This window comes from Oxalobacteraceae bacterium OTU3CINTB1 (genome assembly GCA_024123955.1).
Taxonomy (GTDB): domain Bacteria; phylum Pseudomonadota; class Gammaproteobacteria; order Burkholderiales; family Burkholderiaceae_D; genus Rugamonas.
The window spans coordinates 5067473-5124551 of sequence record CP099652.1; the positions used below are offsets into that span (position 1 = coordinate 5067473).

53 protein-coding genes, 1 tRNA gene, 1 other RNA gene and 1 pseudogene (2 of these 56 cut by a window edge) are annotated in these 57079 nt (G+C 63.9%); 18 read left to right on the forward strand and 38 right to left on the reverse strand.

The genetic code is table 11. The annotated features are described in order from the left end of the window. From NHH73_21940 to NHH73_21950, 3 genes are all read left to right on the forward strand, one after another. On the forward strand, window positions 1–197 hold the 3' end of the coding sequence (locus NHH73_21940) for a hypothetical protein (protein USX25247.1). It extends 469 nt beyond the left edge of the window; the window shows 197 of its 666 coding nt (coding positions 470–666); its start codon lies beyond the left edge, outside the window; the stop codon is at window positions 195–197. A 55-nt stretch (window positions 198–252) separates the two neighbouring features. Beyond that, window positions 253–1371: a nucleoside hydrolase gene (locus tag NHH73_21945; protein ID USX29676.1), complete on the forward strand. Its 1119-nt coding sequence runs from the start codon at window positions 253–255 to the stop codon at window positions 1369–1371. Window positions 1372–1460: 89 nt separating this feature from the next. After that, complete coding sequence (locus NHH73_21950; protein USX25248.1) at window positions 1461–1769, forward strand: DUF1272 domain-containing protein; 309 nt, start codon at window positions 1461–1463, stop codon at window positions 1767–1769. Window positions 1770–1787: 18 nt separating this feature from the next. Here the strand turns inward: NHH73_21950 and NHH73_21955 are convergent. The 3 genes and pseudogenes from NHH73_21955 to NHH73_21965 form a co-directional block, all read right to left on the reverse strand. Next, a pseudogene (locus tag NHH73_21955) lies at window positions 1788–3240 on the reverse strand (LuxR C-terminal-related transcriptional regulator). Window positions 3241–3285: 45 nt separating this feature from the next. Then, entirely contained in the window at window positions 3286–4065 is a 780-nt protein-coding gene (locus NHH73_21960; protein USX25249.1) for an SDR family oxidoreductase, read from the reverse strand. Next, entirely contained in the window at window positions 4062–4388 is a 327-nt protein-coding gene (locus NHH73_21965) for a nuclear transport factor 2 family protein (GenBank protein USX25250.1), read from the reverse strand. Before NHH73_21965 ends, NHH73_21960 begins: the two co-directional genes overlap by 4 nt. Window positions 4389–4491: 103 nt before the next feature. On the opposite strand from NHH73_21965, the gene NHH73_21970 reads away from it, so the two are divergent. Continuing rightward, window positions 4492–5412 carry a LysR family transcriptional regulator gene (locus NHH73_21970; protein ID USX25251.1) on the forward strand — a complete coding sequence of 307 codons (921 nt, stop codon included), beginning with the start codon at window positions 4492–4494 and terminating at the stop codon, window positions 5410–5412. A gap of 15 nt (window positions 5413–5427) precedes the next feature. Here NHH73_21970 and NHH73_21975 read toward each other — a convergent pair whose 3' ends face one another. The 4 genes from NHH73_21975 to NHH73_21990 all read right to left on the reverse strand — a co-directional run bounded on the left by NHH73_21975 (window position 5428) and on the right by NHH73_21990 (window position 8659). Then, window positions 5428–6207: an alpha/beta hydrolase gene (locus tag NHH73_21975; GenBank protein USX25252.1), complete on the reverse strand. Its 780-nt coding sequence runs from the start codon at window positions 6205–6207 to the stop codon at window positions 5428–5430. A 143-nt stretch (window positions 6208–6350) separates the two neighbouring features. Further along, the gene (locus tag NHH73_21980; GenBank protein ID USX25253.1) at window positions 6351–6641 is read right to left on the reverse strand and encodes a hypothetical protein; all 291 of its coding nucleotides are present in this window, start codon (window positions 6639–6641) and stop codon (window positions 6351–6353) included. A gap of 25 nt (window positions 6642–6666) precedes the next feature. Next, window positions 6667–7407 carry a hypothetical protein gene (locus NHH73_21985; GenBank protein ID USX25254.1) on the reverse strand — a complete coding sequence of 247 codons (741 nt, stop codon included), beginning with the start codon at window positions 7405–7407 and terminating at the stop codon, window positions 6667–6669. 88 nt (window positions 7408–7495) lie between these two features. Continuing rightward, window positions 7496–8659 (reverse strand): epoxide hydrolase 1, encoded by a 1164-nt coding sequence (locus tag NHH73_21990; GenBank protein ID USX25255.1) that lies wholly within the window; start codon window positions 8657–8659, stop codon window positions 7496–7498. A 128-nt stretch (window positions 8660–8787) separates the two neighbouring features. On the opposite strand from NHH73_21990, the gene NHH73_21995 reads away from it, so the two are divergent. After that, window positions 8788–9435 carry a TetR/AcrR family transcriptional regulator gene (locus tag NHH73_21995; protein USX25256.1) on the forward strand — a complete coding sequence of 216 codons (648 nt, stop codon included), beginning with the start codon at window positions 8788–8790 and terminating at the stop codon, window positions 9433–9435. A 51-nt stretch (window positions 9436–9486) separates the two neighbouring features. Here the strand turns inward: NHH73_21995 and NHH73_22000 are convergent, their stop codons facing one another. The 10 genes from NHH73_22000 to NHH73_22045 all read right to left on the reverse strand — a co-directional run bounded on the left by NHH73_22000 (window position 9487) and on the right by NHH73_22045 (window position 20548). Then, window positions 9487–10473, reverse strand: a complete 987-nt coding sequence (locus NHH73_22000) for a hydroxymethylglutaryl-CoA lyase (protein USX25257.1) — start codon at window positions 10471–10473, stop codon at window positions 9487–9489. Then, window positions 10470–11681 carry a CoA transferase gene (locus NHH73_22005; GenBank protein USX25258.1) on the reverse strand — a complete coding sequence of 404 codons (1212 nt, stop codon included), beginning with the start codon at window positions 11679–11681 and terminating at the stop codon, window positions 10470–10472. The genes NHH73_22000 and NHH73_22005 overlap by 4 nt, the downstream gene beginning before the upstream one ends. Window positions 11682–11732: 51 nt before the next feature. Continuing rightward, window positions 11733–13085, reverse strand: coding sequence for an MFS transporter (locus tag NHH73_22010; GenBank protein USX25259.1), 1353 nt, complete (start codon window positions 13083–13085; stop codon window positions 11733–11735). Between the two features lie 192 nt (window positions 13086–13277). Next, window positions 13278–14183 carry a LysR substrate-binding domain-containing protein gene (locus NHH73_22015; protein ID USX25260.1) on the reverse strand — a complete coding sequence of 302 codons (906 nt, stop codon included), beginning with the start codon at window positions 14181–14183 and terminating at the stop codon, window positions 13278–13280. A gap of 107 nt (window positions 14184–14290) precedes the next feature. Continuing rightward, window positions 14291–14752 (reverse strand): hypothetical protein, encoded by a 462-nt coding sequence (locus NHH73_22020; protein ID USX25261.1) that lies wholly within the window; start codon window positions 14750–14752, stop codon window positions 14291–14293. A 57-nt stretch (window positions 14753–14809) separates the two neighbouring features. Further along, a tRNA-Ser gene (locus NHH73_22025) sits at window positions 14810–14899 on the reverse strand. 71 nt (window positions 14900–14970) lie between these two features. After that, entirely contained in the window at window positions 14971–17055 is a 2085-nt protein-coding gene (locus tag NHH73_22030; GenBank protein USX25262.1) for an EAL domain-containing protein, read from the reverse strand. 3 nt (window positions 17056–17058) lie between these two features. Further along, window positions 17059–18225, reverse strand: a complete 1167-nt coding sequence (locus NHH73_22035; GenBank protein USX25263.1) for an HDOD domain-containing protein — start codon at window positions 18223–18225, stop codon at window positions 17059–17061. Window positions 18226–18501: 276 nt separating this feature from the next. Beyond that, a complete protein-coding gene (locus NHH73_22040) occupies window positions 18502–19119 on the reverse strand; it encodes a response regulator transcription factor (GenBank protein USX25264.1) in 618 nt (205 codons plus the stop codon). Window positions 19120–19186: 67 nt separating this feature from the next. Then, the gene (locus tag NHH73_22045; GenBank protein ID USX25265.1) at window positions 19187–20548 is read right to left on the reverse strand and encodes a cache domain-containing protein; all 1362 of its coding nucleotides are present in this window, start codon (window positions 20546–20548) and stop codon (window positions 19187–19189) included. A 207-nt stretch (window positions 20549–20755) separates the two neighbouring features. Between NHH73_22045 and NHH73_22050 the strand changes: the two genes are divergently transcribed. The 7 genes from NHH73_22050 (at window position 20756) to NHH73_22080 (ending at window position 28169) form a co-directional block, all read left to right on the forward strand. Continuing rightward, window positions 20756–22840, forward strand: coding sequence for a carbon starvation protein A (locus NHH73_22050; protein USX25266.1), 2085 nt, complete (start codon window positions 20756–20758; stop codon window positions 22838–22840). After that, on the forward strand, window positions 22840–23040 hold the full coding sequence (locus NHH73_22055) for a YbdD/YjiX family protein (protein ID USX29677.1): 201 nt from the start codon (window positions 22840–22842) through the stop codon (window positions 23038–23040). Before NHH73_22050 ends, NHH73_22055 begins: the two co-directional genes overlap by 1 nt. Window positions 23041–23187: 147 nt before the next feature. Continuing rightward, complete coding sequence (locus NHH73_22060; GenBank protein ID USX25267.1) at window positions 23188–24057, forward strand: ThiF family adenylyltransferase; 870 nt, start codon at window positions 23188–23190, stop codon at window positions 24055–24057. After that, window positions 24054–25157 (forward strand): nitroreductase family protein, encoded by a 1104-nt coding sequence (locus NHH73_22065; GenBank protein ID USX25268.1) that lies wholly within the window; start codon window positions 24054–24056, stop codon window positions 25155–25157. The genes NHH73_22060 and NHH73_22065 overlap by 4 nt, the downstream gene beginning before the upstream one ends. Further along, window positions 25157–25846 (forward strand): acyltransferase, encoded by a 690-nt coding sequence (locus NHH73_22070; protein ID USX25269.1) that lies wholly within the window; start codon window positions 25157–25159, stop codon window positions 25844–25846. The genes NHH73_22065 and NHH73_22070 overlap by 1 nt, the downstream gene beginning before the upstream one ends. Window positions 25847–26019: 173 nt before the next feature. After that, the gene (locus NHH73_22075) at window positions 26020–26967 is read left to right on the forward strand and encodes a PEP-CTERM sorting domain-containing protein (GenBank protein USX25270.1); all 948 of its coding nucleotides are present in this window, start codon (window positions 26020–26022) and stop codon (window positions 26965–26967) included. Between the two features lie 242 nt (window positions 26968–27209). Then, window positions 27210–28169, forward strand: a complete 960-nt coding sequence (locus NHH73_22080; GenBank protein USX25271.1) for a PEP-CTERM sorting domain-containing protein — start codon at window positions 27210–27212, stop codon at window positions 28167–28169. A gap of 71 nt (window positions 28170–28240) precedes the next feature. Here NHH73_22080 and NHH73_22085 read toward each other — a convergent pair whose 3' ends face one another. Then, window positions 28241–29446, reverse strand: a complete 1206-nt coding sequence (locus tag NHH73_22085; GenBank protein USX25272.1) for a glycosyltransferase — start codon at window positions 29444–29446, stop codon at window positions 28241–28243. Window positions 29447–29644: 198 nt separating this feature from the next. On the opposite strand from NHH73_22085, the gene NHH73_22090 reads away from it, so the two are divergent. Further along, window positions 29645–32626, forward strand: a complete 2982-nt coding sequence (locus tag NHH73_22090) for a response regulator (protein ID USX25273.1) — start codon at window positions 29645–29647, stop codon at window positions 32624–32626. A gap of 1 nt (window position 32627) precedes the next feature. After that, window positions 32628–34778, forward strand: coding sequence for an EAL domain-containing protein (locus NHH73_22095; protein ID USX25274.1), 2151 nt, complete (start codon window positions 32628–32630; stop codon window positions 34776–34778). A 24-nt stretch (window positions 34779–34802) separates the two neighbouring features. Here the strand turns inward: NHH73_22095 and NHH73_22100 are convergent, their stop codons facing one another. The 4 genes from NHH73_22100 to dnaX form a co-directional block, all read right to left on the reverse strand. Beyond that, window positions 34803–36020: a CoA transferase gene (locus NHH73_22100; GenBank protein USX25275.1), complete on the reverse strand. Its 1218-nt coding sequence runs from the start codon at window positions 36018–36020 to the stop codon at window positions 34803–34805. A gap of 83 nt (window positions 36021–36103) precedes the next feature. After that, complete coding sequence (recR, locus tag NHH73_22105; GenBank protein USX25276.1) at window positions 36104–36694, reverse strand: recombination mediator RecR; 591 nt, start codon at window positions 36692–36694, stop codon at window positions 36104–36106. Window positions 36695–36715: 21 nt separating this feature from the next. Further along, entirely contained in the window at window positions 36716–37042 is a 327-nt protein-coding gene (locus NHH73_22110; GenBank protein USX25277.1) for a YbaB/EbfC family nucleoid-associated protein, read from the reverse strand. Window positions 37043–37103: 61 nt separating this feature from the next. Beyond that, complete coding sequence (gene dnaX, locus NHH73_22115; GenBank protein USX25278.1) at window positions 37104–39725, reverse strand: DNA polymerase III subunit gamma/tau; 2622 nt, start codon at window positions 39723–39725, stop codon at window positions 37104–37106. A gap of 137 nt (window positions 39726–39862) precedes the next feature. Here dnaX and NHH73_22120 point away from each other — a divergent pair, with 137 nt between their 5' ends. Further along, entirely contained in the window at window positions 39863–40519 is a 657-nt protein-coding gene (locus NHH73_22120) for a hypothetical protein (protein USX25279.1), read from the forward strand. Window positions 40520–40594: 75 nt separating this feature from the next. On the opposite strand, the gene ffs is transcribed toward NHH73_22120, so the two are convergent. After that, window positions 40595–40693, reverse strand: an RNA gene (gene ffs, locus NHH73_22125) — signal recognition particle sRNA small type. Window positions 40694–40708: 15 nt separating this feature from the next. After that, on the reverse strand, window positions 40709–42193 hold the full coding sequence (ubiD, locus tag NHH73_22130) for a 4-hydroxy-3-polyprenylbenzoate decarboxylase (protein ID USX25280.1): 1485 nt from the start codon (window positions 42191–42193) through the stop codon (window positions 40709–40711). Between the two features lie 483 nt (window positions 42194–42676). On the opposite strand from ubiD, the gene NHH73_22135 reads away from it, so the two are divergent. Continuing rightward, a complete protein-coding gene (locus NHH73_22135; protein ID USX25281.1) occupies window positions 42677–43603 on the forward strand; it encodes a transglycosylase SLT domain-containing protein in 927 nt (308 codons plus the stop codon). Window positions 43604–43680: 77 nt separating this feature from the next. Here NHH73_22135 and NHH73_22140 read toward each other — a convergent pair whose 3' ends face one another. The 4 genes from NHH73_22140 to ribBA form a co-directional block, all read right to left on the reverse strand. Further along, the gene (locus NHH73_22140) at window positions 43681–44076 is read right to left on the reverse strand and encodes a hypothetical protein (GenBank protein USX25282.1); all 396 of its coding nucleotides are present in this window, start codon (window positions 44074–44076) and stop codon (window positions 43681–43683) included. Between the two features lie 401 nt (window positions 44077–44477). Next, window positions 44478–44948, reverse strand: coding sequence for a transcription antitermination factor NusB (nusB, locus tag NHH73_22145; GenBank protein USX25283.1), 471 nt, complete (start codon window positions 44946–44948; stop codon window positions 44478–44480). A 145-nt stretch (window positions 44949–45093) separates the two neighbouring features. Continuing rightward, on the reverse strand, window positions 45094–45582 hold the full coding sequence (ribH, locus tag NHH73_22150) for a 6,7-dimethyl-8-ribityllumazine synthase (GenBank protein USX25284.1): 489 nt from the start codon (window positions 45580–45582) through the stop codon (window positions 45094–45096). A 26-nt stretch (window positions 45583–45608) separates the two neighbouring features. Beyond that, entirely contained in the window at window positions 45609–46718 is a 1110-nt protein-coding gene (ribBA, locus tag NHH73_22155; protein ID USX25285.1) for a bifunctional 3,4-dihydroxy-2-butanone-4-phosphate synthase/GTP cyclohydrolase II, read from the reverse strand. 222 nt (window positions 46719–46940) lie between these two features. On the opposite strand from ribBA, the gene NHH73_22160 reads away from it, so the two are divergent. After that, the gene (locus NHH73_22160; protein ID USX25286.1) at window positions 46941–47723 is read left to right on the forward strand and encodes a transporter; all 783 of its coding nucleotides are present in this window, start codon (window positions 46941–46943) and stop codon (window positions 47721–47723) included. A gap of 9 nt (window positions 47724–47732) precedes the next feature. Here the strand turns inward: NHH73_22160 and NHH73_22165 are convergent, their stop codons facing one another. Both NHH73_22165 and ribD read right to left on the reverse strand, forming a co-directional pair. Next, window positions 47733–48371 (reverse strand): riboflavin synthase, encoded by a 639-nt coding sequence (locus tag NHH73_22165; protein USX25287.1) that lies wholly within the window; start codon window positions 48369–48371, stop codon window positions 47733–47735. A 12-nt stretch (window positions 48372–48383) separates the two neighbouring features. Then, the gene (gene ribD, locus NHH73_22170; GenBank protein USX29678.1) at window positions 48384–49454 is read right to left on the reverse strand and encodes a bifunctional diaminohydroxyphosphoribosylaminopyrimidine deaminase/5-amino-6-(5-phosphoribosylamino)uracil reductase RibD; all 1071 of its coding nucleotides are present in this window, start codon (window positions 49452–49454) and stop codon (window positions 48384–48386) included. A gap of 641 nt (window positions 49455–50095) precedes the next feature. On the opposite strand from ribD, the gene NHH73_22175 reads away from it, so the two are divergent. Further along, entirely contained in the window at window positions 50096–50569 is a 474-nt protein-coding gene (locus tag NHH73_22175; GenBank protein ID USX25288.1) for a helix-turn-helix domain-containing protein, read from the forward strand. Between the two features lie 43 nt (window positions 50570–50612). Here NHH73_22175 and NHH73_22180 read toward each other — a convergent pair whose 3' ends face one another. From NHH73_22180 to NHH73_22215, 8 genes are all read right to left on the reverse strand, one after another. Next, window positions 50613–51164, reverse strand: a complete 552-nt coding sequence (locus NHH73_22180; protein ID USX25289.1) for a GspH/FimT family protein — start codon at window positions 51162–51164, stop codon at window positions 50613–50615. Window positions 51165–51175: 11 nt separating this feature from the next. Further along, complete coding sequence (locus NHH73_22185) at window positions 51176–51631, reverse strand: prepilin-type N-terminal cleavage/methylation domain-containing protein (GenBank protein USX25290.1); 456 nt, start codon at window positions 51629–51631, stop codon at window positions 51176–51178. Continuing rightward, complete coding sequence (locus tag NHH73_22190) at window positions 51628–53748, reverse strand: PilC/PilY family type IV pilus protein (protein ID USX25291.1); 2121 nt, start codon at window positions 53746–53748, stop codon at window positions 51628–51630. The genes NHH73_22185 and NHH73_22190 overlap by 4 nt, the downstream gene beginning before the upstream one ends. A gap of 42 nt (window positions 53749–53790) precedes the next feature. Continuing rightward, window positions 53791–54324 (reverse strand): pilus assembly protein, encoded by a 534-nt coding sequence (locus tag NHH73_22195; GenBank protein USX25292.1) that lies wholly within the window; start codon window positions 54322–54324, stop codon window positions 53791–53793. A gap of 1 nt (window position 54325) precedes the next feature. Next, window positions 54326–55276: a PilW family protein gene (locus NHH73_22200; GenBank protein USX25293.1), complete on the reverse strand. Its 951-nt coding sequence runs from the start codon at window positions 55274–55276 to the stop codon at window positions 54326–54328. Next, window positions 55273–55836 carry a type IV pilus modification protein PilV gene (gene pilV, locus NHH73_22205; GenBank protein ID USX25294.1) on the reverse strand — a complete coding sequence of 188 codons (564 nt, stop codon included), beginning with the start codon at window positions 55834–55836 and terminating at the stop codon, window positions 55273–55275. The genes NHH73_22200 and pilV overlap by 4 nt, the downstream gene beginning before the upstream one ends. A 113-nt stretch (window positions 55837–55949) precedes the next feature. Next, window positions 55950–56420, reverse strand: coding sequence for a transcriptional regulator NrdR (gene nrdR, locus NHH73_22210; protein USX29679.1), 471 nt, complete (start codon window positions 56418–56420; stop codon window positions 55950–55952). An 80-nt stretch (window positions 56421–56500) separates the two neighbouring features. Further along, window positions 56501–57079: the final stretch of a serine hydroxymethyltransferase gene (locus NHH73_22215; protein USX25295.1), read on the reverse strand. The gene runs 669 nt beyond the window's last position; only the last 579 of its 1248 coding nucleotides appear in the window; its start codon lies beyond the right edge, outside the window; the stop codon is at window positions 56501–56503.

Here is a 57079-nt window from a genome sequence, read left to right on the forward strand (position 1 = left end):
AGGCGGGCCTGCCGTTCTGCGGCTACTCGGGAGGACTGGGTCCGGACACGGTGCGGGACACTCTGCTAAAGTTCCAGATCGCCGCCAGCGCCGGCTACTGGATAGACATGGAATCCGGCGTGCGCACGGAGAACCGCTTCGACCTGGCAAAATGCGAAGCGGTGTGCCGGCTCGTGTTCGATGAACCTGGCATGTAATCCCTCGATCCACAACCGTCAACTGGAGAGCATAGTGCGGCGAACAATCATGATCATGGCCTGCGCGCTGACGCTAATCTTCACGCAGCACGCCCTGGCGGCAGCGACCGCCGTCCCCAAGGTCATTATCGACAGCGATTTCGGCACCCTCAACGACGACGGCCAGCTGCTTGCCATCGCCGCCCAACTCCAGGCGCGCGGCCGCATCGAGGTACTCGGCCTGACGGTGGTCTCGGGGAACAAGTGGCTACGCCAGGAAGTGGGCGACGCACTGAAAGCCGTCGAACGCCTGGGCATCGAAAAGCAGGTCGGCGTCTACGCCGGCGCCAACCTCGCGCTGTCGCACGACCTGGCCACTATCCGCGAGGAGCAGCGACTGCACCCGGGCGGCGACGGCTACCTCGGCGCTTGGAACTGGCCGGAGCCAAAATCCGACACCGACGTCAAGGCGCCGCCCGACGGCCCCGCGCGACACGCCAAGGTACGCGACCAACACGCCGCCGACTTCATCGCTGACAGCGTGCGGCGTTACCCGGGACAGGTCACGATACTGGCCATTGGACCGCTGACCAACATCGCGCTGGCCGTGCGGCGCCACCCGGACATCGTGCCGCTGATCGGCCAGATCATCTACATGGGCGGCGCCTTCGACGTCGCCGGCAACACCACCGCGAAGGCGGAGTTCAACTGGTGGTTCGACCCGGAAGCCGCGCACGAAGTCTTGCGGCTACCGCTGCGCCACGTGATATTCCCGCTCGACGTCACCGACACCGTCCAAATCGACAAGCAGGTCTACGACCGCGTCGTCAACGGCGCGGCCAGGGACGGCATCATCGCCAAACTATTCAAGCAGCTCAACGGCTACGGCTACGACGGCAAAAACGGCTTCGAGACAAATCCCGCCTACCGCACCGACGTCTGGGACACGCTCACCCTCGCCTACCTGGTCGACCCGGCGTACGCCACGCGCTCCGTACGGCGCTGGGTCGACGTGGACACGACGGTTGGCGCCAACAACGGACGCTCGATCGGGTATGCGACGGCGCAGCCGGGGCTGCAACCTGCGACGGTGGTGCAGCGCTTAGACAACCGGCGCTTCTTCGATTTTTATGTGGATGGGCTGACAGCACCGGTTCCGGTATCCGCCGACGCGGCGCGGGGCAAAGCCGATTAAGGAGCGCGAAATTTAGCCTGACCTTTGGCGACTATCGGCACTATGATTGCTATACTTGCAAGTAGCACAGCCAACCAAAGGGAAGCCCCATGCTCCAACTTAGACCGACCTGTGAACATTGCGATAAATCCCTGCCGCCGCAAGCTGTGGACGCCCGGATCTGCAGCTACGAGTGCACCTTCTGCGCCGACTGCGTCGAGAACGTCGTCTCCAACGTCTGCCCCAACTGCGGCGGCGGTTTCACGCCAAGGCCGATCAGGCCATCGAAGAACTGGAAGAACAATAATTACCTGGGTAACGATCCGGCCAGGACCGAGATCAAGCACAAGCCGGTGGATGCGGCCACGCACGCCGCCTTCGCCGCTGAAATAAAAGCCATCCCGCCCGAGCAGCGATAAGCCCTGCGCTCCGGATGCTCACTCGGCGTGGATCAAGCCGAGGGTCAGCCCTTTGAGCGTGGCGGCGGTCCGGGTTGAACATTCGAGTTTGCGTAAAAATGCTCTCGACATGGGTGCCCACCGTGGAGGGGCTGATCTGCAGCTCGCGCGCCGCCTCCTTGTTGCTTTCCCCGAGACTGAGCCGGCGCAGCACCGCGATCTCCCGCTCCGATAACAGTTTCTTGCGGGGCCCGGCCGGTTCTCCCGCCTCGACGCTGGTTCCGTCGGCGGCCGCGATCACGAAGTTCACGGCCTGCATATCGAATCTCCCGGCGACCGCGTCCGCCGACAGGATACGCGCCGCCTCCTGAGGCGCGCATGCGGCGCGCCATGGACGCGGCATGCACAACGCCGCATATGCCGCTGCGGCGGCCAGTATCCGTTGCGGCATGTTGAGCGAATCGGCATCGAGGTCGCGGTAATAGCCGCTGCCGTCAAGCCGCTCGTAGACGTGGGAAGCGAGCGCCGCCTCCGCCCGCAGCGACTGAATCTGCACGCCCGCACGCGCCGTCCAGTACGGCACCAGACGCACCTTTTCCCAGTCCGCCATGCCGAGCTTGCCGGCGCGCTCCCACACGATGTTCGGCACCGCCGCGCGGCCGACGCCGTGGATGAGCGCCGCGCGGCCCAGACAGCGCTGCTGGGACGGCGACAGGCCGGCCAGTGCGCCCGCGCGTTCGGCAAGGTCGGCCACGCGGCGCGAGTAGCCCAGCAACCACGGCAATTTCAGCTCGATCGTATCGGCCACGATGGTCAGGGAAACCGGTTCGGCCAGCGCCGGAATCTCGGTCGGACACGCAGGCGCGTCGACCTCCTCCAGCCACGCCTCGGCATGCGCCGCCAGCAGGCGCACCAGGTCCGCCGGATACTTTTTGTCGGCGCGCGTGGCGATCAGCCGCAGCGCCTCGTCCACACCACGGGCGCGCGTCAGAAGCTCCAGATCCCCCGCCAGATTGGCGTGGTACACCAAGCGCGGAATCTGCGGCGCACACAGTCGATCAGGTATGCCGCCGCCGTCATAGTGCTCCCAGAAGCGGCGCAGTCCGATCTCCACCTCCTGCGGCAAGCCCATCACCTGTGCGATCGCGCCCGACACCTCGCAATGGATGCGCGCGAGCGGCTCCACGCTGGTAAAGGTCATTCGATTCTCGGGCGGGAGGGTCCCCAGCAGCATCGCGTCGCGCCCCGCGACATCGTCGCCGAGCAGCGCGGAGAAGCCGCTGGCGTTGGCCGTGCATCCCGACCAGCGCAGCAAGGTCACTAGCCGCACGTGGCCGCACGCCCCCGACTCGGCGCCGTCGGCCAGCGCCAGCCGCTCGGCCAGATGGGCCGAGCGGATCGATTGGTTGGTCGGCTGGCCCATGCTCAAGTCGCCGACCATGGCCAGCAGTTGGACGGCTTCCTCGACGGTGACGGTGTGGTCTTGTTGCATTTTTGTACTGTAGAGGAAAACCCTGTCCGGGGCAATCAGCTGCGTTTAAACGGTCGGCGTGGTCCCGCCATCGATGACGAATTCGGCGCCATGGACCGACGCCGCCAGCGGCGACAGCAGAAACGCCACCAGCTCCGCGACCTCGTTCGGCCTGCCGGGACGGCCGATCGGAATGCCGCCAAGGGACGCCATGAGTTCCTCCCGCGCCGCGTCCTCGCTGCCTTGCCTGTGCGTCGCCATCCGGCTGATCAAAGCTTGCGCAGCGCTCGTTTCAATAAAGCCGGGCGAGACGCTATTGACGCGAATCCCGCGCGGCCCGAATTCGTTGGCTAGCGATTTGCTGTAGTTGGCAAGGGCGGCCTTGGCGGCGGCGTACGCCACGGTCGATTCGAACAGCGGCAGCCGCCGCTGGATCGAGGTGATGTGGACGATGCCGCCAGCGCCCCGCTCCAGCATGGCCGGCAGGAAGGCGCGGTCGAGCCGCACCGCCGCCATCAGGTTGACCTGGAGCGCCGCGTCCCACATGGCGTCGGTCAGCGCCAGCGCGCCGCCGCTCGGCGCGGACGAGCCACCCACATTGTTCACGAGGAAATCGAGGTGGCCGAACTCGCGCTGGACGGCGTCGGCGACGTACGCGGCCCCTTCGGCACTCGATACGTCCGCTTCAAGGTAACGAACCCCGGCCAGCGGCTCCTGTGGCAAGTGGCGTGCGGGGGCGATGACTGTCGCGCCCTCCTCCACCAGTTTGCGAACGATGGCCTCGCCCATCCCCCTTGTGCCGCCGGTGACAAGTGCGTGCTTGCCTTCGAAGAGATAGCGGCTCATGGCTTGACCTCCAGCGACTGGATGCTGCCGGCGCGCAACTGGAAATCGAAGTTCAACGCGACCGGGCTGCCCGGGAAGCTGCCGCAGACGGTCGTTCGCAGAATGTGGCGGCCATCGGCTTCCTCCAGGTCGATCGGTTCTATCGTCGCGCTGTATTTTTCGCCGGATTCGGCCACCCACGCGACGATTTCTTCGCGGCCCCGATGCGTGTGGCCTTCGTCATGGACGGTGGCGTCCTCGTGGAAACACGCGGCGGCCCGTTGCGTATCCTGCGCATTGGCGGCCTCGACGTACTCGGTGATGGGTTGGGGTAGTTTGTTCATGTCATTCTCCTAAAGGTGTGAAGCCAGTGTATATTCGGGCATCATGAAGAAAAAGGAGGCCAATGGACATGCGCTATGAACCAACGGTTCGAAATAGGCCGCTATGAGTTCGCTTGATTTGATTCGACTGTTCCTAGCGGTGGCGGAGGATCGCAGCTTCACGCAGGCGGCCAGACGGCTGAACATCACGCCGACGGCGGTGAGCAAAGGTGTACGCGCGCTCGAGAAAAAGCACGGCGTGCCGCTGTTCGTCAGAACGACCCGCAGCGTGTCGCTGACGGATGCCGGAGGAGGCCTGCTGGCCGCGCTCAAGCCGGCGGTCGGGCAGATCGACGAGGCGTTCGACGAGTTGTCGCGGTTCCAGAGCCGCCCGTCCGGCCATTTGCGCCTGACCGCGCCGCGCGCCTTCGGATTTCTCGTCGCCCGCTTCCTGGTGCCGCGCATGCGCGCCGCCTACCCCGACATCACGTTCGATTTGTCGCTCGACGACGGCTTGGTGGACCTGGTGACGGCGGGCTATGACGCCGGCATCCGGCTGGGACAGGCGATCGCGCAGGACATGGTGGCCATTAAGCTGAGCCGGCCGCTAACGTGGTCGATTGTGTCGGCGCCGGGCTACTTCGAGCGCTCCGGCATCCCGCAGCGGCCACGCGACCTGCTGGCGCATCAAACGCTGCGGTATCGCTTCTCCACCTCCAGCCGCCTGCCGCCGTGGCGCCTGGCCGGCGACGACGGCGAACTGCTGCTCGACACCGACGCCGCGCTGACCGCCAACGATACGCAAATGCTTGCCGAGTGGGCACGCCAGGGCATGGGGATCGCCTACCTGCCCGACCTTGAAATCGACGAGGACGTGCGGCGCGGCCGCCTGGTGCGGGTACTGACGGAGTTCGTGCCGGATACATCCGGACTGTTCCTCTATTTCCCCATGCGCACCCAGAACCAGCCGAAGATGCGCGCGCTGATCGAGCAGGTGGCCCGGCTTGCCGACGAAGGCGCGCTGGATGTCAGCTGCGCCCGCTAGCCGCCGGCGGCCTGCTTACTTGGTCGCCGCGACGGCATCGAGAATCACCTTTGCTACCTCGGCCGGACGCGACTGCTGTGGCACGTGGCTGGCCGCCAGTTCGGTGGTCTTGGCGCCGATCTTCTTGGCCATCGCGTGCTGCAAGCCCGGATCGATCATGCGGTCGCGTGCGCTGACGATGAACCACGACGGCTTGCTCGTCCAGGCGGCGGCGGTGACCTTGTCGGCGAACGCCTTGGCCTGGATCGGGCCTTGGGTCGAGGTCATGATGGCGGCCTGGGCCGGCGTCACATCTTGGGCGAAGTCTTCGCGCATCGCCGCTTCCGGCAGGCTCAGGAAGCCTTCGCCGTCGGCGACGAAGCGCTTGGTGCCAGGGGCTGCGGGGTAGCCCTCGCCGGTCTCGGCGGTCGACTTGCCGGCGTCGGGCGCAAAGGCGGCGACGTACACCAGGCTGCGCACCTTGTCGTGCTGGCCAGCGTCGGTAATCACGGTTCCACCCCACGAATGGCCCACCAGCACCACCTTGCCCGGCTGGGCAGCGATCACGCGGCGCGTTGCGGCGACGTCGTCGGCCAGCGATGTCAGCGGATTCTGCACGGCGGTGACTTTGATGCCTTTGGCCTGCAGCAGCGGGATCACCTTGGCCCAGTCGGAACCGTCGGCGAAGGCGCCGTGCACAATGACGACGGAGGGCTTGGCGTTGGCATCGGTGGCGGCCGCGCTGACTTGCGGGGCGATCGTTGCGAAGGCGGTGGCGATGGCGAGCAGGCGCAGCGAGGTTTTGATGGTGGTCATGGCGTTCTCCGTTTGGTTTGTTGGGTAAGTGAAACCAGTGTAGGGAGAATGTTGGCCAGGCGGTATCGGGTGAATGGCCTATGCCGGCGTTTCACCGTCGCTTGCATCGGCGGATGCCATATTAAGGCGTGACGCCACCCATCTCAGAGCAGATCCTTCAATCGCTCGATGAGTTCCTCGATCTTCTTCAGAATGTGCTCGACTTCTTCCCGTCCATCAGGGGAAATGTGCTCGTCATCCAACCGGCTTTCGACTGTAGCTTGAAATGCAGCAAGTCGATCGATATCCTCTTTTATTTCTTGCTCGTGATGTTCGCGGATGTAATCCTTGATGTCGATCTGATGATCTTTGGTCACGCCCGAGATGCCCAGGGCTGCCTTCGCCGCCTCTTCCCACTCATCCAGTTTTTCAGTAATGTCATCCAAGAGATTCATGGTATTCCTTTAGCTGCAAAAGATATTAGACCACCGAATATTTCAAGTCGACGCGCTGACGCATCTCGATCAATTTGGACGCATACCATTTCATGGGCCGCAGCGGATCGACGAAACGTACGTTCGGCAACAAATTTTCGAAATGCCCTATTTCGTCGTGCGGGCACAGGCCCACGAACAAATCGCCGTCGTCAAATGACACCCCCCCTTTGTCGTGGGGCTGCCGCCACTCGCGCTCCCAGCGGAAATCGACTCGCCCTTGGGGCGCATTGGCGGCATACGGCGACTGGATTTTTTGACCGAACACCGACAACAGCGGCAGCAACTTCGCCGCCGCCGCCCCGTGCGTGGAAGTCAGGCTGAACAGCGCTTGTGCGACGTCATTCTTGTCGCCGGTTTCGTTGTTCAGATACATAACGGGCGACACGCTCTTTTTGAGCAAATTATTCTTCAGGAAGACCAGCCCATAAGGCTCCAGATTGATTTGCCGGTAGTTTATGTCGAGCAGGCAGTGGATTTCATCGAGCGGTGTTTCGGTGAAGCAGGTTGCGCCAAAATACTTCCGGCGATCTCCCTCGGGCATGTTGACGGTATGGCCGCCGTAGCGAATATCACTCACCTCCGCGCGGCCCGGTTTAACCATCTTCTCGCTAATAATTTTTTCCAATATCAGCCTCGCGGACGAGTCGCCGCTTTTCTTCGTCATGTGCACGAGAAATGGCGAGATGTCCCCACGGAAAAGCAAAATATCGTCGATCTTACGCATGGCATCCCGCTCTGTTGGCCGATGTGGAAACTATACAGATATCAGCACGACAGAAACTCTCCAATTTCCACAGCGCTCCCAAAAGTCATCAGGCCCGAGGCGGGAGCAATCTGAACGTGGCGCGCACCTCGGCAACAAAATCGGCCGGCCGTTCCATCGCCGCGAAATGTCCGCCCTGCTCCAGTTCGCTGAAATGGACCAGGTCGGCGAACCGGCGTTCGGCCCAGCGCCGCGATAATCGCAATTGCTCGCCCGGGAACATGCTGATCCCGGCCGGCGTTTGCATCGGAACGTTCGGCATTCCGCCGCGCTGCATGGACTGCATGCCTTCCCAGTACAGGCGAGCCGCGCTGGCGCCGGTGTTCGGCAGCCAGTACAGCATGATGTCATCGATCATCTTGTCCAACTGGAAGACGCTCTCGGCGTTGCCATCGCTGTCGGAGACGTCCTGGAACAGCGCGTAGATCCACGCCGCGAGTCCCACCGGCGAATCGGCCAAGGCGAAGCCGACCGACTGCGGCCTTGTGCTCTGCAGCTTGTAATAGCCCGAGAATTGCTGCTCGTAACGCGAGGCGTCGGCGAGCATCTTCTGCTCGTCCGGCGTCGCCTGCGCCCGTTCCGTTTCGGTGGGCTGGAACATCACCATGTTCAAATGAATGCCGACCAAACCCGGTGGCGCCTTGTAGCCCAACGTGGTCGTGACGGCTGCGCCCCAGTCGCCACCCTGCGCGGCCCAGCGGTCGTAGCCGAGGCGGCGCATCAATTCGATCCAAGCGTCGGCGGTGCGGTTGATGTCCCAGCCTGTGCTCGTCGGCTTGTCGGAAAAACCGAAACCCGGCAGCGACGGGATGATGACGTGGAAAGCGTCGGCCGCTTGTCCGCCGTGCGCCACCGGATCGGTCAACGGGCCGATCACATCGCGGAACTCCAGCACCGAACCGGGCCAGCCGTGCGTCAGCAACAGCGGCATGGCGTTCGGTTCCGGCGAACGCACATGGAGAAAGTGGATGTTCAAGCCGTCGATCTCGGTACGGAACTGGCCGAAGTCGTTCAATAAGGCCTCGCAGCGGCGCCAGTCGTAACCGTCCTGCCAGCGCGCGACCAATGCCTGGAGCTTGGCAAGGCGCGGCCCCTGGCTGTTGTCGGCGACGGTTTCGGCGTCCGGCCAGCGGGTGGCGGCGAGACGGCGGCGAAGGTCGTCGAGCTCGGCCTCAGGGATCGCCAGGTGAAAAGGATGGATGGCTGCGGACATGATGATTCCTCGTTGTGCTACGCTGCCGATCAGCGCAAGCGGGGTGGATGGATTAAACTGAACTGACAAGTCTAGTTTAACAGCTTGTTTCAATATTTGTATAGTTGGTTGTACTGAAAAGGATGGGCGTGGAAGAGGAAGTACAAGAAAAACGCGGGCGCGGCGGGCGGCCGCCGGCCGGTCGTGAGGGCGATGTTGAGCAACGGTTACTGGCTGCTGCGACGAAATTGTTCCTGGAACGGGGCTACGAAGGCACCAGTTGCGACCAGGTCGCCCTGGATGCGCGCGCCGGCAAGGCGAGCATCTACTCCCGCTTCGCCAACAAACAGGCGCTGTTCTCGGCGGTCGTCGACAACATGCTGGCGCGCTCGTTCGCGCAGGATGATGTCGAGATGGAGATGCCATTGCGCGAACGCTTGGCGGCAGTGGGCCTGCGCGTGTTGGCCGATGCGCTGCACCCGGATGCGGTGGCGTTATTGCGGCTGGTAGTGGCGGAGCTGCCGCGATTCGCCAATGGCGGGTTGCACGCCGACCAGCTTGTCTGGCGGGCGGGCGTGCGGCGGGTGGCGACAGCGATCGCTTTGGGGCAGCCTGACCGGGTCGACGACGCCATCGGCGCGGCCGAATATTTCATCGACATCGCGGTGATGCCTGCGGTGATGCGAGCCATGTTGGGCGAGTCGACGGAGCAACTACAGGCGTCTGGGCCGAAGCGAATTTCCGACGCTGTCGTGTCGCTGGCGGCTAACGGCTGGTTGGAAGGCTGGGGCAGGTAGGGCGGATCTGCGGAGCCGCTTGATGTACAAGTCCGCAGCCTGGTATTTGAGCTAAATGCTCCCGCGTCCCCTTTCATGCGCGCGTACTTTTATCATCTCGAAATCCTTTGGCGGTTGGTGCAAATCGAGCCGGCGTCCTGCCTTGACGACCTGGCTTGGGATATCGTGACCGATCAGCCCGGGCAGGCGTTTCGAGGCGGCGATCAGCGCCTGAAGATCGATACCGGTGTCATATTTCATCAGCTGCAAAGCGTGGACGATATCTTCCGTACACACATTACCCGAGGCGCCAGGCGCGTAGGGACAGCCACCAATACCGCCCAGTGAGGCGTCGAAACGGTCCGCCCCAGCGTCAATCCCGGCGAGCACATTTGCCAACCCCATGCCGCGGGTATTGTGAAAATGAAGGCTGAGTGCAATGCGAGGCCATGTCGCGCGAAAGCGCCGCGTGAGCGATGCCACCTGGCTTGGGTAAGCCATGCCGGTCGTGTCGCACAACGTGATACCCGTAGCGCCGGCCTCGCCCACAAAGCGCGCGCACCAGTCCATCACGACGTCCTCGGCCACCTCACCCTCGATAGGGCAACCAAAAGCACAGGACAGCGAGATATTGACGGCCAATGAGGCTGTCCTGGCGAGGCCTGCAACTTCGCTCAAGGCCGCAAACGACTGTTCCCGCGTCATCCTAAGATTCGACAGGTTGTGGCTTTCACTGGCCGACATGACGAGATTGAGTTCATCGACACTACTTTCGATGGCGCGCTCCGCGCCGCGCACGTTCGGCACCAGCGCGCTGTAAATCACGCCATGGACCCGCTCGATTCCCAGCATCACCTGCTGCGCGTCGCCCAGTGCGGGAATGGCTTTCGGTGACACGAACGCGGTGACTTCGATCTTGGCCATCCCGGTGCGGGAAAGGCTGTTGACCAGCGCGATTTTCTCGTCCGTGGGTACGAACACCGCTTCCGCTTGCAAACCGTCGCGTGTACCCACTTCCTGCAGGTAGATGCGGCGCCCTGCGCCGTTCCAGGCGCTCATGCCACCACTCCTTTGCCGCGCAAGACGGCGACATCCTGCTCGGTCAATCCAAGTTCCTGGAGTACGGCGTCGGTGTCCTCGCCGAGCCGCGGCGCCGCCGAGCGCACGCTTCCCGGCGTGCCGAGCAACTTGGGGACGATGCCCGGCACCTCAAGCTCATAACCGTCGCGCGTCGTCTGGGAAAGGATCATGTCGCGGGCGCGGTAGTGCGGATCCTCGGCAATATCCCTGGCGTCGTAGACTTTACCCGCCGGCACGCCAGCCTGCCCGAGCACGGCGAGCACGTCGGCGACCAAGCGCGTTGCCGTCCACGCACCAATGGCCGCATCGAGTTCGGCGACCCGGGCGACACGGCCGGCGTTGTTGGCCAGCGCCGGGTCGTCGGCCAGGTCGGCGCGGCCTATTTCGTGCATCAGACGCTTGAAGATGCTGTCGCCGTTGCCGGCGATGAGCACAAAGCCATCGCCGCAGCGATAGGCATTCGACGGTGCAATGCCAGGCAGGGCACTACCTGCCGCTTCACGCGTCACGCCGAAGGCACTGTATTCCGGAATCAGGCTCTCCATCACGTTGAACACCGCCTCATGCAAGGCCACGTCGATCACCTGCCCCATGCCGCCATTGACCTTGCGATGGTACAGCGCGGTCAGTATGCCGATGGTGCCGTGGAGCGCCGCAAGCGTGTCACCGATGGAGATGCCGCAGCGTACCGGAACCCGATCCGGTTCCCCGGTCAGGTGGCGCAGCCCGCCGAGGGCTTCCCCGATGGCGCCGAAGCCGGGCAAATCACGGTAAGGACCGGTCTGGCCGTAGCCGGAAATGCGCAGCATGACAAGGCCCGGATTGAGCGCGGACAACGCTTCCCAGCCCATGCCCCAGGCCTCCAGCGTACCGGGCCGGAAATTTTCAATCAGCACATCGGCTTCGGCAATTAACTTGCGAGCGATGTCCTGGCCTTCGGCGCTGCGCAAGTCGAGCGCAACCGAACGTTTATTACGCGATTGAACCTGCCACCATACCGACGTGCCCTCCTTGATCATGCGCCAGTTACGCAGTGGATCGCCAGCGCCGGGCGCCTCGATCTTGATCACGTCGGCGCCAAATTCGCCCAGCGTCTTGCCGGCGAACGGGCCGGCGATCAACTGCCCCATTTCAATCACGCGAACCCCTCGCAACGCACCCGCAGGGATAGCTAGTTCTTTATTCATGACAGACCTCTCATCCTATTTGTGAAAAGGCGCCGCGGCGCCCGCAGTGGTTCAGGCAGTGCGCCGGTCCAGCGGCGCTTCCTTTTCGCGCAGTTTTTCGGGCAATGCAAACATCAACACGGCCACGCAGGCAAGACACAGGCAGCCGATCACGTACAAGGCGGGCGTGGTACTGCCGGTGACGTCCTTGATCCGGCCCACAAGCACCGGACTGACAATGCCGCCCAGTTGGCCCAGGGTATTGATCAACGCGATACCGCCTGCCGCGCCGACGCCGGTCACGATTTTCGGCGGCAGCGCCCAGAAAGCCGGGATTGATGCAATCACACCCGCTCCCATGACCGCCAGCGAGACAATCAACCAGCCGGTGTGCTTGTCGAAGATGCCGGCGCTGAAAAAACCGCCTGCCGCGAGCAGCATCAGGCCAATGACAAATTTGCGCCGTTCGCCGGAACCGTCCGACATGCGACCGACCACCACCATGGTGATCGCACCGCAGAGATACGGGATCGCCGTCAGCAAGCCGATGGTCGTCGGGTTGGTAATGCCAGAGGTGCGAATCAAATGCGGCGCCCAAAAATTGAGTCCGTAGGAACTCATCTGAATCAGGAAGTACACCAGGCCGAGAGTCAAAAACCCCGGGGTTTTCAACGCGCCGAGCAATGAATGGCCATGGCCGCCGATCGAGCGGTTCTGTTCGGCGATGCGCGCCGACAGCACTGTCTGCTCCTCACGGGTAAGCCAGCCAGCATCCTCGATCCGGTCCTTCAACACCCTGAAAACCAGATAGCCGAGAAACACGCACGGAATGCCGCCGACCAGGAACAACCAGTGCCAGCCGCGCATCGCCAGCAAACCATCCATATGCGACAGCACCAGCCCTGCGGCGGGCGCACCAAGCAAGCCGGCGAAAGCCGATGCAAGGAACAGCGTCGAGGTGATGCGGCCGCGGTAGGCGGATGGAAACCAGAGCGTCAGGTAGTACAGCACGCCTGGCGCAAAGCCAGCCTCCATCGCGCCGATCAGGAAGCGCAATACATAAAATTGCCACTCGGCGTCGACAAACGCCATCAGTGCGGTGGCGATCCCCCACGACACCATGATCCGGGCAATCCAGCGCCTGGCCCCGACCTTGTAGAGCATCAGATTGCTGGGCACCTCAAACAGGACATAGCCGACCACGAACAGGCCGGCGCCGAAACCGTAAGCGGTATCGCTCAGGCCGAGATCGGTTTGCAGTGCGAACTTGGCAAAGCTGACGTTGATGCGATCGAAAAAGGCGAACAGGTAGCAAACCATGATGAGCGGCATGATGTGCCAGGCCACCTTGCGCACGATGCGCGCCTCCTCGATTGCCGAGGAGGAAACCGCTGATCCAATGGGAATAGTTGATGACTTCGACATGCGTGTCTCCTGCTGATGAGTGTCTTAGCGACCGCACCTGTATGTCCAGGTGTCGGCGCCACGTTGTGACATGCGCTCTTCATGGCGCATAGGGGCATTCTGTTCCCCTTTTTTTGTTCGCAGAAGCCAAAAGGAAAGAAGCCAGCTTTCGCGAACCGCGAAAGCTGGCCGGGATAGCGCATGCCGATGGGTTTATGCGGGCATGGTCGCCAGCGCGAGGTGGTCGAGCAGCAGCCGCACGTGACGTGACACCGCCTTGGGATTGCGCAGGCCAATCAACAAACTGCGCTCGGCCCAAGGATCGCTCAACGAAATTTGCCGCAGATTGAGCGACCCGATCAGTTCTTTGACCGCTTCGGCCGGCAACACCGCGATGCCCATCCCGGCTGCCACCATTTTGCACATCGCATCAAAGCTGCGCACCCGGATGCGCAGCTTGAGTTTGCGTCCAAGTACCTCGGTTTCCTCTTGCAATCGCCGCGCGAGGGAAGTGCCTTCGGAAAGGCTAACGAAGTCGTACTCCAGTACCTCGTTGAAGCTAAGCGAGGGCTGGTGGGCCAAGACGTGCCACTCGGGCACGACCAGCACCAGGCGATCCTTTTTGTAATTGACCAGGTGCAGACCAAACGCTGGCGTCCGGTCCGCAAAAATACCAAGGTCTGCCCGGCCATCGATGACCGCCATGACGATTTCGCTGCTGTCTTTCTCTTCGAATTCGATCCTGATTCCAGGATTGGCGGATGTAAAGGCTGCAAGGTCGTTGGGTAAAAACTGCGTCACGGCGGAGGTATTCGCCCACAAGCGCACGACGCCGACCAGGCCGGAGGCGTAATCCGACAGATCGGCCGCCAGCGAGTCGACATCTCGCAATATGAGTTGCGCATGGCGATAGAGCGCCTGCCCGGCAGCGGTCAGAATAACGCCGCGTGAATGTCGTTCAAGGAGGGCCGTACCGGTCATCGCCTCCAGGTCGGACATGCGTTTGCTTGCCGCGCCGACGGCAAGGTTAGCCAGCGCGCCACCTTTGCTAATGCTGCCAGTGCGCGCAACGTGGGAGAACAAGGACAAGGAGACCAGGTCGAGGCGGTGGAGGTTCATCGGGTGTCGACTTCTTTCGTCCAGATCGTCCTCTGATTGGAATTTGTGCCGGTCATTTCTACCAAAAGGTTAAGAGACCTCCCGATAATAGGCGAAATCAATTACTTTTAGTGAACTGCGGGGCCGACGATCGGCGCTGTTTGCGACAATGCGGCTGCGTGCACCTTCGGGACTGCGTTGTTGAGGACGAAGGTCATAATTGTGATCGTCACTGCGGCAACCCCGACTACCGTGCCAACAATCCACTTGGTCATATCCGCGAAGCCTTTTTGTACTTCTCCACGTAGTTCGGCAAACTTGACATCAACCCCAGAGAACTGGACATTCACCTCAGCAAACTGGGCGTCAACACCTGAGAACTTTCCATCAATCCTGACTTCCAAGGTCGCGATACGACCATCCATCTTGGTGTCGACGGTTCCAAGTCTTGCGTCCAGTATTTCTTTGCTGACGGCGTCCATACAACCATGATCGAACGGTTCATCACCCGTGTCAAGCGCCGCAGGCCCCGCTTTGATGTAGCGCACGAGCGCCAGTCGCGAATCGATAAATGGGGGAAATGACCGCATCACTTTTCGAGAAACAGCAACAAAAAAAACCGGCCTCGGCCGGTTTGATTTATTTTTTGGCGGAAGCGGTGAGATTCGAACTCACGAACGGCTCACACCGTCGGCAGTTTTCAAGACTGCTGCCTTCAACCACTCGGCCACGCTTCCTATGGGGCAGCATTATACAGAATTCAACCCATCCATGGGCAAATCGCGCTTTGCCGCACCCTGGACAAGCATCAAGCAGCCCTGCTGGCCTGCCCCGGCGTCCAGTTCTCGCGCAGCGCCAGCTCGAACGCCGCAGCCTCCAGCGGCTGCGAGAACAGATACCCCTGCACCTCGTCACAGCCGGAATTCTTCAAAAACGCCAACTGCTCCACCGTTTCCACACCCTCGGCGATCACCTTGTGTTTCAGCTGCTGCGCGATACTGATAATCGTATTCGCAATCGCGCAATCGTTCGCGTCGCTCGGTATGCCGATCGTAAACGACCGGTCGATCTTCAGGGTGTCGATCGGGAACCGCTTCAGATACGACAGACTCGAATACCCGGTCCCGAAATCGTCCAGCGACAACGTCACGCCCAGCGCGGTGATCCGGTCCATGATGCCGATCACGCGGTCGATGTTGTGCATCAGCGTGCTCTCGGTGATCTCCAGTTCCAGCCACGACGGCTCCAGCCCGTACCGGTTGAGCGTATCCATCACCCGCCCCGGCAGCGAAGCCGTAAACTCGCGCGCCGAGACGTTGACCGCCAGCCGGATCGGCGGCAAGCCGGCATCCTTCCACAATTTCGCCTGCGAACAGGCCGCCTCCAGCACCCACTCGCCGACCTGCACCACCAGCCCGGTCGCCTCGGCCAGCGGGATGAACTCGGCCGGCGGAACCAGGCCGCGCTGCGGATGGCGCCAGCGCACCAGCGCCTCGGCGCCGATGATCTTGCCGGTATCGATGGAGAACTTGGGCTGGTAGTGCAGCAGCAGCTCGCCGTTGCCGAGCGCGTAGCGCAGCCCGGTTTCGATGCGCATGCGCTCCTGCATGCCCTGGTTCATGTCCTGGCTGTAGAAGGCGACGTGGTCGCCGTTGACGCCGCCCTCCTGCTTGGCGCGGTACATGGCGATGTCGGCCAGCCGCAGCAGGGTTTCGGCGTCATCGCCATCTTGCGGATAAACGCTGATGCCGATGCTGCCGCCGACCCGCAAATCGTGGCCGTCGATCATGATCGGGCTGTTGAGCGTGGCCAGCAGCTTTTGCGCGACCATGCTTGCTTCAAAGTGCTGGCCGAGGTCGAACAGGCCGATGGCGAATTCGTCGCCGCCCAGCCGCGCCACCAGGTCCTGGTCGCGCAGCACCGTGCGGAAGCGGCGCGCCACTTCGCACAGCAACGCGTCGCCGACCTTGCGCCCGAGCGTGTCGTTGATCATCTTGAAGCGGTTGAGGTCGATGAACAGGACGCAGCCTTGCAGCTTGCCGCGCTGCGCCACCATCAGCGCCTGGTCGACCAGCTTGGTCAGCAGGGTGCGGTTCGGCAGGTTGGTCAGCGCGTCGTAGTACGCGAGGTGGTGGATGCGCTCTTCGGCCAGCTTGCGCTCGGTGATGTCGGTGAGGTAGGCGATCAGGCCCATCGATCGCTTGTTGAAGTCGCACAGCGGCGACAGCGAGAGGCTGGCCCAGAACACCTCGCCCGATTTTTTCTTGCGCCGCACTTCCATCAGCCGCCCGCCCTGCTCCAGGAACGGATCGTGGGCGTCGATGTCTTCCTCGTCGTACAGGAACAGGATGTTGCGCCCCACCGCTTCCACCGAGGTGTAGCCGAACAGCCGCTCCGCGCCCTTGTTCCAGCTGAGGATGAAGCCGTTCATGTCCATCGTCACCACCGATTCGTGGATGTGGTCGAGGATCTGCGCCTGGTGCTGCAGTTGCGATTCGACCTGCACGTAGGCGTGGGTGCTGCGCTGCGCCAGCGAGTGCACTTGCAGCACGCTGCCGGCCAGGGTGGCGAGGCTGGCCAGGTGCTGGCGGTCGGCGTCGCTGTAGCCGAGCCGTCCGGAGACGATGAAGCGGCCGAAATACCGGTCCTCGAACCAGATGTCCTGCGTCAGGCTGGGGACGGCGGCGTCGTTGGCGGCGACGATTTCTTCCACCGGCGGCGCGACCAGCAGCGAGACGGCGTCGGCCGGCAGGTATTCGCCCAGCGGGCTGTTGGTGACGCTGCGCACGATCCGCCCCAGTTCCTCGGCCATGGCGCTGCCGCGCAGGCGCAGCACGGCGTCGCAGACGGCGGCGCTGTGGTTGAGGAAGTCGGAGACGGGATGGTCGGCCATGGCTTACAGATTCCTGCTGACCTGGATGGCCCAGTGGTACGCCTGCAGTTGCGCTTGCCAGTAGGTGTCGGCGCCGATGCCGGCCTTGTCGAGCGCGGCGCGGTCGTGGCGTTCGACCAGGCTGAGCAGTTCGCCCAGCGGGCCGCCGCGGTCCAGCAGCGCCATGACGACATCCAAGTCCAGGCTGAGCGCGGCGACGATTTCCGTCATCGACATGCCCAGCAGCACATCGAGCAGCGAGAACACGCCGGCGACAAAGGCCATGTCCTGCTGGTCGCGGTCCCAGCCGAGCGATTTGCTGAGCGCTTCCATGTGGGCCGCGCGCACCGCCGCCAGCGGCAGCAGCGGATTGGCCAGGCCGTCGTCCTGCTGCCGCGCGTAGAGCAGCAATTGCAGCCAGCGTTGCAGCTGGCGCCGCCCCAGCACGTTGATCGCCTGGCCGAAACTGTGGATCGGCGAACTGAGCGCGAAGGCGGCCGAGTTGACCAGTTTTAACAGGTGGTAGGACAGCGCCGGGTCTTGCTTGAGCAGCACTTCGAGCTCGCGCGAATCGGCGTCGCGCGCCAGCATGCCGAGCAGCGCCAGCAGACGCTTGCGCGAGGTGCCGTCGCCGGCGCTCTCTTGCGACGGGTGCAGCGCGTAGTCGCCGCTGAACCAGTGGAAGCCGGCGTGCGCGCATTCGGCGATGCGCAGCTCGCTGTGCATATTGGCGGCGAGGTGCGGACCGGGCTGGCCGATCAACGCGATCACCGGCGGCAACGCGATCGAGGCGTCCACCATCAACGCCGTGGCGCCGCACAAGGTGGCGGTGGAGCCGGCGGTGACGCCTTCGATCATGATGCGGTAGCCGGCGTCGGCGATGGCGGCGAGTTTCTTTTGCACCGGCACGTCGGCGCAGGGCGCCGCCGGCACGCGCAGGATCACGCGGCTGGACGGCAAGGTCGAGAGTTGTGACAGTTCCAGCGAGGCCGGATCGGGCACCGGCACGATGCAGTCGAGCGGCGCCAGCGCGGCGAAGGCGTCGGGGGTTCTGAACAAGGTCAGCGTGGACTGGAAGGCGTCGCCCGCGTCGGCGGACAATTCGAAACTCAGCGCCACCCACTCGTTGCGAGCGTTGGACACCGCTTGGAATTCCACCAGGGGGAACGGACTAGTATCTGGCGCGGACATCAATTTCTCATCGAAGGTGGTGCGCGCAGCGATCGTTCAACAATGACGGGGCAAGCAAATACCATGGGGCAGTAGAGTAATTTGCAATATGACCAGTATCGGAACAACTGACTGCACACAAAAACATTTTTCTTTTTACACAATTGCAATTTTCTAAGCACTTAGAATATATCAGATATTGCCGGACAAACACGGAATATTAGAAATTGCTCAACAGTATTAGAGCATCGACTCGATTTTGTTGCATCCAAACAAAGAATCATGGTGAAAGTGATGTCATTGCGCGTGCTGGACGGCGAAACGGATCAATTCGGCCTGCCCTTCGATGCCCAGCTTGCGCTTGATGTTCAGCCGGTGGGTTTCGACGGTGCGCACGCTGAGGTCGAGCGCGCGGGCGATCTGCTTGTTCGATTCGCCGTTGGCGATGTGGCGCAACACCTCGTGTTCGCGCGAGGTCAGCTGGTTGTCCTGGTTCTGCGGCTGCGCCAGCTGGCGCGCCAGCGCGGCGCTGTAATAAATGCCGCCGGACATGACGGTCTCGATGGCGACGACAATGTCCTTGCCGGGCGCGTCCTTGAGCACGTAGCCGCGCGCGCCCGCCTGGATCGCCTGCGACACATATTCCAGCTTGTCGTGCATCGACAGGATCAGCACGGCAATGCGCGGGAACGCCTGCTTGAACTGGGCGGTCGCCTCGATGCCGTTGGTGCCGCGCATATTGATATCCATCAGCACCAGGTCGACCGTGCACTGGGCCGCCTGCTCCAGCGCCTCGGCCGCGCCGCCGGCCTCGGCCACCACCTCGAACTGCGGCATCGCCTCAAGCCGCGCGCGCAGGCCGTCGCGCACCAGGGGGTGGTCGTCGACCAGCAGGATTTTGATTGTAGAGGTCATGGCGTGCTTCTTCCCGGTACTATTTTAATGCTGCGATGATTCATATTAGCCGTTGTCGTGGCTTTGTTCAGCTATTGTTGGCGGCGTAGGCGCTCAGCACCGTGCCGTCCGACGAGGAGACGATCTCGAAACGCCCGCCGATGGCGTCCATGCGCTCCATCATGTTGCGCAGACCGATGCCGTGCTTGGGATGCAGCGCGATGCCCTCGGCGTCGAAGCCGACGCCGTCGTCGCTGATGCGCAAGTTCACGCCCTTGCCGTCGCCGGTCAGGCCGATCTCGATGGCGCTGGCGCCGGCGTGGCGCTCGATGTTGGTCAGCGCCTCCTGGGCGATGCGGAACAGCACGGTGTTGGCGACGTCGGCCAAGCCGTCGGTGATGCCGCTGGCCTCGAAGCGTACCGGCGTGCCGCTGCTGAGCGTGTATTCCTGCCCCAGATGGTGCAGCGCCGCCGCCAGCCCCAAATCGTCGAGGATGGCCGGGCGCAGATTGTGCGAGATGCGCCGCACCTCGCCCATCACATTGCTCAGCTGCCCCGCCGCGTGCTCGAACACCGCGTGCGCGGCCTGCCGCTGCTCCGGCTTGTCCGACGACAACCGGATCATCCCCGCCTCGATCTGCAATTTGATCGACACCAGCCACTGGCTGATACCGTCGTGTAAGTCGCGCGAGAGCCGCGCCCGCTCCTCCTCCTGCGATTCGACCACCCGCTGCGCCAGCACCTTGAGCTTGGCGTCGGCGACGCGGAACTCGCTGATGTTAAGCGCCAGCCCGCTGCTGGCCACCGTCACCGAGGCGGCGATGGCGATGGCGGCGATCCACAGCATGGTGTTGTGGATGTTGCCCGATTGTTGGATGTCGATCTTGGCCAGCGCGCGGTCGACGTCGTCGAGATAGATGCCGGTGCCCATCATCCAGCCCCAGTTCGGCATCGCGATCACGTAGCCGAGCTTGGCGACCGGCTTGCGGGTCGACGGCTTGATCCACATGTAGCGCTCCAGCCCGCCTCCGGCCTTGGCCCGTTGCAGCAGGTTCTGGATCGTCGGCCGCCCCAGCGCGTCGCGCAGCTCGAACAAATTCTTGCCCACCAGCTCGGGCTGGCGCGGATGCATCAGGGTGTTGCCGTTCATATCGTACAGAAAGAAATAACCGTCGTCGCCGTAGCTCAGCGACGACAGGATGCGCTTGGCCTCCTCCAGGGTCGCCGGATCGTTGCGGCCGGAATGATACAGGTGCGAGATCGAATGCGAAGCCAGCGCGACATAATGCTTGAGCTCGGCCTCCTTGCTGCTGAGATACGCTTGCTGGATGGTGTCGCGCTGCTGCTGCGCCAGCAACACCGACTGGTGCCGTACCGCCAGCGCGATCGCGCACAGCGCCAGGATCAGCGGCGTGATGGCCAGGAATATGACTTTTTGCCGCAACTTCATGAGAGACCGCCCATCCAATTATCCGAACCTCGCGATTTTACGCCCCCGCGCGCACCCGGCCGTACGTAGTACTACTTAACGCGCCTGCGTAGTGCTGCGCTTGCGCCGATTATCAGCTTCGTGAATACTCGCCATAAGCTGCCACGATGCCGGATTAACAAGGCCAAGGCAGCATCAGACGAAGTTCGGAATTACCTTGGAGGAAGCATGAAATCACTACCCACTCGTACACCCCAGACCCTGGCCAGCAAGCTCGGCTGGGCGGCGCTGGCCCTGTGCGGCGCCGCCGCGCTGGGCGTGGTGGCGCTCAAGCGCGGCGAGTCCGTCAGCGCGATCTGGATCGTCATCGCCGCCGTCTGCGTCTATCTGATCGCCTACCGCTATTACAGCCTGTACATCGCCGACAAGGTGCTGGGGCTCGACGACAAGCGCATGACGCCGGCCGCCAAGCTGAACGACGGCCTCGACTACGTGCCGACCAATAAATACGTGCTGTTCGGCCACCACTTCGCCGCCATCGCCGGCGCCGGTCCGCTGGTCGGCCCGGTGCTGGCCGCGCAGATGGGCTATCTGCCCGGCATGCTGTGGATCCTGGCCGGCGTGGTGTTCGCCGGCGCCGTGCAGGATTTCATCGTGCTGTTCATCTCGATGCGGCGCGACGGCCGCTCGCTGGGCGACCTGATCAAATCCGAGCTGGGCCAGATCCCCGGCATGATCGCGCTGTTGGGAACCTTCATGATCATGGTCATCATCCTGGCGGTGCTGGCGCTGATCGTGGTCAAGGCGCTGACCGGCTCGCCGTGGGGCAGCTTCACCGTCATGATGACGATCCCGATCGCGCTGTTCATGGGCGTGTATTCGCGCTACATCCGCGTCGGCCGCATCGGCGAGGTGTCGATCATCGGCTTCGTGCTGCTGATGGCGGCCATCTTCGGCGGCCAGTACGTGCAGGAAAATCCGGCGCTGGCGCCGATGTTCAACTTCACCGGCACCGAGCTGACCTGGATGCTGATCGGCTACGGCTTCGTCGCCTCGGTGCTGCCGGTGTGGCTGCTGCTGGCGCCGCGCGACTACCTGTCGACCTTCCTCAAGATCGGTACCATCGTCGGCCTGGCGCTGGGCATCCTGTTTGTCGCGCCCTACCTGAAAATGCCGGCGTTCACCCAATTCATCGACGGCACCGGCCCGGTGTGGTCGGGCTCGATGTTCCCCTTCCTGTTCATCACCATCGCCTGCGGCGCCGTGTCCGGCTTCCACGCGCTGATCTCGTCGGGCACCACGCCCAAGATGATCGAGAATGAAAGCCACGCCCGCTTCATCGGCTACGGCGCCATGCTGATGGAATCGTTCGTCGCCATCATGGCGCTGGTGGCCGCCTCGACCATCGAGCCGGGCATCTACTTCGCCATGAACTCTCCGGCCGCGCTGATCGGCACCACGGCCGAGTCCGCCGCTCACGCGATCTCGCAGTGGGGCTTTTATGTCACGCCGGAAATGCTGACCCAGACCGCCAAGGATGTCGGCGAGCACAGCATCATCTCGCGCGCCGGCGGCGCCCCGACCCTGGCGGTGGGCATGGCCCACATCCTGTCGAACGTCATCGGCGGCCAGGCCATGATGGCCTTCTGGTACCACTTCGCCATCCTGTTCGAGGCGCTGTTCATCCTCACCGCCGTCGACGCCGGCACCCGCGCCGGCCGCTTCATGCTGCAGGATTTGCTGGGCGCCTTCCTGCCGTCGATGAAAAAGACCGAGAACGTGTTCGCCAACCTGACCGCGACCGCGCTGTGCGTGGCGGCCTGGGGCTACTTCCTGTACCAGGGCGTGGTCGATCCGCTGGGCGGCATCAACACCTTGTGGCCGCTGTTCGGCATCGCCAACCAGATGCTGGCGGCGATCGCGCTGATGCTGGGCACCTGCGTGCTGTTCAAGATGAAGCGCGGCAAGTTCGCCTGGGTCACCATCGTGCCGACCATCTGGCTGCTGCTGTGCACCCTGACGGCCGGCTGGCAGAAGATCTTCGACGCCAATCCGAAAATCGGTTTCCTGTCGCACGCGGCCAAGTACCAGGCCGCACTTGACGAAGGCAAGCTGCTGGCGCCGGCCAAGTCGGTGGCGCAGATGCACCAGATCGTGTTCAACGATTACCTGGACGCGTCGCTGGCCGGATTCTTCGTCATCGTCGTGCTCAGCGTGCTGGTGTTCGGCATCCGCACCGTGATGGTCGCGCGCGCCAACAGCAAGCCGACCGCCATGGAAAGCCCGATGGTGCTGGCGCCCAAGGTGCAATGATGTTGGGCGACATCGCCAAGGCGGGCCGCTATCTCGGGCAAAGCATGCGCCTGATGATGGGCCTGCCGGACTACGACACCTATGTCAGCCATCGCGAAGCCACCCATCCCGATGAGCCGATGATGACGTACGAGGAATTCTTCCGCGAGCGCCAGGAGGCGCGCTACGGCGGCGCCGGCAAGCGCGGCGGTTGTTGTTGATGGCTTGAGTGGCAAAGGCCGGTTCCCACGAACCGGCCTTTTTTTTCGCCGGTCGCACGCTTTTTTTACACTTTTTGCGGAACTTTTGATCTAGCTCATCTGTCGAAATTCCCTTGAGCCGCATGGCGGCTGTTCCCTGGGAAACACATGGCACAGACCTTCTCTTACCACCACGCCTTCGCGCGCAATCTCGGCTGGGTGACGCCGGCCGAACAGTCGCTGCTCAAGGACAAGCGCATCGCCATCGCCGGGCTGGGCGGCGTGGGTGGCTTTCATCTGCTGACCTTGGCGCGGCTGGGCGTGGGCGCGTTCCACATCGCCGATTTCGACACCTTCGACATCGCCAACTTCAACCGCCAGATCGGCGCCAACATGTCGACCCTGGGCTTGCCCAAGGTCGAGGTGCTGGAGGCGATGGCGCGCGATATCAATCCGGAATTGCAGATCACCAGCTTTCCCACCGGCGTGGACGACGTCAACATGCGCCGGTTCTTCAAGGGCGTCGACCTGTATGTCGACGGCCTGGACTTCTTCGCCTTCGGCGCGCGCCAGGCCACCTTCGCCGCCTGCGCCAGGCTCGGCATTCCGGCGATCACGGCCGCGCCGCTGGGCATGGGCACGGCCGTGCTCAATTTCATGCCGGGGGAGATGACGTTCGAGCAGTACTTCGGCTGGGGCGACCTGCCGGACGACGAGAAGGCGCTGCGCTTCCTGGTCGGGCTGGCGCCGGCCGGACTGCACGGGCGCTACCTGGTCGATCCGTCCAGCATCAATTTGAAGGAGAAGCGCGGTCCCTCCACCATCATGGGCTGCGAGTTGTGCGCCGGCGCCGCCGCCACCGAGGCGCTCAAGATCATGCTCAACCGCGGCGAGATATTGGCCGCGCCGCGCGGCTATCAATACGACGGCTATCGCAACAAGCTAGTGCGCACCTGGCGTCCCGGCGGCCACCGCCACCCGCTGCAACGGCTGGCGATGCTGCTGGCCAGGCGGCGCCGTCCCGGAGACCAATCATGAGCAAGATGGAACAACACTTGGATTCCACGCTGGAACAGATCCTCGAGCTGGCGCGCTGGGCGCCCAGCGGCGACAACACCCAGCCGTGGCGCTTCGAGATCCTCGACGCGCGCCGCCTGATCGTGCATGGCCGCGACACGCGCGACCACTGCGTCTACGACCTGGACGGCCACCCCAGCCAGATTTCGCTGGGCGCGCTGCTGGAAACGATGGCCGTTGCCGCCAGCACCTTCGGCCTCGAGATGCAAGCGGCGCGCCGGCCGGAGGCGCCCGAGGCGCGCCCCACCTTCATCATCGACTTCGTGCCGGCGCCGCAGCGCGAAGCCGATCCGCTGGCCGACGTCATCCTGGTGCGCAGCGTGCAGCGCCGCCCGCTGAACCGGCGTCCGCTGACGCCGGCCGAGAAGACCGCGCTGGCCGCCGCCCTGCCGCCGGGCTTCGGCGTGAGCTGGCTCGAAGGCCGCCAGCGCACGGCGGCGGCGCGTTTGATGTACCGCAACGCAAAGCTGCGGTTGACGATGCCGGAGGCGCACCAGGTGCACCAGGCCGTCATCGAATGGAACGCCCGCTACAGCGAGGACCGCATGCCGGACCAGGCGCTGGGCGTGGACGCGGTGACCGCCAGGCTGATGCGCTGGATCATGCGCGACTGGCGCCGCGTGGAATTTTTCAACACGTGGCTGGCGGGCACGGTGGCGCCGCGCCTGCAGATGGACCTGATCCCCGGCCTGGCCTGCGCCGCCCACTTCGTGCTGACGGCGCAGCGCCGCCCGCAGCGCGTCGACGATTACGTCGCGGCGGGCCGGGCCATGCAGCGCTTCTGGCTGACGGCCACGGCGCTTGGCCTGCAACTGCAGCCGGAGCTGACGCCGCTGATCTTTTCCCGCTACGTGCGCGAGGGCCGGGTGTTTTCCGGCACGCCGGGCATGCAGCAGCGCGCGGCCGACCTGGCCCGACAGGGCGAGCAGCTGGTCGGCCGGCAGGCGTGGGAGACGGCCGTGTTCATGGGCCGCATCGGCGCCGGCGAGCCGGCCGCGGCGCGCTCGATCCGCAAGCCGCTGAGCGAACTGCTAATCGGCCCGTCGGCGGGGAGCCGCTGATGCGCGCCATCAAACCGTTGCAGATCGCCGTCTTCCTAGGCTTGCTGGCCGTGATCCTGGCGCTGGGCGTGGGCGCCACCGCGCTGCTGCTGGGCGGCTTGCCGCTGGGCGATTTTCGCGGCGTGGCGCTGCTGCTGGCGGCGGTGCTGCTGACCTACCTGGCGGCCTTTGCCGTGTACCGCGGCTTCCTGTTGGTCATGCCGCTGCGCGAGGGCGAGGTGGCCGAGAACTCGCGCCACGAACTGGCCGCCAACGTCAACATCCTGTTCTACCTGTTGCTCTTCAATTCGCTGATCCGCACGCACTTCATCCCGGTGCCGGTGGCGCGGCTGATCTACCTCGCGCTCGGCGCCAGGCTGGGCGCCAACACCTACAGCGCCGGCGCCCTGCTCGATCCGCCGCTCACGCGCATCGGCAGCAACACCATCATCGGCCACGACGCGGTGATCTTCGCGCACGTGATCGAAGGCAGCCGGCTGGAACTGAAAGCGGTCGTCATCGGCGACACCGTCACCATCGGCGCCAAGGCGGTGGTGATGGCGGGTGTGCGCATCGGCGACCACGCCATCGTTTCGGCCGGCGCGGTGGTGACCAAGGACACCCACATCGGCGCCGGCGAAATCTGGGGCGGCATTCCGGCGCGCAAAATCAAAGCGGCCTCGACACTCAAAGCAAGCGGGCTAAGCTAGGGCAATGAACTGGCGTGTACAAGTGACGGAATTTTTTACGCCCTTTTCGACGCGCAACACACATCGCGGCGCAAGCCTTTGAATACACAGGCTTCGTCCAGGCTGGCAGGGGTTTTGCTGAAGAGGTGGAGCGACCTTGATTTCCAGGGTCTTCTATTTCTTGGGGAACAGCTATGAACTATTACAAACCCGCCGCCGCCGCCCTCCTCGCCGCCACGCTGGCAACACCGTTCGGCGCGCTCGCCGCCCCCGTGGTCGGCCTCGACCCCACCGGCACCGGCACCTACACCACCTACGCCGACCTGTGGACCAACATCACCGACACCGCCGTGGTCACCGGCTTCGTTCCCGGCGCCACCGTCGGCGGCCCCGGCGGCATCGCGCCGTACGTGACCGAGCTGCACACGCAGACCGTCATCGGCACCATGAGCAACAGCAATGCCGGCGCCATCGTCACCCCGGCCGGCCTCAACACCAGCTTCGAGATGACCAAGATCGTGCGCTTCGAGGAACTGGTCACGTCGCAAAACGCGACCACCGCCACCTTCGGGTTGGCGCCCAGCCAGTCGGCGGCGATGGACGTCGATCCCACCCGCGCCGGCGTGCAGAACTTCGCCGTGTTCTTCGACCGCATCACCCCGGGCGGCGCCAGCCAGGCCGTGCCCGGCAACGGCGTCGACACGGTGCGCTGCTACGGCGCCGGCGTCACCGGTGGCGCCGCCAACGGTTGCGGCGGCGGCGCGGGCGACCCGGACGGCGACGGCATCATGGTCCTGTCGGGCCACCTGGTCTTCAACACCGCCAGCTTCGTCGCCAGCGGCGCCGTCGGCACCGGCTCGTTCGACACCCGCTTCGTGATCGATTATGTCGATCCCGCCTACCTCGACGTCGTCACCGGCTCGGTGTTCCGGGACCGCTTCACCGGCACCACCAATGTGCCGACATTCTTTACACCGACCTCGATGTGGGACGGCGCCACGCCAACCACCGTGCCGTTCCTGAAAGTGGACTCCTCGCAGTCCTTCGCCGCCGTGCCGGAACCCGGCACCGTGGCCATCATCGGGCTGGGCCTGGCCGGACTGGCACTGAGCAAACGCCGCAAAACCAACGCTGCTTGCTGATGGGCCGTTTGCCGTAGGCGGTGGCAAAGACGGCATCCTCTTCGGCGCTTTTCAACGGACCCCGGCGCCATGCCCGCGGTCCGTTTTTTTAGTGACGGCTTTTTTTACAATAGTTGCAAAAGCGTAGTATGGGTGTTGCGCAAGTGCTTGATTTCTTTCAGTTCACATTGCTTGGCAAGGGTTTTGCTCTATAGGCATACGACCCCGATTTCCGGGTGCCGCCAACTCCAGGGAGCACACACATGAACATCCTCAAACCCGCACTGGCCGCCGCCGCAATCGCCACCGCCCTGGCCGCGCCGCTCGGCGCCAGCGCCGGCCCCACCGTGGGCCTCGATGTCACCGGCAGCGGCAACTACAGCACCTATGCCGATCTGTGGACCAACGTCACCGACACCGGCCTGGCCACCGGCTTCATCCCCGGGCGCACCGTCGGCACCGGCCCCGGCGACAGCCTGCCCTACCTGACCGAGCTGCGGTCGCAGATGGTCATCGGCACCATGTCCAACAGCAACACCCCTGCCATCGTCACGCCGGCCGGCATGAACACCACCTTCGAAATCAGCAAGGTGGTGCGCTTCCAAGAGCTGGTCAACGTCCAGACGCCGACCACCGCCCACTTCACCCTGCCGCCCTCGCAGTCGGCCGCGATGGACGTCGACCCGCTGCGCGCCGGCGTGCAAAACATCGCCATCTACTTCGACCGGATCACCAACGGCGCCGGCAGCAGCCGCGCCGTGCCGGGCAACGGTAACGGCACCGTGCGCTGCTACGGCACCGGTTCGACCTCGACCGGCTGCGGCACCTCGCCCGGCGACACCGACGGCGACGGCATCATCATCCTGTCGGGCCACCTGGTGTTCAACGACGCCAGCTTCACCGCCAGCGGCGCGGTCGGCACCGGCTCGTTCGATTCGCGCTTCATGATCGATTATGTCGATGCCGCCTACCTGGACATCGTCACCGGTTCCATCTTCCAGGACAAGATCACCGGGACCACCAACGTGCCCTCGTTCTTCTCGCCGACGATGATGTGGGACGGCGCCACGCCCACCACGGTGCCGTTCCTGAAAGTCGATTCGTCGCAGTCCTTCGCCGCCGTGGCGGTGCCCGAACCCGGCACCCTGGCCATCATGGGCCTGGGCTTCGCCGGCCTGGCCATGGGCAGCCGCCGGAAAAGCGACGCCGGAAGCAAATCCTGACACTTCGGCTGTGTAACTTTGGCGGACCCTGGCGGCGTACCTCGGTCCGTTTTTTTTCGTCCGGATTGGACTCACAACGGCAACAGCTCGCGCAGCAAAGCCGACAGCCGCGCGCCGGCGTCGTACAGCGCGAACTGCCCGGCCACCTTGCGCGCCGCCGCCCTGGCGCCGGGTTGCTCGAGCAAATCGACGGCGGCGCGGCGCAAGGCGTCCTCGTTCAAACGGTCCGAGCGCAGCAAGGCGCCGGCGCCGCTGGCCACCACCCCATGCATGTTCAAATACTGGTCGAGGTTGCCTGCGATCCCGAGCACCGGCACGCCGGCGCCCAGGGCCTGCTGGCTGGTCGGACTGCCGCCATTGCAGACGACCAGGCTGGCGCGCCGCGCCGCCTCGATGCCCGGCAGATAGGCCGCCACGCGCGCGTTCGGTGGGACCGCTCCCATGGCCACCTTGCCGGCGGTCGCGGCGATCACGCCGACCGGCAACGTCGCCAACGCCTGCAATACGCGCGGCAGCAACGCGCCCTGGCCCGAACTGCCCAAGGTCACATAAACAATCGGCCTGTCCGCCGGCAACGCGTCCCACCAGTCCGGCAAGCCGGTGGGCGGCGACCACGCGACCGGCCCCAGATAAGAATGTGTGGAAGGCAAATTCGTCGCCGGAAACATCTCGGAGATGTCGGCGTACAACACATGGTCGGCGTCGGTGTAGACGCGGCGCAAATCGTGGCCCAGCGGCGGCAAGCCGTAGGTGCGCCGCACCTGGTTGAGCGGCACGCTGTGCAAGGCGAACGCCAGCGGGCGCGCCAGCTTGAACAGCCGGTCGGCGATGGCGATCGGCAACACGCGCGACAGGCCGATGGCCGGCACGCGGTAGTGCTGTCGCACCCAGGGACTCCAGTAGGCGTTGATCAAGCCCACATACGGCACGCCGGCCAGCCGCGCGCTGACCGACAGCGACAGGCGGAAGTCGCCGATCACCAGATCCGGGCGCACTTGCTTGAACACGCGCAGGTCGTCCTCGACATAGCGGTGCAGGGTGGCCGCGTCGTAGACCGGCTTGCCGGCGGCCAGCGCGGCCAGGAAGCGCGCGCTGGAAATGCTGATGAGGCCCCAGCTGCGCACGTTGCTGCCGTTGAAGAACATTTCGTAGCCGGGTGCGCAGGCGATATGGACGTCGTAACGTCCGCGATCGAGCATCGCGGCCAGCGCCAGCGGGCGCCCCACGTGCGCCAACGTCACGGCCTCGGCCATAAACAAAATCTTTTTGCGTTCCATATCGCCAGCTTGAAGTGTGGTATCCGGCGTCGCTTGAGAATGCGCAAACGTGCAGCCTTAGACCTAGATCAACATCGCCCTTGCCACATGCATATATTTTTCCTAGTGGCACCCACGAATCCACGCACGAAGCGTGTGCCGCGCACCGCCCGCGTCGACGCCTTCGGCGCCCACTGTATCGTTGGGAACCGCTAAGCGATGTTCAATTTCGAACGTTCCGGCCTGAGCCAGAAACTGACCATCATTTCCGTGCTGTCGACGGGCAGTGCCTTGATGCTGGTATTCATTGCCTTCGCCGTCACCTCCGTGCTCAGCCACACCGACGACGAGCGCAAGCAATTGTCGGCGCTGGCCGGCGTGATCGGCAACAACAGCATGATCGCGCTATCGCGCGGCGACCGCAAGCAAGCTGAGCAGACGCTGGCGACGCTGGTGGCGGAGGACGACATCCTGCAGGCGGCGCTGTACGACGACGATGGCAAATTGCTGGCGCGCTACGCGTCCGCCGATCTGGCGGACAACCAGCAGGCGCCGCCCCTGCTCGAGGTTCCCGCGGCCGGCCCGGAGGTACGCAGCGAGCGCACCGGTCCGCCGTGGGCGCCGGCCATGCGGCTGCAACGGGACGTGCCCGGCCGCGACGCGCCGGCCGGCACCGTGCTGATCGAGCGCTCGCAGACGCGCATGTGGGTCGACATCCTGAAAAACCTGGGCGCGGCGGCCGTCGCGGCGGTGCTGTCGTTCATGACGGCGCTGCTGATGGCGGCGCGCTTCAAGGGCAGCGTGGCCGAGCCGGTCGGCAAGCTGATCGCGGCGGCCCAGCAGGTCAGCCGCGGCCAGCCCACCGAGCGCATCAGCCACCAGCGCAGCGACGAGCTTGGCGCGTTGATCGACAGCTTCAACGACATGCTGGCACAGGTCGAGGCGCGCGACGGCGCGCTGGCGCAGTACCGCGACCAGCTCGAACGCCAGGTCGGCGTGCGCACCGAGCAGCTGGAAAAGGCCAAGAACGCGGCCGAGGCGGCCAGCCAGGCCAAGAGCGCGTTCCTCGCCACCATGAGCCATGAAATCCGCACACCGATGAACGGCGTGCTGGGCATGACCGAGTTGCTGCTGGCCACGCGGCTAAGCGAGCAGCAACGCCACTACACCAGCATGGTCAAGCGTTCCGGCGAGCATTTACTGGTGATCATCAACGACATCCTCGACTTCTCCAAGATCGAGGCCGGCAAGCTGACGGTCGAATATATCCACTTCAACTTCCGCGATTTGCTCGACGATATAGACAACGTCTTTTCGCCGCAGGCGCAGGCCAAGGGCATACGGCTCGAATTGGCCATCGCCAACGACATTCCGGTGGCCATCCACGGCGACCCGAACCGCTTGCGCCAGGTGATCTTCAATCTGCTGGGCAATGCCGTCAAGTTCACCGAGAGCGGCAAGATCACCGTCAAGGTCGCGGTGGTGCAGGAGGATCCGCAAACCGTCGGCCTGCGCTTCGAGGTGCACGACACCGGCATCGGCGTGTCGAGCGAGGCGCGCTCCCGTATTTTCGATTCCTTCTCGCAAGCGGACGGCTCGACCACGCGCAAACACGGCGGCACCGGCCTCGGACTGGCGATCTCAAAACAACTGGTGGAGCTCATGGGAGGCACGATAGGCGTCGATCATGCGTTAACTCAAGGGTCGATCTTTTGGTTTGCCGTAAATTTCGATAAACCACGCGTCGATTTTGACGATCCTTCCAACACCAACTTGGGAATACGCGCTTTGATTGTTGACGAAAACCCCACCAGCCGCGCCGAGCTGGAACGGCGGCTGACGGCCTGGCGCGTGCTCAGCACCAGCGCCTCGGCCACGCAGGCGCTGCAACAGCTGCGCCACGCCGCGTCGGCCGCGCAACCCTTCGACGTCGTGCTGCTCGACATGGAGCTGCCGCGCACCAGCGGCCTTGCGCTGGCCGCGGCGATCCACGCCGACGCCGGGCTGGCCGCGACGCGGCTGTTGTTGCTGAGCACGGAACGCAACGCCGCCGACCGGGTCCAGCAGCGCGAGGCCGGGGTCGCCTTCCAACTGATCAAGCCGCCGCGCGAGTGCGACCTCTACGACTGCGTCGTCACCCAGACGCAGATGCGCAGCGCCGAACCGGCGCGCCTGCCGCCGTTGCAATCGCTGCAATCGCTGCAATCGTTGGCAAATGGCGACGAGCGGCCGATCCGCCTGCCGCATACGGGCGCGGCCTCGCCGGCGGCGCCGCCGTTGTCGAGTTTCAGCTCGAGCACGGCGCTGCCGGCCCAGCGCGCGCGCAAGGGACGCAAGGTGTTGCTGGCGGAAGACAATCCGGTCAACGTCGAAGTGGCCAGCGCCATGCTCGAAGGCCTGGGCCTGGACGTCAGCCGCGCCTGCAACGGCCAGGAAGCGTTGCGCTCGGTGCAGGCCGGCGACTTCGACCTGATTCTGATGGACTGCCAGATGCCGGTGATGGACGGCTTTGCCGCCACCACCGAGATCCGCCGCCACGAGCAACAGCGCGGCCGCTCGCGCAGCCTGCCGATCATCGCCATCACCGCCAACGCGTTGCAGGGCGACCGCGAATCGTGCCTGGCCGCCGGCATGGACGACTACCTGAGCAAGCCGTTCACGCAGCAGGCGCTGGGCCTAACCATCGGCCGCTGGATCACGCTGCCACGGGTGGCGCCGGCGCCGCAGGACGGCCCGGCCGACGCGGCGCCGACGGACCTTGCGCCCAGCCCGCCCCGGCAGTCGGAAACGTCCAGCGACACAGCTGCGGCCGCGCCCGTCGCGGCCACGGTCCCGCCGGTGCAGGAATCGCTGATCAACCGGCAAGCGCTGGAAAACATCCGCGCGCTCAGCGCCAGCAACGGCGACGCGCTGCTCGAGCGGGTGCTGCAGGCGTATCTGGAAGACACGCCCAACCATTTGCGCATCATCAAGTCCGCCATCGACAGCGGCAGCACCGTGCAAATACGCAAGGCGGCGCACAGCCTCAAATCCAGCAGCGCCAACGTCGGCGCCGACGCGCTGGCGCAGCGCTGCCGGGAAATGGAACAGCTGGGCCGCAACGATACCACCGCAGGCGCCGCTGCCCTGCTCGATGATATGGAACGATCTTTCCAGGCCGTACGGCAGGCATTGGGAGCTATCCTGGAAAAGGAAATTTAACATGGCAACGCCCTTCTCCCCCAAGCGCGGTCTGGTGCTGGTCGCCGACGACGATCCCGTGATGCGCCTGCTGATGCTGGAAATGCTGGCCCAGGTCGGCCTCGACGCCGTCGAGGCCGAGGACGGCGTGCAAGCGCTGGCCAGCTACCAGAGCGTGGCGCCGGACCTGGTGTTGCTCGACGTCGAAATGCCCGGCATGGACGGCTTTGCCGTCTGCCGCGAAATCCGCCGGCTGGAAACGCATTCGGTGGTGCCGATCATCATGGTCACCGGCGGCGACGAGCTCGAATCGGTGACCAAGGCCTACGAGGCGGGCGCCACCGATTTCGTCTCCAAACCGATCAACTGGCCCATCCTCGGCCACCGCGTGCTCTACGTGCTGCGCGCCAGCGACGCCATCACCCGCCTGCGCATCGCCGACGCCCACCACCGCGCCGTGCTGGCGGCGATCCCGGACACCTTCTTCCGCATGAACAAGGACGGCTTCTATCTGGACTATGAGCAAGGCCACGAAGCGAGCAGCGTATTCTCCAGCGACAACTGCGTCGGCCGCCACCTGAACCAGGTGCTGCCGGTGGAGATCGCCCAGCACATGCTCGAGGAGGTGCGCACGGTGCTGGACACCCAGCACATCCGCTCGCTCGACTACGAACTGCCGATCCCCGGGCCGGCGCCGCGCGTGCGTCACGGCGAGCACGCGGTGCCGCTGCCGGTGCGGCATTTCGAGGCGCGGCTGGTGGCCACCGGTCCCGACGAGGTGCTGGGCCTGGTGCGCGATATCAGCGAGCGCAAGCGCACCGAGGAACAGATCCGGCGCCTGGCCTATTGCGACAGCCTGACCGGCATCCCGAACCGTCAAGCTTTCCTGGAAACCCTGGAAGCCGAGCTGACCCGCTCGCGCAAGGGCAACAAGAAGTTCGCCGTGCTGTTCATGGACCTGGACGCCTTCAAGCGCATCAACGATACCCTGGGCCACGACGTCGGCGACCATTTGCTGATGGCCGTGTCCGAACGCCTGCGGGAGACCACCCGCCCGAGCGATCTGGTCTCGCGCACCGAGGTGGGCGGCAACAACCTGGCGCGGCTCGGCGGCGACGAATTCACCATCCTGATCCCCGACCTGGAGCGGGTGGAAAACGCGCTCAACGTCGCGCACCGGGTCAAGGAAGCGATGCGGCGGCCGTTCCTGATCGACGCCCACGAAATCTTCGTCACGGCCAGCATCGGCATTTCCCTGTATCCCGAGGACGGCGAGGATTGCAACTCCCTGCTCAAGTACGCGGACACGGCGATGTACCACGCCAAGAACTGCGGCAAGAACAACGCCAAGCTGTACAGCTCTTCGCTGACGATGCAAATCATGAGCCACGTCAAGCTCGAGGTCGGCCTGCGCAAGGCCTTGCAAAACGACGAACTGTATTTGCTGTATCAGCCGCAGATCGACGTCGCCAGCGCGCAGATCGTCGGCGTCGAGGCGCTGGTGCGCTGGCGCCATCCGGAGCGCGGCGTCATCTCGCCCACCGAGTTCATCCCGCTGGCCGAGGAGACCGGCCTGATCGTCCCGATCGGCGAGTGGGTGCTGCGCACCGCGTGCCAGCAAGCCATGGCCTGGCAGTCAGTCGGCAAGCAGCCGCTGCGGGTGGCGGTCAATCTGTCGGCCAAGCAGTTCAAGGATGAGAACTTGACGCAGATCGTCATGTCGGCGCTGGACGACACCGGCCTGCCGGCCGAGCTGCTGGAACTGGAGCTGACCGAGGGCACCTTGATGGACGACGCCCGCGCGACCATGGTCACACTGGAGCAGTTGCGCGCCATCGGCGTGTACCTGTCGATAGACGACTTCGGCACCGGGTATTCGTCGATGAACTATCTCAAGCGTTTCGATGTGCGGGCGCTCAAGATCGACAAGAGTTTTATTTGTGGGTTGCCGCAGGATTCGGAGAACGCGGCGATCACGCGGGCGATCATCGCGATGGCGCATGGCCTGAAGATGGCGGTGGTGGCCGAGGGCGTGGAGACCGACGCGCAGCTGGTGCTGTTGGAGGAATACGGCTGCGACGTGGTGCAGGGCTATTACCTGGGCCACCCGTCGCCGCCGGAATCGATCACGCTCATGCTGAGCAACCAGTGCGCGCTGGCGACGCCGTTATAGACGTTTCTCCGCGGGTCCTCGCTTTTAGAGGACCCCGTCCTTCTTCATCGCGGCAATCTCGTCGTCGCTATAGCCCAGCGAACGCAACACCTCATCGTTGTGCTGCCCCAGCGCCGGACCTATCCACTGAGTGCGGCCAGGCGTGGCCGACAGCTTCGGAGAAATCGCCGGCAGCTTGACCGGCGTGCCATCGGCAAATTGATGCTGCTCGAACATCTCGCGCGCCAAAAACTGCGGATCGACCATCATGTCCCGCACCGAATAAATTTTACCGGCCGGCACATCCGCCGCCTTCAACACCGTCAGCGCGCTGTCGATATCCTGCGTATCGCACCACGCCTGGATCGCGTCGTCGATTTCCTGCGTGCGCTGCACGCGGCCATCGTTGCGCTCAAGCTGCGCATCCCCGGCCAAATCGAAGCGCCCCATGGCTAGCATGAGCCGCTTGAAGATCGCGTCGCCATTGCCGGCGATGACGATGTTCTCGCCATCCTTGGTCGTGTAGGTATTCGACGGCACAATCCCGGGCAAAGCCCCGCCGGTACGCTCGCGCACCACGCCCGCGTGATCGAACTCCGGCACCAGCGACTCCATCAGATTGAAGACGGATTCATACAGCGCCACGTCGACCATCTGGCCCTCGCCTTCGAGCCTGCCGCCGGTGGCGTCGCGGTGCCGCAACGCCATCATCGCGCCGATCACGCCGTGCAGGGCCGCGACCGAGTCGCCGATCGACACGCCCACGCGCACCGGCGGCCGGTCCGCGTGGCCGGACACATAGCGCAAGCCGCCCATCGATTCGCCGATCGCGCCGAAGCCCGGCAAATCCTTCATCGGCCCGGTCTGGCCGAAGCCGGACAACCGCACCATGATCGTGGCGGGGTTGAGCGCCTTCAATTGTTCGTAGCCGATGTCCCACTTTTCCAGCACGCCGGGACGGTAGTTTTCGACGATGATGTCCGCTTCCAGCGCCAATTGACGGGCGATGGCGCGGCCACGCTCGCTCTTCATGTTGAGCGTCAACGATTTCTTGTTGCGCGACTGCACCGACCACCACAGCGACGTGCCATCCTTCAGCACCCGCCACTTGCGGATCGGGTCACCGCCATCGGGCGATTCGATCTTGATCACCTCGGCGCCGAACTCGGCCAGCATGCGCGCGCAGAACGGCCCGGCGATAAGCGTGCCCAGCTCCAGCACCTTGATCCCGGCCAATGGCAAAGCAGGGGTTTCAGGCGGCATGCCGCCTGCCTGCGTGCGGTCTTCCCCTGTAGGGGAAGACTCCCGCCCTACAGGGCTAACGGGACCGGAAGATTTGGGATCGGTCATGTCGACCTGCGGTCCAGCATCGCGCGGGCGATCGTGCCGGCGTCGACGTATTCGAGTTCGCCGCCGACCGGCACGCCACGCGCCAGGCGGCTGACGTTCAGCCCGCGCGCCTTCAGCAGCTCGCTGATGTAGTGCGCGGTGGCCTCGCCCTCGTTGGTGAAATTGGTGGCCAGCACCACTTCGGTGACCAGCCCGTCGGCGGCGCGCGCCACCAGCTTTTCCAGGTGGATATCTTTCGGGCCGATGCCGTCGAGCGGCGAGAGCCGTCCCATCAGGACAAAGTACAAGCCCTTGTAGGTCAGCGTCTGCTCGATCATCAGCTGATCGGCCGGCGTCTCCACCACGCACAGCAGGCGGCGGTCGCGCTGCTCGTCGGTGCACATGTCGCACACCTCTTCCTCGGTGAAGGTATTGCACAGCGCGCAGTGGTGCACGGCGCTGACGGCCTGGTGCAACGCGCGCGACAGCATGTCCGCGCCTTCGCGGTCATGCTGCAGCAAGTGGAACGCCATCCGTTGCGCCGACTTGGGGCCGACGCCGGGCAGACGGCGCAACGCTTCCGTCAGAAACTCCAGCGACTTGGACATATGCCCGGACCGTGGCCTTCCTTAGAACGGCATCTTGAAACCGGCCGGCAGATTCATGCCGGAGGTCAAGCCGCCCATCTTTTCGGCGGCGGTCGCCTCGGCCTTGCGCACGGCGTCGTTGAAGGCGGCGGCGACCAAGTCTTCCAGCATGTCCTTGTCGTCGGCCAGCAGCGAAGGATCGATCGACACGCGCTTGACGTCGTTCTTGCAGCTCATGACAACCTTGACCAAGCCGGCGCCGGACTGGCCTTCGACTTCGATCAGGGCCAGCGCTTCCTGCGCCTTCTTCATGTTGTCCTGCATTGCTTGCGCTTGCTTCATCAAGCCTGCCAGTTGGTTCTTCATCATGATGGAGTTCTCCGTGTTTGAAATTGTAAAGTTGTGATCGACGATGTGATCGATGATGTGATCAGCTCGGCGACGCGGCCAGGGCCGCCGCCGGCGGCACGATGGAGCCCGGCACCACCCAGGCGTCGAACTCGCGAATCATGCTGTTCACAAAGGGATCGTTGGCGATGGTCTCTTCGGCGGCCCGCTGGCAGGCCGCTCGGTGCGCCTGCGCCTCGGCGCTGGCGGTGTACCAGACGGCGCCCAGTTCGGTATCGACGCGCACGGCGCGGCCGAAACGCTCGGTCAGCGCCACGGTCAGCTTTTCCACGTTGCCCTGCGTGCGCCAGGTTTCGATCGGCACGCGGACCTTGAAGACGATGGCGTTGCCGTCGATGCCGCACTCGATCAGCTCAGCCTGCATGGCCAGTTGCTGGGCCACGCCGCGCAACGGCAGCGCGGCGGCGACGGCCGGCCAGTTGCCGTCCCAGCCCAGCTCCGGCACCGGGGTGATGACGTAGGCGTACGGCGCCTTGGCGGGCGCCGGCGCGGCGCGGGCCGGCGCGACGAACGCCTGCACGCCATCGCCCATGGCGTTGGCGGCCGGGGCCGGGGCGGCCGATGGGCTGTGCGACGGTGCGTAAGACTGGCTTTGCGCGGGCGCCGCGTAGGCGGTGGCGTGATCGGCGCGCGCCGGCGCCGCTTGCGCTATCGCGCTGTCGTCGGAAAATTCGGTGACCCACGGCGGCAGGTCGTCCTCGTCGTCGGCTTGCTGTTGTGCAGGCTGGGCGGCGGGCGCGGCGTATTGCGGCGCGGCGGCGGCAGGCGCTGCTTGCTGAACCGGCTGCACGGCCTGACGCACCGGCGCTTCCAACACGGCGGCGTCGCCACCCGAGGCCGCGTTTGGCGGCATATCTTCCCATGGCGCAGGACGCGACGGTGCGGCGGCCTGCGCGGCATTAAAATTTGCGGATGCCCCCGGCGGCGTATGGGCAGCGCTCGGCGCCTGCGGCTGCGATGGCGGCGGTGGAGCGGCCATCGTTGGCGTCGGGGCCGGCTCGGCAGCGGCTGGCGCTGGCGCCGATGCGGCGGGTCCGCCGCCATAGGCGCGCGACCCGGGCTTGGAACCGGCGCGCGCCGCTTCCAGCGCGGCGTTCAACGCCGCGCGGGCCGGACTGATCGGGCCAGAAGGCGCGGCGGCTGCGGCCGCGGCCTGTGGCGCCAGTGCCGGTGCCGGTGCCGGTGCCGCCATCGGCGCGGCCATTGGAGCCGGGGCCGGCACAGGCGCAGGTGGCGCCATTGCCGGCGACGGCGCCGTATTCACCGGTGGACTTGCCGTCGCGACAGCCGCGGGAGCCATCGTCGGCGCTGGCGCTGGGACGGGCGCAGGCGCGGAAGCGAAGGCGGCCGCAGGCGGCTGCAGCTCGCCACGCGCCATCGCGGCGGCGGCGCCGGCAACGACCGCAGGCGGCGTCATGCTGGCGTGGTTGGCCTGCACATGCGAAGCCGCGCGCGCAGGCGGCGCGGCGGCGGCGCGGGCGGCCGCCACAGCCGCCGGACGCGACATCGCCGGCGCGCCCGCCGGTTGTCCTTCGGCCCCGCCTACGCCGGGCCGAAAGGCCAGCATGCGCAGCAAGGTCATCGAGAAACCGGCATATTCATCCGGCGCCAGGCCCAGTTCATTGCGGCCGTGCACGGCGATCTGGTAATACAGTTGCACTTCTTCCGCGTCGAACGCGGCGGCCAGACGCACGACGTCGGCATATTCGGGCAAATCCTCCGGCAGCGCGGCCGGCACCGTCTGCGCCAGGGCGATCCGGTGCAGCAACGTGCCCAGATCCTGCAGCGCGCCGTTGTACGACAGACTGCGCGTGGCCATCTCATCGGCCACGGCCAGCAAGTCGGCGCCGTCCTGCGCGGCCAATGCGTCGAGCAGGCGGATCAGATAGGACTGGTCGAGCGCGCCGAGCATGCCCTGCACCGCGTCGAGCGTCACCTCGCCGGCCGCATAGGCGATCGCCTGGTCGGTCAGCGACAGCGCGTCGCGCATCGAACCGTGGGCGCCGGCGGCCAGCAGGCGCAAAGCCGGCTGTTCGAAGGCAATGCCCTCCTGCCCCAGGATATTTTCCAGGTGGCCGATAATGTGGCCAGGCGGCATCTGCTTCAAGTTAAATTGCAGGCAGCGCGACAGCACCGTCACGGGAATCTTTTGCGGATCGGTCGTCGCCAGGATGAACTTGACGTGCTCCGGCGGTTCTTCCAGCGTCTTCAGCATCGAGTTGAAGGCGTGGTTGGTCAGCATGTGCACCTCATCGATCATATAGACCTTGAAGCGCGCATTACTCGGCGCATATACCGCCTGTTCGAGCAGCTGCGCCATCTCGTCCACGCCCCGGTTCGACGCCGCGTCCATCTCTATATAGTCGACAAAGCGGCCCGCGTCGATCGCGGTGCACGCCTCGCACACGCCGCAAGGGGTCGGCGTGATGCCGCCGTTGCCGTCCGGGCCGACGCAATTGAGCGACTTGGCCAGGATGCGCGACAAAGTGGTCTTGCCGACGCCCCGCGTACCGGTGAACAGGTAGGCGTGGTGCAGGCGTCCGCTGTGCAGCGCGTGCGTGAGCGCGCGCACGACGTGCTCCTGGCCGACGAGCGTTTCGAAGTTCTTGGGGCGGTATTTACGGGCGAGGACTTGATAGGACATGCTGGATTTTACCGTAGATAGCAGGAGCAAAGGGGCTGCGTTGGGCGCGCCAAAGCGGCAATTGTAACAACTCGGCGCGATAATAGGTACGGCAACAATTCTGCCCTACAATTTGTTTTTGCTTCAACCTGTGAAAAATGAAAAAAATCGCCCTGCTCTCCCTGCTGATGTTGTCCCTGAACCTGCACGCCGCCGAACGTGAGTGGACGCCGTACAAAAAACTGGTCGAGGGCCTGCGCCTGGACCGGTTCTACGCGCTGCCGCCGGCCGAGCGCGACCGGGTCAACCTGTTCCTCAAGGTACAACCGGTCAACAAAGCCTACAAACCATCGGACGTGGTGCTGACCGTCGTCGACGGCGCCGAACGCACGCCGCTGCCCGCGCTCACGCCGGACTTCCGGCTGGCGATCGGCGCACCCAATCCTAAATGGATGCGCGACGACGTCAAGATCATGACCAGCCTGCCGAAGGAAGACAAGACCGCCGTCAACTACGAGGCGGTGACGCCGCTGCCGGAAGGCCTGCAATGGTCGTACGCCACCGTGATGGGCAGCGTCGGACAAATGAACAAGGCGATCAAGAAGATGGCTGGCGCGATGAGCCTGTTCGCGCCGAGCGTGGATGCGGTGCTGTTCAAGTTCGACAAGCCGGCGCAGCTGAAGATAGGCGCCAAGGTCTACAACACCAACGCGAAACACGAAATCGCGCTCAAGCCGGAATCGGACTTGATGAAGTCCAACCCGATGATCGTCGCCTCGGAACGTCCGTTCGAAGCGGAACTGCGCGGCGACTAAGCCGGCCGTAAGTTCGGTAGACATAAAAAAAGCTGCCTGATGGCAGCTTTTTAATATTCCCGAAGGATTCCCGAAGGAGGCGAGCCTGATCTGCGGCACTTATGGTTAACAGCCGTGGCTGCTTCGTTCCCGACCTGACCAGGTTAGCCGTGCCACAATGCGCAGGGGCCCGCCGGGATCAATTATACCCTACAGGCCCAACTCCTGCCAAATCTGATCGACACGCGTTTTCACCTCGGGCGTCATGGTGATCGTCGTGCCCCACTCGCGGGTCGTTTCCCCCGGCCACTTGTTGGTCGCGTCGATGCCCATCTTGCTGCCCAGGCCGCTCACCGGCGAGGCGAAGTCGAGGTAATCGATCGGCGTGTTGTCGACCAGGGTGGTGTCGCGGGTCGGATCGACGCGGGTGGTGATCGCCCAGATCACTTCCTTCCAGTCGCGCACGTTCACATCCTCGTCCACCACCACGATGAACTTGGTATACATAAACTGGCGCAGGAAGCTCCACACGCCGAACATCACCCGCTTGGCGTGGCCGGCGTACTGTTTCTTGATCTGCACCACCGCCATGCGGTAGCTGCAACCTTCCGGCGGCAGATAGAAATCGGTGATCTCGGTGAACTGCTTTTGCAGCAGCGGAATGAACACCTCGTTCAGTGCCAGGCCCAGCACGGCCGGCTCGTCCGGCGGCTTGCCTGTATAAGTAGAGTGGTAGATCGGATCGCGGCGCATCGTGATGCGGTCGATCGTAAACACCGGGAAGGAGTCCTGCTCATTATAGTAGCCGGTGTGGTCGCCATACGGCCCCTCCAGCGCGTGCTCGTAGCCGGACGGATGGTTCTCGTCCGGATAGATATGGCCTTCGAGCACGATCTCGGCCGACGCCGGCACGCGCAGCTCGCTGCCGATGGCCTTGACCAGCTCGGTGCGGCTGCCGCGCAGCAGGCCGGCGAACTGGTATTCCGACAAGCTGTCGGGCACCGGCGTGACCGCGCCTAATATAGTAGCGGGATCGGCGCCCAGCGCGACGCAGATCGGATAGGGCTTGCCCTTGTTCTGTATGGCGTGCTCGCGGAAATCGAGCGCGCCGCCGCGATGCGCCAGCCAGCGCATGATGACCTTGTTCGGGCCCAGCACTTGCTGGCGGTAGATGCCCAGGTTCTGGCGCTTCTTATTAGGGCCCTTGGTGATCACCAGGCCCCAGGTGATCAGCGGCGCGATATCGCCCGGCCAGCAATGTTGAATCGGCAGCTTGGCCAAATCGACATCGGCGCCCTCCCACACGATGTCGTGGCACGGCGCGCCGCGCAATTCCTTCGGCGCCATGTCCCAGACGGCCTTGACCAGCGAGCCCAGGCCCAGCAGGTCCTTGAAATCCTTCGGCGGCTCCGGCTCCTTCAGCCGCGCCAGCACGTGGCCGATTTTGCGCAACTCGCCGACCTCCTCCGCCCCCATGCCGAGCGCGACGCGGCGCGGCGTGCCGAACAGATTGGTCAGCACCGGCATGCTGTGTCCGGTAGGATTTTTGAACAGCAATGCCGGCCCGCCGGCCCGCAATGTGCGGTCGGATACCTCGGTCATCTCTAAATGCGGCGAAACGGGCAATAAAATGGGCCTAAGTTCGTCCATTCGTTGCAACTGAGAAATAAAATCTCGCAAATCTGAATATTTCATCGTTTTTTAATTTTTTCTTACGGTGAAGCCTACTGTTTAAAAATACAGGTCAAGTAGTTGATTTTATTGGTTTTCCAGCGAACACAAGCAAAAATGTCAGACTTAAAAGTAATAGCTTTCAATTGCGTTAGTATTGACTTGATATAAAACGGCTTCTACAATTTGCCCTACTTGAAGAGGACAGGGTCTCAGGACCACATGGAAGCACATGTTGATGTTGCTCATTCATTCACGGAGTCGGGGCTCCACATGACATTTTAAGGAGTGTTTTCAAAAGGCGTCTGCCTTACCCCCGAAAGAAGTTGTATTGCGACTGATCGAATACCACAGGGAAAGATCAGCTCAGGCAAGCAATGACGGCGTCCAACGCGCGCACCCATAGCGGCGACGGACGATGATATTTCTGATGCATGGCATTAGCACCCCGTTAGCTGCGTTCAACGCTGGCAGGGACCCGCTTTTACGGCATTTCAGGGGAACTCTATGATTAATCGCTTCACTAGTGCGTCGGCTGCGGCCCGCACTTACCTGGCCGGCCAGCCAGCGACGTCGTTTTTGACGGCCCGCGTATCGGCAAAGGGCATTTTCACCACCGCCCAGCACACTCTGACCATTCTTGGTGTGACCGCTTTAGTTGTTATGGCAGTATTTTTTGTTCGTCCGGACCTGGCCAAAGCCCTGAGCGACAGCCTGAACCCGGCTCCAGAAGTCCCAGCCGTCGCCGCCGTCGTGGCGCCGCCGCTGTCGGCTCTGATGCAAACCCAAGCCTCCGCTCCGGTAACCGCCTCGGCCAACGCCAAGGACGCACCGCTGAGCGCCGACGAAAAAGCGCTGATGGGTACCCAGAAGCAGCAGCAATGGGTGACCTCGTGGCTGTCGAAGCGTTACCGCGTGGCGGGCGACGCCGCCAACATGCTCGTTTCCACCGCCTATCTGACGGCCCGTGAGATCAAACTCGATCCACTGCTGATCCTGGCGGTGATGGCGATCGAATCCGGCCTCAATCCGTTCGCGGAAAGCCCGGTCGGCGCGCAAGGCCTGATGCAAGTCATGTCGAAGATCCACCACGACAAGTTCCAGGAAATGGGCGGCCTGCAAGCGGCGCTCAATCCGGTCGCCAACATCCGCGTTGGCTCGCTGATCCTCAAGGATTACGTCCAGCGTGGCGGTTCGGTCGAAGCCGGCCTGAAAATCTACGTCGGCGCGGCAGCGTTCGAGCATGACGACGGCTACGGCTCGAAAGTCATGGCCGAGTACAACCGTCTGAAGCAGGTTTCGGCAGGCAAGAAAGTACCGACGATCACGCCGATGCTGGCAGCCGCCAAGCCACAACCGCAGCAGCAGCCGCAAGCCGCGCCGATCGCGGCCGCGTCAAGCGCGAACCACGACACGCAAATCGCCGGCCTCTGATATATATAGAGAGAGAGGCGTCGCAAAAAAGGCCGTTCAGTGCATGCACTGGACGGCCTTTTTTCGTTGCGCTACGCTCACGGGCAACTGGTGACTTTGGTTTTGACGCCGTCGCGGAAGGGATCGCGGCCGCCGGTCAGGGCATTGTTTTCCTTGTACGCGCAGTAGGTGCCGCCGCCCGCAGTGCGCACCTTGGTCATCAGGCGGCCGTCGGGCGTCACCACCTCCTCCGTCGTCGTGCCGCTGTCGTTGCCGACGTAGGCGCCGCCGATCTTGGCCGCAAGCGAGGTCGTATCGTTGGCGATCCGCTTGTCGCGCGGATTCCAGGCCTCCTTGCGCAACTGCTTGTCGACCAGGGCGGCGCTTTTCAGCGAACGCTGGCGCAGGTCGTCATCAGGCTTGGCGGGCTGCTCGGCAAACGGGTCCGGCGGCGGCGTGGGCTGGGTGATCGCTTGCGGCTGCGTCACTGCCACCGGAGTGGGCTCGGCCGGAGCCTCGGTCTCCGAACGGGCAGTGAGAGCCTGGGGTGGTCGCCGCGTAGCGACCTTGGGCGGCGTTGGCGCAGCCGGCTGAAGCCGTTTGACCGGTGCAAGGATATAAGTAATGGCCGCGTGGGGCGCCATGGAAGCCGCCAGAGGCCGCTCAGGCGTCTGCCACACAAAGAAGCCCAGCACGTGGGCGCCGCCGATCAGCGCCAGCCAGCCGCGCCGGCGCCATGCTTGTCGGCCTCGAGCAGGATAGAGTTCGATAATGCGCCCTCAAAATTAGTCGTATATCAATTGATTCTGCGGTGCAAGCTGAGAAGGGTCAACAAGCATATAAAAAAAGCCACCGCAAGATACCTTGGGTGGCTTCTGACGATACCGGCAGCGGCTTAACGCTTCTTGTCGGCCGCCACTTCGTCCGGACGCAGACGCGCGGCCAGCTTGTCCAGCACGCCGTTGACGTATTTGTGGCCGTCGATACCGCCGAACGACTTGGTCAACTCCACCGCTTCGTTGATGACGACGCGGTAAGGAATTTCCAGGTTGTTCTTCAGTTCGAACGCGCCGATCAGCAGCACCGCGTGCTCGATCGGGGACAGTTCGGAGATGCCGCGGTCGACCAGCGGCGCGAACGTCTCGCGCAACGCCACCGAATCCTTGATCGCGCCGTACAGCAGCACGGTGAAATGGTCGCCGTCGGCCTTGTCGAAGCCGTGCGCGCCACGGATGTTGTTCACCACGGTGGCGGCGTCTTCATTGTTCAGCAGCCACTGATACAAACCCTGCAACGCGAACTCGCGTGCGCGGTGACGCGGCGTGCGACTCTTGCTAGGGTTGGCGTGCAAAATTTTATCTGTCATGGTTGTACCCGTTTCTAATTACTTACTTTAATTACTTAGTGCTATTTCAAAAATGCGGTGTTCGGGTCGCCGACGGAGCTTGGCGGATTACGCTGCGCTAATCCGCCCTACGTGATTCCGTAGTTTACACGCGTCGTGGCCGGGATTACTCGTCGTCGCCCTGATCCTGGCTCAGCTCTTCGAGCGCGATGGTCAGGTTGGCCATCTCGACGGCCACGCGGGCGGCGTCGGCGCCTTTGACGGCCATGCGTGCTTCCGCCTGCTCGTCGTTCTCGGTGGTCAGAATAGCGTTGGCGATAGGAATACCATAATCGAGGCCGATACGGGTGATGCCCGCGCCCGACTCGTTCGAGACCAGCTCGAAGTGATACGTTTCGCCGCGGATGACCGCGCCCAGCGCGATCAGCGCGTCGAACTGCTGCGACTCGGCCATCTTCTGCAGCACCAGCGGCACTTCCAGCGCGCCGGGAACGGCCACATGCAGCACGTCCTCGTCTGCCACGCCCAGGCGTTTCAGTTCGGCCAGGCAGGCGGACAGCAAGCCGTGGCAGACGTCCTCGTTAAAACGCGCCTGAACGATGCCGACGCGCAAACCGTCGCCGGACAAATTGGTTTCGTAGCTTCCTACCGTCATGATGGACCTCTTTAATATGTGTGTTGTTAGTGTGGTTTGGCCAGGTAGCCGGTCACTTCCAGATCGAAGCCTGTCATCGACGGCATCTTGCGCGGGCTGGCCAGCAGCTGCATCTTGCACACGCCGACTTCCTTCAAGATTTGCGCGCCGATGCCGTAGCTGCGCAGGTCCATGCTGGCCGCGCGGCCTTTCGGTTTCGTCTCGGGCTTGTCGAGCGCCTGGAACTGGGAGAAGAACTGCTCGGCCGTCTCCTCGCAATTGAGCAGCACGATCACGCCGCTATCGGCGGCCTGGACCGCCGCCAGCGACGACGACAGGTTCCACGAGTGGGTGGTCGCCTCCGACTCGAGGATGTCGAGGATGGAGACCGGCTGGTGCACGCGCACCAGGGTTTCTTTGTTCTTTTCGATCTGGCCGTGGATCAGCGCCAAGTGGGCCGAGCCGCTCGGCTTGTCGCGGTAGGCGATCATGCGGAACTCGCCCTGCGCCGTCTTCAGCTGGCGCTCGCCGATCTGCTCGACCAGCGACTCGTTGCGGCTGCGATAGTGGATCAGGTCGGCGATGGTGCCGATCTTCAAGTTGTGTTCCTTGGCAAATTCCATCAGGTCCGGCAGACGCGCCATCGTGCCGTCGTCCTTCATGATCTCGCAGATCACCGAGGCCGGGGTCAGGCCCGCCATCGCGGTCAGGTCGCAACCGGCTTCGGTATGGCCGGCGCGCATCAGCACGCCGCCCTTTTGCGCCTTCAGCGGGAAGATGTGGCCCGGCTGGACGATATCGGTCGGCTGCGTATCCTTGGCCACGGCCACCTGGATGGTCTTGGCGCGGTCGGCGGCCGAGATACCGGTGGTCACGCCCTCCGCCGCCTCGATCGAGACGGTAAAGTTGGTGCCGAAGGCGGTACCGTTACGGGTCGACATCATCGACAGGTTCAACTGGTCGCAGCGCTCTTCGGTCAGGGTCAGGCAGACCAGGCCGCGCGCGTGCTTGACCATGAAATTGATGGCTTCCGGCGTGACGAAATCCGCCGCGAGCACCAGGTCACCTTCGTTTTCCCGGTCTTCTTCATCGACCAGGATCACCATGCGGCCAGCGCGCAATTCGGCGACGATTTCTTCGGTGCTGGAAATTGACATTTTTAATCCTTGGGAACTATGCGAGAACAGGCCGCTATTTTAAAGGATTTACGCCTTCCCTACCGTAAACAGCCGCTTTTATCCGGCAAAAGACGGACTTTCCGGCCCGCGCTCTTTGTTTATTGCAAACATTACCGACTGGTAAGGCGCGCGGCATGCTTAAGGGCGAAGCGGCGGGTACAATCGGGGCCGGAATCAAAACGACAACCAGGAGAATTTTGGATGACGCGACAAACCTCGGAGCCGGCCGCAAAACTGCTGATTGCGCTGGCAATGGGAGCGCTGGCAGTGCCGGCGATTGCGCAGGATGGGCCGCCCATCACGCCCTATCGCCCCTCGGTCTCGAGCCCGGCACAATTGCCCGCGCCCGGCCAGCTGGAATTCGAGCTCGGCGGCCTGAGCACTAAAACGGACGACGACCGGCGTGCGAGTTTGCCGTACACCTTCAAGCTGGGGTTCAACGAGCAATGGGGCGTGGTGGTCGGCGGTGAAGCCTATGTCTCGGCGCGCACGGACGGCGAGCCCCGCCAGCGCGGCGTCGGCGATACGACCTTGGAGCTCAAGCGCGCCTTCCTCATCGACGATCACACGGCGTTCGGCCTGGAGCTGGGCGTGAAATTGCCGACCGCCAAAGACAGCATCGGCAGCGGCCGCAGCGATGTCGTCCTCAACGGCATCTACAGCCAGGACATGGGCATCGTCCACATGGACGCCAATCTGAACGCGACACGGCTGGGCGCCGACGAGGCCGGCAGCGGACGGATTCAAAAAGGCTGGTCGGCCTCGTTCTCCGCGCCCGTGTCGGAAAAATGGGGCGTGACCACGGAACTGTCGGGCACGCACCGCCGCGGCCAGGGCAATACCGCCCAGCTGCTGGTGGCCGCCACCTACAGCCCGACCAAGCGCCTGACCATCGACTGGGGTGTCGCCCGGGGACTCACCCCGGCCTCGCCTGACTGGTCGCTGTTCAGCGGGATCGTGCTGCCATTGGCCAAGTTCTGGTAAGACTGCCGCTTAAGGCATGGTCGCCGCGCCGATCGAGACCATGCGCTCGACATAGCGGGCGATCAGGTCGATTTCCAGGTTGACCTGCTTGCCGACGCTCAGGTGTTTGAGGGTCGTTACAGCGATGGTGTGGGGAATCAGGTTGATCGAGAACTGGCACACCAGATCGGCGCCGGTGCCGATGTCGGTCACGCGGTTGACGGTCAGTGACACGCCGTTGACCACGATCGAACCCTTGAATGCCAAAAACTTGGCCAGATGGTGCGGGGCTTCGACAACCAATTCCCACGACTCGCCCACCGCCTCGAACTTGCGCACCACGCCCAGGCCGTCGACGTGACCGGTGACCAGATGGCCGCCGAGGCGCTCGCTCAGGGTCACGGCCTTTTCCAGGTTCACTTCGGTCAGGGTATCGAGGCCGACGGTGCAATTGAGGCTCTCGCGCGAGACGTCGACGCTGAAGTTGGTGTCGGTCTTTTCGATCACGGTCATGCAGGCGCCGTTGAGGGCGATCGAATCGCCCAGCGCGACATCGGCCAGCGGCAAGCCGCCAGCGTTGACGTCCAGGCGCACGCCCGCATACGAGCCGCCTTCCAAAGGTTGGACCGATTCAATTTTGCCGACAGCGGCGACGATTCCAGTAAACATGTGAGTGCAATCTTAAAGATGGGTGAATCGTGCAAGGATACGCAAATCTTCGCCGATCTGCTTAACCTCGTGAAATTTTAGGCGCTGCTGCAGCGACAGGTCGGTCAGCGCCGGCAGCGCGAACATGCCCTGCGCGTCGCCGATCAGGCTCGGCGCCAGGTACAGCAGCAGCTCGTCGACGCAGCCCTCGCGGATCAGCGAACCATTGAGCTTGCCGCCGGCCTCGACGTGCAATTCATTGATCTGCCGGCGGCCCAGCTCGCGCATCAGTTCCGGCAGGTCCACCTTGCCGGCCGCGTTGGGCAGCATGATGACGTCGGCGCCGACGGCGCGCAAGGCCGCCTCCTTCTCCGGATTGGGGACCGCCGCCACGATCCAGGTGCCGCCGCCCTCCAGTATCTTGGCGGACGGGCTGATATCGAGCTTGCTGTCGACCACGATGCGGCGCGGCTGGCGCGGCGTCTCGACCGCCCGCACCGTCAGCTGCGGATCGTCGGCCTTGACGGTGCCGATGCCGGTCAGGATGGCGCAGGCGCGCGCGCGCCACGCGTGGCCGTCGGCGCGCGCCTCGGGCCCGGTGATCCATTGGCTCACGCCGTTGCGCAGCGCCGTCATGCCGTCCAGGCTCGCGGCGCTCTTCATGCGCACCCACGGCAGGCCGCGCGTCATGCGCGAGAAAAAGCCGATGTTCAATTCATACGCTTGCTCGGCCAGCAGGCCGGTGCTGGTCTCGATGCCGGCGGCGCGCAGCTTGGCCAGCCCCTGCCCCGCGACCAGTGGATTCGGGTCTTCCATCGCCGCCACCACGCGGCCGAGGCCGGCGCGCACCAACGCGTCCGAGCATGGCGGCGTGCGGCCGAAGTGATTGCACGGCTCCAGGGTGACATAGGCGGTGGCGCCGCGCACGTCGTGGCCGCGTGCCTGCGCATCCTTGATCGCCTGGATTTCCGCATGGTCGCCGCCGGCTTGCTGCGTTACCCCGGCGCCGATGACTTGCCCGTCGCGCACGATCACGCAGCCGATGTGCGGATTGGGCGACGTCGTGTACAGCCCCTTCGCGGCCCATTCCAGGGCCAGGGTCATGCCTTCGAGATCGTTGCTGATGTTCACATTGTCCTTAGTCGTTGACGCCGCCCGCGACAATTGCCGGCTGCGCCATTATAAGCAAACGGAAATCCTGGTGCCTCAATGACCACAGACTGCCGAGATCTAGCAAATAGCTCCAACGATCCTCGGCAGGTTTAAATTTGTCGAGAAAAGTCAGGGCGTTCGTCCGAAATTTAGCCAGTATAGATGTATTGTTGTGCGCCTCGCTCGCCCCCCCCCGGCAGGCGGCAACTGTCTATAGATAACTCGATTGCTTTTAACGGTCCCATGACCTATATTTTGTATAGGCTTCCGATGAGTACGAAAAGAACAAGACTATCGCAACAGCAACTTGAAGCGCTGATCAGAGCTGAGTCCCTAGACTCGTCGAAGGTTAGCTTCACGTTGCATGCTCAAAAACAAATGGCGGCTCGCAAAATCACGCACGCGTGTGTGTTGTCGACACTACGGAACGGAAGAATCAGAAGGCGCCCGGAGCCAAATCCGGCTAGGGGATCGCTTGAGTGCCGTATGGAATATTTCTGCATCGGACGCAACGTAGCAGCGATAGTTGCAGTGAGCGACGATGATCCAGACTTGGTTCTCGTAACGGCGATGTACACTTAGGAGAAAATATTATGTACCACTTTACCGATGGTGGACTGCGCAATGTGTGGCTCAAAAATGGCTATGTTGAAAAAAACACTCCATACGGGAAGGCGGTGTCGTTCCACGATCTCCCAGGCTTAACAAAGACGATCTGCAATGCACTTATAAAGAAGCCTGGGAAGCTGAACAGCGCGGAATTTCGTTATATTCGGAACGCCATGGAGTTATCTCAACGCTCACTTGGCAAGCTACTCGGCTGTTCAGAGCAAGCGGTCGCCAAATGGGAAAAGCAAGGACGCATTCCGAAAGCTGAGGATTTCTTAATTAGGCGGATTTATGCCGATAAGGTGGGTGGTGACGGGAAAGTGGGAGCCGTCGTCGAGATGCTCAATGCCATCGATAGGATCTCGCATTCAAAAATTATAGTCTCCGAGGATCACGAGAAATGGACATCGCAGATAGAGATATCTGAAGACGACGCAATCCAAGTTGAACAAGCATGAAGGGAACGACATCCGAGACGACGTCGGTAAGTCATTGAGGAGTTTAATTGCCCGCCCCGTCGCAATTGGCAGTGTCTTTGACCGGGTCGCACACGCGCAGTCGGCCCAACATGTTGATTTTGATGTTGCGGGCATCGTCGCCCCGCGCCAGCGACAGCGTGCCCCAGCGCGCTGATAAGCTGTTACTGGCATTGCAACTGCGGCCCGCGCCATTGTAGGCCAAGTAGAGCGGCGTTCCGCCGGACGAGAATGCGGAGACGACCGTCATCCCCTCCGGCAGCGGTCCGTGCTGGAAGAGGCGCTGCTCACCGGCGTCCGGCCGGCGGTTGCCGTTGTCGTCGACGAACACCACCCAGCCCTTGGCCCAATCCCTGCCGCTCGGCTCCAGCGGCCCCAGCATCACCGGACCGCCGCGCGCGATCGCATGCGAGCGGGTCAGGTCGATGGCCGCGACCAGATCGTTGACGGCGGCGCGCAGTTGCTGCCGCCGCATCACGTCATGGTAAGCGGACGCGGCGGCGCCAAGCAGTATGCCTGCCAACACCAGCACGACCAGCAATTCCACCAGCGACACTCCCGCGTTATCACGCTTCATGGCAGCCCCGCTCAGCGCCAGCACTTGGCGAGCGTGCCTTTCGACAGCCGCTCGCCGATGCTGGTGAGCGTCATTTCGCGGCATTCATGGTCGCGGTAGTCGGCGTCCACCACGGCGGTGCCGGCGGTGGCGACCAGTTGCACGCATTGCTCGATCGGCTCGTCGTCGCAGGCCTTGCCTTCGATCTCGTAACCGCTGCCCGGCGCGCGGCTGCCGCTCCACCACTGAAACTGGCGCGCCTCGAAATCTGTCGAGCCGGAGGAGAATGCGATGTACGTGCCGTGCTGCGTGAAATAACGCTCCTGCTGCAACATCAATTTCAACATCATCGCCTGCGCCTCGTTGCGGCGCGTACTGATCACATGCTGCTGCCAGGCGGGCATGGCGGCTGCGGCCAGGACGGCCAGGATCACCATGACGATCAGCATTTCGATCATGCTGAAGCCGGCGTGTGCGCGGCGGCTCATTTGACAGCCTCGTGCAATTGACGCCAATTGCCCACCTCGCGCCAACTCAGGCGCCCGGCGCGCAGTTGCACCTTGACGCGGCCAACGACCACGTTTCCCTGCGGCGTGAGGTTGGTAACGGCCAACTCTTTGAGCAGGCGCGTGCTGCCGGTCGGGTCGCGCGGCGTCTTGCTCGACGTGACGGGCAACAGCGACGGCGTCGCCCTGTATGCGTCCGATACCTGCCCGACAATCGGCTGCTCCGTGGACGGCGGTGTCGGCAGCGTTGCAACGCTATCCTTGCTCAGGCCAGTGAGCACATTGAGCGCATAAGTTCGGCTGCGGGCCTTATCACACGGATCGCTGCGCGGTAGCAAAGTATTGAAAAAGACCTCGCCACCGGCCAGCACGCCGCTATCGATGCTGCGTTCTCCCGTCGTCTGCGCCTGCAAGAAATCGACATACCAGCCCATGCTGTCGAATGCGATTTTGGCGCCGCTGATGCTGAACGGCGCCGTGCCGGCATTGCCGCTCAGTACGCGCTGCGTCAACTGGCTGCGGCTGGTTACGACCGCGGCGGGATCATGCAAACTGTCGCGAATCGCGTAATAGGACTGCGGCGCGAAACTGGCCGACGTACGGTCGGCCTTTTCGATCAACTTGCCGGTCCCGAATAAAACCAGGTATCCGCCGCCATCGGCATACGCCAGCAAAGGCTGCTGGGTGATAGGCTGACGCCTGCCGCTGTCGTCGCGCGCGACAAACAGCGGTGTGCCTCCGGCGCCGGGACCGACCGCGCCCGCCCAAGGCGCGCCGCCGTCGAAATCGAAACGCCACAGGTTGCCCTGCAAGTCGCCTGCGTAGCCATAGCGAACAGCACCCGTGCGGTCGGCCACCATCACCGGCGCGTTGAGCCCGTTGGCCAGCGCCGCGTCGGAAATGGGCGTGATGAGTCGATAGTAGTTGACGTTGAGCCGCCATGCCGCGCCACGTGGCTTGTCGAGCGCCAGCAGGAACAACGCGCCCTTGCCCGCCGGGCTGGCGTTGCCGTCCGCAGCGTAGTTGTTCAAGCCGCTCGCGACAACCGCAAAATGTTTGTAGATCGGCACGCCCGCTACATCACGGGTGCGCAATTTGGCAATTTGCGGCCGTGTGGTGACATTGCCCATCAGCGCGTCGTCGCGGTCGGTAAATTCCCACAGAACACCTCCGCCGTCGGCGAAGCGCAGCGGGTCGGTAACGTCCAGCGCAAAAACGCCTTGCGCCCCGGCGCCCATCCCGGAGACCAGGACGGTCTTGCTGCTGCCATTGATCGTCGCCTCGCCAAAGCTGGCCGGCCCGTCCACGTAGGCTTGGTGCACATAGTCGGGACTGGACAGGTGGTTCAACTTGGCCATCAACGCGTTAGGCACATAGGCGAAGAGTTCGCTGCCGTCGGCGGCGTTGAAGGCATGCAGCATGCCGTCGTTGGCGCCGATGTAGATGACGTTCGGCCGCGTGCCGGACCCCGCGCCGGACGCCGGCCCGACATACACCGGCGTGCTGTTAATGGAATCGCCCAGCACGCTGCTGCGCGCGCGGAAAAGGGCGCCCTCCTGCGTGCGATCGCCGCGCAGGAAAGCCAGGCGTTGCTCGCCCAAGGCATCGGCACCGGTGGCGGGCGGCGGCGCCTGATTCAGTTGCTGCCGCTGCTCTGCCGACAAGGCGCTCCATTCAAAAGGGACCATCTCCAGCGCGCCGCCAGGCTGCACGATAGCGGTGAAGATTTTACGCGCGGCCGGGGCTGGCGATGGCGCACGCGCGCCGTCGCCCGTCAGCAGCACGCCGGCGTCCCACATCGCCGTTGGCGTCGAGGAAAATCTCGCGCCGCCGGGAGACAAAGCGTAACGGGAAAAGTGTCCACTCCAGTCGGCCATATTCATACTCGCCTGAAACAGGTCGCCGGCACTGGCGCTTGCCGGCGGCGGCGCCACGAGCAGCAGGGAGGCGCCGTCGAATTCGGCGGCACCGGCCGGCGGCGTGGCGACGCGGCATGCCGCCGTCAACGGCTCGCTGGCGATATCGAGCACGGGCGGAGCAGCGACCGCGCAAGAGGTGATCGTGATGGCGAGCACCGCCGACCTTTTCAGCATTCGCATTAACCAGCGCCGACCGTTCTTCGCAGACATACGCCCTCCTCCTCACTCCGCCTTGCGGAATACGCTTTGCAACACCACCTCGGTTGCCGGTTTCGCCCCGAAACCGATCGCCGTCACCCGATAGCAATAGCTGGGCGTGGCGGCGGCGGACGCATCTTCTCCAGGATGATGGCACTCGGTACGTTCGATCAGGTAACGCGGCTTCTTAAACGGCAGGAAGCCTTGCCCGGTCTGCATCGCCGCCCCGGTCGCCGCGCCATACGCGACCGTGCAGCCGGCATCCACCTTGCCCGACAGGTCGACCCGCTGCCACACCGGCGCTTCGCCGCAGGCCGGATCGACGACCTCGCCGCCGCCCCCCTGGATGTCACGTTCCGCATCCGCCAACGCATCCTCCGCCGCCTGAAACGCCACTTCCCGATCGCGCTCGCCACGCGCGGCCTTCTCGCCCTGCAAACTCAGCTGCGCCGCCGACACGCCCAGCAGCATCACCAATATCAGCATGAGCAGGCACACCAGCAACGCCACGCCGCGCTCTTGCCGCAGCGAGGCGCCACCCCTTAAGCGCGCCCTCATATCAACCGCTCCTGTTGCGCAGCGCGACCGTCATTCCGAACACCCGCCGCGCTCGCCATCGCTGCGATTCGGGAAATAGTCGCTCCGTAATCCGCACGCCCTGGTCGTCGCCGTGGCCATCGGAATAAGCCGGCCCGAACAGGTCGAAGCGGCGCACCACGGTATCGGCCCGCGTGTTGTTATCGCCGTGCAAAAGCAACGCGAGCTTCACGCTGCAGACGCGCTTCCAGTTGGTCTTGCGGTGCAGATCGCGCTGGAGTTCCTCGGGCGTGGCGCCGACCAGCACCAGCGCCGCGTCCATGCCGTTGATCGCGGTCGCATTGACGAAGGTATTGGGAATGCCATCGGCAGGCTCGTCGCTATCGAGGCCGTACAGCACCTGAAAAGAATCGACGCCGCGCACGATGGCGTCCGCGCCCCAGCCCGCCGCGCTGCGATATTTGCAGCGCAATTCCGGCTCGCCGCCGGCATCGGCGGCGACATAAAAGATGCTCCAGCCTCGCTCGATCACGGCCGACGGCGCGCCGACGCCGAAGCCAGCACAGTTAAGGCTGGAGCCGTCGCCGTTCGCGCCGTCGCCATAGCCCGAGAAGCGCAACGCCAGCACGTCGCTGCCGTTGGCCGCGTCCGGCGCCACGCCGGACATACCGTCGCTGGCCTTGCTGATGCTGCTGGCGTCAAGACCGGCGATGGCGGCCGGCTCGTGCGCGGCAAGCTCGGCCGGCGCCTCCTTGCTGTCCCAGTTGACATACGCGCCCTGCCGTATCGCCTGCGACATAATCTCCAGCGCATAGCGGCCGCCGTCATTGATCCACATGTTCTCGCTGTGATTGCGGTAGCTGCCGCTAGTCGCCAGCAACAATCCACTGGCCAGCAAGGTCAGCACCAGGCCCAGACCGGTGGCAATGACGAGCTCGATGATGGTCCAGCCCTGCTGGCGCGCCCGCATCATGGCGCCCCCACGGTCAACGCCACGCCGGGCACGTACTCGCCGGCCTCGTCCTTGCGCGGCGTGCCGTCGGGGTTCTTGCCGCGCCAACCGACCTTGATCACCAAAGGCGCGCCGGCGCCACCGCTGCACGCCCAGCGCAGCTTGCCGCCCGACCACAAGCCGGCGTCGCGGCAGACCACGGCGCGGCCCGCCGGCAAGTTCTCGCGCATCAGCGCCTTCATTTCATACAGATCGAACGCGGCCAGCTGGACGCCGCCGCAATCGCCGCCATAGCACAGCGCGGACGGCGCCGGCGGGTCGGGCTCGGCCAGCACATCGTAATCGAGGGTGAGATACAGGTTGGCGCCATCGGCCAGCCGCATATGTTCGGCATTGGCGCGCATGCGTTCGGCCATGCCGACGGCCAGCCACGAAGCCTGTGCCAGCAAGGTCGACTGGTGACGGGCGCGCAGCGCCGCCAGTTGCATCGACACGCCACCGACGATGCCCAGCGCCAGCACGAGCACGGCGATCATCACTTCGACCAGGGTAAAGCCGGCAACAGCACGGGCCGTGAGCATGCAACACCTCCGCAAGTCGACAGGGACAGTCAGCGACTGTCGGGGACTAGCTAGACGGTAGCAGCGGCCAATGGCCGAGGTATGAGGTGGATCAACTGTGCGCTAGCAGGATGCTAGCTTTTGCGCGGCTTGCGGTCCTGTCCGACTTCGGCGATGGCGTCCTGGAACTCGGCCAGGTCTTCGAAGTTTTTATAAACCGATGCGAAGCGGATATACGCAATCTTGTCGAGGCGCTGCAGCTCCTGCATCACCAGCTCGCCGATGTAGCCGGTGTCGACTTCGCGCTTGCCGCTGGTGAGCAATTTTTCCTCGATCGACAACACGGCCGCGTCGACGGCGGGCGCCGCGACCGGACGCTTGCGCAGGGCCAAGGTCAGGCTGCCGCGCAACTTGGCGGCCGAATATTCGGTGCGGCTGCCGTTCTTTTTGACCACATACGGCATGACCAGCTCGATGCGCTCATACGTGGTAAATCGTTTATCGCATTTGCCGCAACGCCGGCGCCGGCGGATGGAATCCCCTTCCTCGGATACACGCGTATCGAGAACCTGGGTATCGTCATGCTGGCAGAACGGACATTTCATATGAGCCATGGGCAAACTTACATTGAACTACTTAACGGGACGCCAGCCAGGCCGGCGCCCCGCCTTACTACTGAAGCAAATTACTTGGCGTAGACCGGATATTTATCGGCCAGCACCTTCACCGCCGCTTTGACGCGCTCGATGGTGGCGGCGTCGTGCGGGTTGTCCAGCACGTCGGCGATCAGGTGGCCGACTTCTTCCGCTTCGGCTTCTTTGAAACCCCGCGTGGTCATCGCCGGGCTGCCCAGGCGAATGCCGGAAGTCACGAATGGCTTCTGCGGATCGTTCGGGATGCCGTTCTTGTTGGTGGTGATGTGCGCGGTACCCAGGATCGCTTCGGCTTCCTTGCCGGTCAGGTTCTTCGGACGCAAGTCCACCAGCATCACGTGCGACTCGGTGCCGCCGGACACGATGCGCAGGCCGCGCTTGATCAGGGTCTTGGCCAGCACGTCGGCGTTGATGACGACTTGTTGCTGGTAAGCCTTGAATTCTGGCGTGAGCGCTTCCTTGAAGGCGACGGCCTTGCCGGCGATCACGTGCATCAGCGGGCCACCCTGGATGCCAGGGAAGATGGCCGAGTTGATGATCTTCTCGTGCTCGGCCTTCATCAGGATGATGCCGCCGCGCGGGCCGCGCAGCGATTTGTGCGTGGTCGAGGT

Excerpts from the sequence above, each read along its gene's own strand:
- NHH73_21985 (USX25254.1), bottom strand. The coding sequence starts at position 7,407 with ATGCGTAAGATCGACGATATTTTGCTTTTCCGTGGGGACATCTCGCCA.
- NHH73_22085 (USX25272.1), bottom strand. The coding sequence starts at position 29,446 with ATGGAACGCAAAAAGATTTTGTTTATGGCCGAGGCCGTGACGTTGGCG.
- NHH73_21950 (USX25248.1), top strand. The coding sequence starts at position 1,461 with ATGCTCCAACTTAGACCGACCTGTGAACATTGCGATAAATCCCTGCCG.
- NHH73_22000 (USX25257.1), bottom strand. The coding sequence starts at position 10,473 with ATGAGCGCCTGGAACGGCGCAGGGCGCCGCATCTACCTGCAGGAAGTG.
- NHH73_22110 (USX25277.1), bottom strand. The coding sequence starts at position 37,042 with ATGATGAAGAACCAACTGGCAGGCTTGATGAAGCAAGCGCAAGCAATG.
- NHH73_22175 (USX25288.1), top strand. The coding sequence starts at position 50,096 with ATGTACCACTTTACCGATGGTGGACTGCGCAATGTGTGGCTCAAAAAT.
- nrdR (USX29679.1), bottom strand. The coding sequence starts at position 56,420 with ATGAAATGTCCGTTCTGCCAGCATGACGATACCCAGGTTCTCGATACG.
- NHH73_22135 (USX25281.1), top strand. The coding sequence starts at position 42,677 with ATGATTAATCGCTTCACTAGTGCGTCGGCTGCGGCCCGCACTTACCTG.
- NHH73_22060 (USX25267.1), top strand. The coding sequence starts at position 23,188 with ATGGCACAGACCTTCTCTTACCACCACGCCTTCGCGCGCAATCTCGGC.
- NHH73_22090 (USX25273.1), top strand. The coding sequence starts at position 29,645 with ATGTTCAATTTCGAACGTTCCGGCCTGAGCCAGAAACTGACCATCATT.
- ribH (USX25284.1), bottom strand. The coding sequence starts at position 45,582 with ATGACGGTAGGAAGCTACGAAACCAATTTGTCCGGCGACGGTTTGCGC.
- dnaX (USX25278.1), bottom strand. The coding sequence starts at position 39,725 with ATGTCCTATCAAGTCCTCGCCCGTAAATACCGCCCCAAGAACTTCGAA.
- ribBA (USX25285.1), bottom strand. The coding sequence starts at position 46,718 with ATGTCAATTTCCAGCACCGAAGAAATCGTCGCCGAATTGCGCGCTGGC.
- NHH73_22030 (USX25262.1), bottom strand. The coding sequence starts at position 17,055 with ATGGCCGACCATCCCGTCTCCGACTTCCTCAACCACAGCGCCGCCGTC.
- NHH73_22005 (USX25258.1), bottom strand. The coding sequence starts at position 11,681 with ATGAATAAAGAACTAGCTATCCCTGCGGGTGCGTTGCGAGGGGTTCGC.
- NHH73_21945 (USX29676.1), top strand. The coding sequence starts at position 253 with ATGGCCTGCGCGCTGACGCTAATCTTCACGCAGCACGCCCTGGCGGCA.
- recR (USX25276.1), bottom strand. The coding sequence starts at position 36,694 with ATGTCCAAGTCGCTGGAGTTTCTGACGGAAGCGTTGCGCCGTCTGCCC.
- NHH73_21960 (USX25249.1), bottom strand. The coding sequence starts at position 4,065 with ATGAGCCGCTATCTCTTCGAAGGCAAGCACGCACTTGTCACCGGCGGC.
- NHH73_22180 (USX25289.1), bottom strand. The coding sequence starts at position 51,164 with ATGAAGCGTGATAACGCGGGAGTGTCGCTGGTGGAATTGCTGGTCGTG.
- ubiD (USX25280.1), bottom strand. The coding sequence starts at position 42,193 with ATGAAATATTCAGATTTGCGAGATTTTATTTCTCAGTTGCAACGAATG.
- pilV (USX25294.1), bottom strand. The coding sequence starts at position 55,836 with ATGCTCACGGCCCGTGCTGTTGCCGGCTTTACCCTGGTCGAAGTGATG.
- NHH73_22015 (USX25260.1), bottom strand. The coding sequence starts at position 14,183 with ATGAACCTCCACCGCCTCGACCTGGTCTCCTTGTCCTTGTTCTCCCAC.
- NHH73_22095 (USX25274.1), top strand. The coding sequence starts at position 32,628 with ATGGCAACGCCCTTCTCCCCCAAGCGCGGTCTGGTGCTGGTCGCCGAC.
- NHH73_22080 (USX25271.1), top strand. The coding sequence starts at position 27,210 with ATGAACATCCTCAAACCCGCACTGGCCGCCGCCGCAATCGCCACCGCC.
- NHH73_22195 (USX25292.1), bottom strand. The coding sequence starts at position 54,324 with ATGAGGGCGCGCTTAAGGGGTGGCGCCTCGCTGCGGCAAGAGCGCGGC.
- NHH73_21965 (USX25250.1), bottom strand. The coding sequence starts at position 4,388 with ATGAACAAACTACCCCAACCCATCACCGAGTACGTCGAGGCCGCCAAT.
- NHH73_22070 (USX25269.1), top strand. The coding sequence starts at position 25,157 with ATGCGCGCCATCAAACCGTTGCAGATCGCCGTCTTCCTAGGCTTGCTG.
- NHH73_22040 (USX25264.1), bottom strand. The coding sequence starts at position 19,119 with ATGACCTCTACAATCAAAATCCTGCTGGTCGACGACCACCCCCTGGTG.
- NHH73_22120 (USX25279.1), top strand. The coding sequence starts at position 39,863 with ATGAAAAAAATCGCCCTGCTCTCCCTGCTGATGTTGTCCCTGAACCTG.
- NHH73_22190 (USX25291.1), bottom strand. The coding sequence starts at position 53,748 with ATGCGAATGCTGAAAAGGTCGGCGGTGCTCGCCATCACGATCACCTCT.
- NHH73_22200 (USX25293.1), bottom strand. The coding sequence starts at position 55,276 with ATGATGCGGGCGCGCCAGCAGGGCTGGACCATCATCGAGCTCGTCATT.
- NHH73_22065 (USX25268.1), top strand. The coding sequence starts at position 24,054 with ATGAGCAAGATGGAACAACACTTGGATTCCACGCTGGAACAGATCCTC.
- NHH73_22035 (USX25263.1), bottom strand. The coding sequence starts at position 18,225 with ATGTCCGCGCCAGATACTAGTCCGTTCCCCCTGGTGGAATTCCAAGCG.
- NHH73_22160 (USX25286.1), top strand. The coding sequence starts at position 46,941 with ATGACGCGACAAACCTCGGAGCCGGCCGCAAAACTGCTGATTGCGCTG.
- nusB (USX25283.1), bottom strand. The coding sequence starts at position 44,948 with ATGACAGATAAAATTTTGCACGCCAACCCTAGCAAGAGTCGCACGCCG.
- NHH73_22045 (USX25265.1), bottom strand. The coding sequence starts at position 20,548 with ATGAAGTTGCGGCAAAAAGTCATATTCCTGGCCATCACGCCGCTGATC.
- NHH73_22165 (USX25287.1), bottom strand. The coding sequence starts at position 48,371 with ATGTTTACTGGAATCGTCGCCGCTGTCGGCAAAATTGAATCGGTCCAA.
- NHH73_22020 (USX25261.1), bottom strand. The coding sequence starts at position 14,752 with ATGCGGTCATTTCCCCCATTTATCGATTCGCGACTGGCGCTCGTGCGC.
- NHH73_22100 (USX25275.1), bottom strand. The coding sequence starts at position 36,020 with ATGCCGCCTGAAACCCCTGCTTTGCCATTGGCCGGGATCAAGGTGCTG.
- NHH73_21970 (USX25251.1), top strand. The coding sequence starts at position 4,492 with ATGAGTTCGCTTGATTTGATTCGACTGTTCCTAGCGGTGGCGGAGGAT.
- NHH73_21975 (USX25252.1), bottom strand. The coding sequence starts at position 6,207 with ATGACCACCATCAAAACCTCGCTGCGCCTGCTCGCCATCGCCACCGCC.
- NHH73_22050 (USX25266.1), top strand. The coding sequence starts at position 20,756 with ATGAAATCACTACCCACTCGTACACCCCAGACCCTGGCCAGCAAGCTC.
- NHH73_22185 (USX25290.1), bottom strand. The coding sequence starts at position 51,631 with ATGAGCCGCCGCGCACACGCCGGCTTCAGCATGATCGAAATGCTGATC.
- NHH73_21980 (USX25253.1), bottom strand. The coding sequence starts at position 6,641 with ATGAATCTCTTGGATGACATTACTGAAAAACTGGATGAGTGGGAAGAG.
- NHH73_21990 (USX25255.1), bottom strand. The coding sequence starts at position 8,659 with ATGTCCGCAGCCATCCATCCTTTTCACCTGGCGATCCCTGAGGCCGAG.
- NHH73_22075 (USX25270.1), top strand. The coding sequence starts at position 26,020 with ATGAACTATTACAAACCCGCCGCCGCCGCCCTCCTCGCCGCCACGCTG.
- NHH73_22055 (USX29677.1), top strand. The coding sequence starts at position 22,840 with ATGTTGGGCGACATCGCCAAGGCGGGCCGCTATCTCGGGCAAAGCATG.
- NHH73_22010 (USX25259.1), bottom strand. The coding sequence starts at position 13,085 with ATGTCGAAGTCATCAACTATTCCCATTGGATCAGCGGTTTCCTCCTCG.
- ribD (USX29678.1), bottom strand. The coding sequence starts at position 49,454 with ATGACCCTGGCCCTGGAATGGGCCGCGAAGGGGCTGTACACGACGTCG.